The sequence below is a fragment of the Neorhizobium sp. LMR1-1-1.1 genome, assembly GCF_040675795.1.
Taxonomy (GTDB): domain Bacteria; phylum Pseudomonadota; class Alphaproteobacteria; order Rhizobiales; family Rhizobiaceae; genus Neorhizobium; species Neorhizobium cellulosilyticum.
Window position 1 is genome coordinate 1 of sequence record NZ_JBEGHE010000080.1, and the last position, 57,671, is coordinate 57,671.

The 57,671-nt window shown below is 59.3% G+C and carries 50 protein-coding genes and 1 pseudogene (1 of these 51 running past the window's edge); 27 read left to right on the forward strand and 24 right to left on the reverse strand.

What is annotated here, in order from left to right:
• Positions 1 to 365 precede the first annotated feature (365 nt).
• The 3 genes from hrpB (at position 366) to MRBLMR1_RS28295 (ending at position 4,897) form a co-directional block, all read left to right on the forward strand.
• Positions 366 to 2,855, forward strand: a complete 2,490-nt coding sequence (hrpB, locus tag MRBLMR1_RS28285) for an ATP-dependent helicase HrpB (protein WP_148143863.1) — start codon at positions 366 to 368, stop codon at positions 2,853 to 2,855.
• Positions 2,856 to 2,956: 101 nt separating this feature from the next.
• Entirely contained in the window at positions 2,957 to 4,258 is a 1,302-nt protein-coding gene (locus MRBLMR1_RS28290) for an ActS/PrrB/RegB family redox-sensitive histidine kinase (protein WP_148143862.1), read from the forward strand.
• 63 nt (positions 4,259 to 4,321) lie between these two features.
• On the forward strand, positions 4,322 to 4,897 hold the full coding sequence (locus MRBLMR1_RS28295) for an ActR/PrrA/RegA family redox response regulator transcription factor (RefSeq protein WP_148143861.1): 576 nt from the start codon (positions 4,322 to 4,324) through the stop codon (positions 4,895 to 4,897).
• Between the two features lie 69 nt (positions 4,898 to 4,966).
• Here the strand turns inward: MRBLMR1_RS28295 and MRBLMR1_RS28300 are convergent, their stop codons facing one another.
• Positions 4,967 to 5,461, reverse strand: a complete 495-nt coding sequence (locus tag MRBLMR1_RS28300; protein WP_148143860.1) for an MmcB family DNA repair protein — start codon at positions 5,459 to 5,461, stop codon at positions 4,967 to 4,969.
• A 187-nt stretch (positions 5,462 to 5,648) separates the two neighbouring features.
• Here MRBLMR1_RS28300 and MRBLMR1_RS28305 point away from each other — a divergent pair, with 187 nt between their 5' ends.
• Complete coding sequence (locus MRBLMR1_RS28305) at positions 5,649 to 6,320, forward strand: L,D-transpeptidase (RefSeq protein WP_148143859.1); 672 nt, start codon at positions 5,649 to 5,651, stop codon at positions 6,318 to 6,320.
• A 163-nt stretch (positions 6,321 to 6,483) separates the two neighbouring features.
• Here MRBLMR1_RS28305 and MRBLMR1_RS28310 read toward each other — a convergent pair whose 3' ends face one another.
• From MRBLMR1_RS28310 to hslV, 5 genes are all read right to left on the reverse strand, one after another.
• Positions 6,484 to 8,493 (reverse strand): hydantoinase/oxoprolinase N-terminal domain-containing protein, encoded by a 2,010-nt coding sequence (locus MRBLMR1_RS28310; protein ID WP_500067055.1) that lies wholly within the window; start codon positions 8,491 to 8,493, stop codon positions 6,484 to 6,486.
• Positions 8,494 to 8,579: 86 nt separating this feature from the next.
• Positions 8,580 to 9,977, reverse strand: a complete 1,398-nt coding sequence (locus MRBLMR1_RS28315; RefSeq protein ID WP_148143857.1) for a cytochrome P450 — start codon at positions 9,975 to 9,977, stop codon at positions 8,580 to 8,582.
• 44 nt (positions 9,978 to 10,021) lie between these two features.
• Positions 10,022 to 10,957, reverse strand: coding sequence for a DUF1402 family protein (locus MRBLMR1_RS28320; RefSeq protein ID WP_183686856.1), 936 nt, complete (start codon positions 10,955 to 10,957; stop codon positions 10,022 to 10,024).
• A gap of 204 nt (positions 10,958 to 11,161) precedes the next feature.
• A complete protein-coding gene (gene hslU / locus MRBLMR1_RS28325) occupies positions 11,162 to 12,472 on the reverse strand; it encodes an ATP-dependent protease ATPase subunit HslU (RefSeq protein ID WP_148143856.1) in 1,311 nt (436 codons plus the stop codon).
• A 73-nt stretch (positions 12,473 to 12,545) separates the two neighbouring features.
• Entirely contained in the window at positions 12,546 to 13,073 is a 528-nt protein-coding gene (hslV, locus tag MRBLMR1_RS28330; protein WP_148143855.1) for an ATP-dependent protease subunit HslV, read from the reverse strand.
• A gap of 225 nt (positions 13,074 to 13,298) precedes the next feature.
• Between hslV and hisB the strand changes: the two genes are divergently transcribed.
• Genes hisB through coaA form a run of 7 tightly spaced genes read left to right on the forward strand, consistent with a single transcriptional unit; the run spans position 13,299 to position 17,937 of the window.
• Positions 13,299 to 13,907: an imidazoleglycerol-phosphate dehydratase HisB gene (gene hisB, locus MRBLMR1_RS28335; protein WP_148143875.1), complete on the forward strand. Its 609-nt coding sequence runs from the start codon at positions 13,299 to 13,301 to the stop codon at positions 13,905 to 13,907.
• 19 nt (positions 13,908 to 13,926) lie between these two features.
• The gene (locus MRBLMR1_RS28340) at positions 13,927 to 14,406 is read left to right on the forward strand and encodes a DUF2628 domain-containing protein (protein WP_148143854.1); all 480 of its coding nucleotides are present in this window, start codon (positions 13,927 to 13,929) and stop codon (positions 14,404 to 14,406) included.
• On the forward strand, positions 14,406 to 15,056 hold the full coding sequence (gene hisH / locus MRBLMR1_RS28345; RefSeq protein ID WP_148143853.1) for an imidazole glycerol phosphate synthase subunit HisH: 651 nt from the start codon (positions 14,406 to 14,408) through the stop codon (positions 15,054 to 15,056). Before MRBLMR1_RS28340 ends, hisH begins: the two co-directional genes overlap by 1 nt.
• Before the next feature lie 30 nt (positions 15,057 to 15,086).
• The gene (gene hisA / locus MRBLMR1_RS28350; protein ID WP_148143852.1) at positions 15,087 to 15,830 is read left to right on the forward strand and encodes a 1-(5-phosphoribosyl)-5-[(5-phosphoribosylamino)methylideneamino]imidazole-4-carboxamide isomerase; all 744 of its coding nucleotides are present in this window, start codon (positions 15,087 to 15,089) and stop codon (positions 15,828 to 15,830) included.
• Entirely contained in the window at positions 15,827 to 16,603 is a 777-nt protein-coding gene (gene hisF / locus MRBLMR1_RS28355) for an imidazole glycerol phosphate synthase subunit HisF (protein WP_148143851.1), read from the forward strand. The genes hisA and hisF overlap by 4 nt, the downstream gene beginning before the upstream one ends.
• Before the next feature lie 24 nt (positions 16,604 to 16,627).
• Positions 16,628 to 16,951, forward strand: a complete 324-nt coding sequence (locus tag MRBLMR1_RS28360; protein ID WP_148143850.1) for a phosphoribosyl-ATP diphosphatase — start codon at positions 16,628 to 16,630, stop codon at positions 16,949 to 16,951.
• A complete protein-coding gene (gene coaA, locus MRBLMR1_RS28365) occupies positions 16,948 to 17,937 on the forward strand; it encodes a type I pantothenate kinase (protein WP_148143849.1) in 990 nt (329 codons plus the stop codon). The genes MRBLMR1_RS28360 and coaA overlap by 4 nt, the downstream gene beginning before the upstream one ends.
• On the opposite strand, the gene MRBLMR1_RS28370 is transcribed toward coaA, so the two are convergent.
• The 4 genes from MRBLMR1_RS28370 to MRBLMR1_RS28385 form a co-directional block, all read right to left on the reverse strand.
• Positions 17,924 to 19,126, reverse strand: coding sequence for a glycosyltransferase family 87 protein (locus MRBLMR1_RS28370; RefSeq protein ID WP_148143848.1), 1,203 nt, complete (start codon positions 19,124 to 19,126; stop codon positions 17,924 to 17,926). The two genes, coaA and MRBLMR1_RS28370, sit on opposite strands and share 14 nt — an antisense overlap.
• Before the next feature lie 38 nt (positions 19,127 to 19,164).
• Complete coding sequence (locus MRBLMR1_RS28375) at positions 19,165 to 19,773, reverse strand: alpha-ketoglutarate-dependent dioxygenase AlkB family protein (RefSeq protein WP_148143847.1); 609 nt, start codon at positions 19,771 to 19,773, stop codon at positions 19,165 to 19,167.
• Positions 19,774 to 19,787: 14 nt separating this feature from the next.
• The gene (gene arfB / locus MRBLMR1_RS28380) at positions 19,788 to 20,222 is read right to left on the reverse strand and encodes an alternative ribosome rescue aminoacyl-tRNA hydrolase ArfB (protein ID WP_148143846.1); all 435 of its coding nucleotides are present in this window, start codon (positions 20,220 to 20,222) and stop codon (positions 19,788 to 19,790) included.
• A gap of 102 nt (positions 20,223 to 20,324) precedes the next feature.
• On the reverse strand, positions 20,325 to 21,935 hold the full coding sequence (locus MRBLMR1_RS28385; RefSeq protein WP_148143845.1) for a phosphoenolpyruvate carboxykinase: 1,611 nt from the start codon (positions 21,933 to 21,935) through the stop codon (positions 20,325 to 20,327).
• 353 nt (positions 21,936 to 22,288) lie between these two features.
• Here MRBLMR1_RS28385 and MRBLMR1_RS28390 point away from each other — a divergent pair, with 353 nt between their 5' ends.
• The 12 genes from MRBLMR1_RS28390 (at position 22,289) to trxA (ending at position 39,878) form a co-directional block, all read left to right on the forward strand.
• On the forward strand, positions 22,289 to 23,008 hold the full coding sequence (locus MRBLMR1_RS28390) for a response regulator transcription factor (RefSeq protein ID WP_112511969.1): 720 nt from the start codon (positions 22,289 to 22,291) through the stop codon (positions 23,006 to 23,008).
• Between the two features lie 87 nt (positions 23,009 to 23,095).
• A complete protein-coding gene (locus tag MRBLMR1_RS28395) occupies positions 23,096 to 24,865 on the forward strand; it encodes a sensor histidine kinase (RefSeq protein WP_148143874.1) in 1,770 nt (589 codons plus the stop codon).
• Positions 24,862 to 25,320 carry an HPr kinase/phosphorylase gene (locus tag MRBLMR1_RS28400; protein WP_148143844.1) on the forward strand — a complete coding sequence of 153 codons (459 nt, stop codon included), beginning with the start codon at positions 24,862 to 24,864 and terminating at the stop codon, positions 25,318 to 25,320. The genes MRBLMR1_RS28395 and MRBLMR1_RS28400 overlap by 4 nt, the downstream gene beginning before the upstream one ends.
• Positions 25,321 to 25,444: 124 nt before the next feature.
• Complete coding sequence (locus MRBLMR1_RS28405; protein ID WP_112459233.1) at positions 25,445 to 25,846, forward strand: PTS sugar transporter subunit IIA; 402 nt, start codon at positions 25,445 to 25,447, stop codon at positions 25,844 to 25,846.
• Positions 25,847 to 25,859: 13 nt separating this feature from the next.
• Complete coding sequence (locus tag MRBLMR1_RS28410) at positions 25,860 to 26,135, forward strand: HPr family phosphocarrier protein (protein ID WP_148143873.1); 276 nt, start codon at positions 25,860 to 25,862, stop codon at positions 26,133 to 26,135.
• A gap of 144 nt (positions 26,136 to 26,279) precedes the next feature.
• Complete coding sequence (gene ahcY / locus MRBLMR1_RS28415; RefSeq protein ID WP_148143843.1) at positions 26,280 to 27,680, forward strand: adenosylhomocysteinase; 1,401 nt, start codon at positions 26,280 to 26,282, stop codon at positions 27,678 to 27,680.
• Between the two features lie 205 nt (positions 27,681 to 27,885).
• Positions 27,886 to 30,456, forward strand: a complete 2,571-nt coding sequence (locus tag MRBLMR1_RS28420) for an ATP-binding protein (RefSeq protein WP_500067056.1) — start codon at positions 27,886 to 27,888, stop codon at positions 30,454 to 30,456.
• On the forward strand, positions 30,453 to 31,967 hold the full coding sequence (gene tsaE, locus MRBLMR1_RS28425; protein WP_500067057.1) for a tRNA (adenosine(37)-N6)-threonylcarbamoyltransferase complex ATPase subunit type 1 TsaE: 1,515 nt from the start codon (positions 30,453 to 30,455) through the stop codon (positions 31,965 to 31,967). The genes MRBLMR1_RS28420 and tsaE overlap by 4 nt, the downstream gene beginning before the upstream one ends.
• A 14-nt stretch (positions 31,968 to 31,981) precedes the next feature.
• The gene (locus tag MRBLMR1_RS28430) at positions 31,982 to 32,719 is read left to right on the forward strand and encodes a nucleotidyltransferase family protein (protein ID WP_148143840.1); all 738 of its coding nucleotides are present in this window, start codon (positions 31,982 to 31,984) and stop codon (positions 32,717 to 32,719) included.
• 3 nt (positions 32,720 to 32,722) lie between these two features.
• Complete coding sequence (gene addB / locus MRBLMR1_RS28435; RefSeq protein WP_183686858.1) at positions 32,723 to 35,920, forward strand: double-strand break repair protein AddB; 3,198 nt, start codon at positions 32,723 to 32,725, stop codon at positions 35,918 to 35,920.
• Positions 35,913 to 39,485 carry a double-strand break repair helicase AddA gene (gene addA / locus MRBLMR1_RS28440; RefSeq protein WP_500067058.1) on the forward strand — a complete coding sequence of 1,191 codons (3,573 nt, stop codon included), beginning with the start codon at positions 35,913 to 35,915 and terminating at the stop codon, positions 39,483 to 39,485. The genes addB and addA overlap by 8 nt, the downstream gene beginning before the upstream one ends.
• Positions 39,486 to 39,557: 72 nt before the next feature.
• Entirely contained in the window at positions 39,558 to 39,878 is a 321-nt protein-coding gene (gene trxA / locus MRBLMR1_RS28445; protein WP_148143837.1) for a thioredoxin, read from the forward strand.
• 867 nt (positions 39,879 to 40,745) lie between these two features.
• Here the strand turns inward: trxA and MRBLMR1_RS28450 are convergent.
• The 5 genes from MRBLMR1_RS28450 to MRBLMR1_RS28470 all read right to left on the reverse strand — a co-directional run bounded on the left by MRBLMR1_RS28450 (position 40,746) and on the right by MRBLMR1_RS28470 (position 46,006).
• A complete protein-coding gene (locus MRBLMR1_RS28450; protein WP_500067059.1) occupies positions 40,746 to 42,089 on the reverse strand; it encodes a bifunctional folylpolyglutamate synthase/dihydrofolate synthase in 1,344 nt (447 codons plus the stop codon).
• 129 nt (positions 42,090 to 42,218) lie between these two features.
• Positions 42,219 to 43,127 carry an acetyl-CoA carboxylase, carboxyltransferase subunit beta gene (accD, locus tag MRBLMR1_RS28455; protein ID WP_148143834.1) on the reverse strand — a complete coding sequence of 303 codons (909 nt, stop codon included), beginning with the start codon at positions 43,125 to 43,127 and terminating at the stop codon, positions 42,219 to 42,221.
• A gap of 148 nt (positions 43,128 to 43,275) precedes the next feature.
• Positions 43,276 to 44,115: a tryptophan synthase subunit alpha gene (gene trpA / locus MRBLMR1_RS28460; protein ID WP_148143833.1), complete on the reverse strand. Its 840-nt coding sequence runs from the start codon at positions 44,113 to 44,115 to the stop codon at positions 43,276 to 43,278.
• Positions 44,116 to 44,117: 2 nt separating this feature from the next.
• On the reverse strand, positions 44,118 to 45,338 hold the full coding sequence (gene trpB, locus MRBLMR1_RS28465) for a tryptophan synthase subunit beta (protein WP_148143832.1): 1,221 nt from the start codon (positions 45,336 to 45,338) through the stop codon (positions 44,118 to 44,120).
• 11 nt (positions 45,339 to 45,349) lie between these two features.
• Positions 45,350 to 46,006, reverse strand: a complete 657-nt coding sequence (locus tag MRBLMR1_RS28470; RefSeq protein ID WP_148143831.1) for a phosphoribosylanthranilate isomerase — start codon at positions 46,004 to 46,006, stop codon at positions 45,350 to 45,352.
• A gap of 458 nt (positions 46,007 to 46,464) precedes the next feature.
• On the opposite strand from MRBLMR1_RS28470, the pseudogene MRBLMR1_RS28475 reads away from it, so the two are divergent.
• Positions 46,465 to 46,861 (forward strand): annotated as a pseudogene (locus tag MRBLMR1_RS28475) (cell wall hydrolase); the annotation flags it as partial.
• 522 nt (positions 46,862 to 47,383) lie between these two features.
• Here MRBLMR1_RS28475 and MRBLMR1_RS28480 read toward each other — a convergent pair.
• The 3 genes from MRBLMR1_RS28480 to MRBLMR1_RS28490 all read right to left on the reverse strand — a co-directional run bounded on the left by MRBLMR1_RS28480 (position 47,384) and on the right by MRBLMR1_RS28490 (position 50,096).
• Positions 47,384 to 48,145 carry a M48 family metallopeptidase gene (locus MRBLMR1_RS28480; protein WP_148143829.1) on the reverse strand — a complete coding sequence of 254 codons (762 nt, stop codon included), beginning with the start codon at positions 48,143 to 48,145 and terminating at the stop codon, positions 47,384 to 47,386.
• Positions 48,146 to 48,241: 96 nt separating this feature from the next.
• The gene (locus tag MRBLMR1_RS28485) at positions 48,242 to 48,664 is read right to left on the reverse strand and encodes a DUF2852 domain-containing protein (RefSeq protein ID WP_500067060.1); all 423 of its coding nucleotides are present in this window, start codon (positions 48,662 to 48,664) and stop codon (positions 48,242 to 48,244) included.
• Positions 48,665 to 48,800: 136 nt separating this feature from the next.
• Positions 48,801 to 50,096, reverse strand: a complete 1,296-nt coding sequence (locus MRBLMR1_RS28490; protein ID WP_148143872.1) for a polyhydroxyalkanoate depolymerase — start codon at positions 50,094 to 50,096, stop codon at positions 48,801 to 48,803.
• A gap of 169 nt (positions 50,097 to 50,265) precedes the next feature.
• Here MRBLMR1_RS28490 and MRBLMR1_RS28495 point away from each other — a divergent pair, with 169 nt between their 5' ends.
• The gene (locus MRBLMR1_RS28495; protein WP_148143827.1) at positions 50,266 to 50,865 is read left to right on the forward strand and encodes a nitroreductase family protein; all 600 of its coding nucleotides are present in this window, start codon (positions 50,266 to 50,268) and stop codon (positions 50,863 to 50,865) included.
• Between the two features lie 98 nt (positions 50,866 to 50,963).
• Here MRBLMR1_RS28495 and gyrB read toward each other — a convergent pair whose 3' ends face one another.
• From gyrB to MRBLMR1_RS28520, 5 genes are all read right to left on the reverse strand, one after another.
• Positions 50,964 to 53,399, reverse strand: coding sequence for a DNA topoisomerase (ATP-hydrolyzing) subunit B (gyrB, locus tag MRBLMR1_RS28500; RefSeq protein ID WP_148143826.1), 2,436 nt, complete (start codon positions 53,397 to 53,399; stop codon positions 50,964 to 50,966).
• A 141-nt stretch (positions 53,400 to 53,540) separates the two neighbouring features.
• Positions 53,541 to 53,897 carry a helix-turn-helix domain-containing protein gene (locus tag MRBLMR1_RS28505; RefSeq protein WP_148143825.1) on the reverse strand — a complete coding sequence of 119 codons (357 nt, stop codon included), beginning with the start codon at positions 53,895 to 53,897 and terminating at the stop codon, positions 53,541 to 53,543.
• Complete coding sequence (locus MRBLMR1_RS28510; RefSeq protein WP_148143824.1) at positions 53,894 to 54,457, reverse strand: Smr/MutS family protein; 564 nt, start codon at positions 54,455 to 54,457, stop codon at positions 53,894 to 53,896. The genes MRBLMR1_RS28505 and MRBLMR1_RS28510 overlap by 4 nt, the downstream gene beginning before the upstream one ends.
• Positions 54,454 to 55,578, reverse strand: a complete 1,125-nt coding sequence (gene mltA, locus MRBLMR1_RS28515) for a murein transglycosylase A (RefSeq protein ID WP_148143823.1) — start codon at positions 55,576 to 55,578, stop codon at positions 54,454 to 54,456. The genes MRBLMR1_RS28510 and mltA overlap by 4 nt, the downstream gene beginning before the upstream one ends.
• The gene (locus MRBLMR1_RS28520; RefSeq protein ID WP_148143822.1) at positions 55,575 to 56,273 is read right to left on the reverse strand and encodes a Tim44/TimA family putative adaptor protein; all 699 of its coding nucleotides are present in this window, start codon (positions 56,271 to 56,273) and stop codon (positions 55,575 to 55,577) included. The genes mltA and MRBLMR1_RS28520 overlap by 4 nt, the downstream gene beginning before the upstream one ends.
• A gap of 120 nt (positions 56,274 to 56,393) precedes the next feature.
• Between MRBLMR1_RS28520 and MRBLMR1_RS28525 the strand changes: the two genes are divergently transcribed.
• Together MRBLMR1_RS28525 and secB are read left to right on the forward strand one after the other, a co-directional pair.
• Positions 56,394 to 56,918, forward strand: coding sequence for an FxsA family protein (locus MRBLMR1_RS28525; RefSeq protein ID WP_148143821.1), 525 nt, complete (start codon positions 56,394 to 56,396; stop codon positions 56,916 to 56,918).
• Positions 56,919 to 57,000: 82 nt separating this feature from the next.
• Positions 57,001 to 57,477 carry a protein-export chaperone SecB gene (secB, locus tag MRBLMR1_RS28530; RefSeq protein WP_148143820.1) on the forward strand — a complete coding sequence of 159 codons (477 nt, stop codon included), beginning with the start codon at positions 57,001 to 57,003 and terminating at the stop codon, positions 57,475 to 57,477.
• Positions 57,478 to 57,587: 110 nt separating this feature from the next.
• On the opposite strand, the gene dnaQ is transcribed toward secB, so the two are convergent.
• Positions 57,588 to 57,671, reverse strand: partial view of a DNA polymerase III subunit epsilon gene (dnaQ, locus tag MRBLMR1_RS28535; RefSeq protein ID WP_148143819.1) — the end only. It continues 621 nt past the right edge of the window; the window shows 84 of its 705 coding nt (coding positions 622–705); its start codon lies beyond the right edge, outside the window; it ends in the stop codon at positions 57,588 to 57,590.

A 57,671-nucleotide genomic window follows, 5' to 3' on the forward strand; every position in this document is an offset into this window, starting at 1 on the left:
ATCAGTTCTTCGAGACCTAACCGGAGCCCGGTCCCAATCAGCAAATGCCAATCTTTAGTGGTTTTCTTTAGAACGAGAAGCTTCGTCGCTAGCAGCGCCGCCGCCCTCGTCAGTGAGCGGGTTATAGATCCGACGACCCGACTGAGTCAACAGCCATTTTTAAAAAAATGTCATTTTTCTCCAATGCCATGCGAGCAGATGCTCATGGCTTAAATTGCGGGCATGCATAGATTTTCAGCAGTCGAAACGGCGCTCTTGTTCACTCGTGCGTTTCACGCTGCTATGGCATTGCAGAACCTCATCAGGACGCCACCGACGTGATGGGTCTTTAGACGCCCGAAAATACCGAGAGCTCACATATATATATGGAAAAGAAACCCCGAGAGGACAGATCTGATAGCAGCACGCATGCGCCACTCCCTATTATAGAGGTGCTGGGTGATCTAACCGTGGCGCTCCGCAAGAACTCTTGTGCAGTCCTTTCCGCCCCACCGGGTGCAGGCAAAACGACCATAGTGCCGCTTACCCTGATTAAAGAGCCATGGTGCACGGGAAAGGTCATCCTGCTTGAGCCGCGGCGGCTGGCGGCGCGAGCTGCCGCTTCGCGCATGGCGGCGCTCAAGGGAGAGAGTGTCGGGCAGACGATCGGTTACAGAATGCGCCTCGACACGCGGATCTCGCAGGCGACACGGATCGAGGTCGTCACGGAGGGAGTATTTTCCCGAATGATCCTCGACGATCCGGAACTTGCCGGCGTTTCCGCGGTGATCTTCGACGAATTCCACGAACGCTCGCTCGATGCCGATCTCGGACTGGCGCTGGCGCTCGACGCACAGTCGGCGCTTCGAGAAGACCTGCGTATAATCGTAATGTCGGCAACCCTCGATACGGATCGCATCGCGGCATTGCTGAACGACCCTCCGGTGATCAAAAGCAATGGACGGAGTTTTCCGGTCGAGATCCGTTATAATGAAAGAAGCCAGCAGGAGCGTGTCGAGGACGCAGTCACGCGCGCGATCGAAAGCGCACATCGCGGCGAAGATGGCTCCATCCTTGCTTTTCTACCGGGACAGGCGGAAATCAGAAGGGTAACCGAGCGGCTGCAGGGCCGGTTCGATGCAGACACCGCGATTGCGCCACTTTATGGCAATCTGACACAACACGAGCAGGATCTGGCAATCAAGCCGGCAGCGCCTGGCAAGCGCAAGATCGTGCTCGCCACATCGATTGCAGAGACATCTATCACGATCGACGGGGTACGGATCGTCATCGACAGCGGATTGCAGCGTCTGCCGGTCTTCGAGCCTTCCACCGGAATGACCCGGCTGGAGACGGTACGGGTATCACAGGCTTCGGCCGACCAGCGGGCCGGACGTGCCGGGCGAACCATGCCGGGTATCGCCATCAGGCTCTGGCACGCGGGCCAGACCGCTGCACTGCCGGATTTCACGCCGCCGCAAATACTCGCGAGCGATCTCTCAGGTCTCGTGCTCGACCTTGCTCATTGGGGCGTGGTTGATCCGACAACGCTCGCCTTTCTGGATCAACCGCCCGGACCTGCGCTTTCCGAGGCAAAAGGCCTGCTTGTCCTTCTCGGCGCATTGGACGACACCGGCCGGCTGACGCCGAGAGGTCATCTTATCCGTCAGCTGGCCTTGCCGCCTCGGCTAGCGGCGATGGTCATCAATGCGGACGAGGAAGGACGCGGGCTCGAGGCAAGCCATCTCGCCGTTCTCCTGACCGAACAGGGACTTGGAGGAAACGATATCGATCTCGATGAACGGCTGCGGCGGTTCCGGGCCGACCGCAGCGAGCGGGCGCAAGCCAGCCGAGGTCTGGCCAGCCGGATAGCCGACAGTCTGCCAAACAAAGCAGCACAACAGACAAGCGGGTCAGCAGGCCCGCTTCTTCTCCATGCCTATCCCGACCGGATCGCGCTGCAGCGCGGCGGCAAGGGCCGGTTCATCATGGCCAACGGCCGAGGAGCGGAACTGCCGGAAACCGAGCGACTTGCCGGGGCCTCCATGTTGGTGATTTCCGACGTGAGCGGGAAAGCTGCGCGGCCACGCATTCTCAGCGCCGCGGAAATATCTCGTTCCGAAGTGGAAGCGGAGATGGGCGGTGCAATCCGGTCCGCAGAAGAATGTTTTTTCGACCCGGCCAGCCGTCAGGTTCGTGCGCGCCAAACCACCCGGCTCGGAGCAATCGTATTTAGCGAAAAACCCTTACCCAAACCGACCGGGGAACAGGCGGCACGGGCGCTGGCCGACGGCGTACGGCAGTTCGGATTGCACAGCCTGCCGTTTTCGAAGGAGACCCTACAATTCAGGGAAAGGCTGGGGTTCCTTCATCGATCGCTTGGCGAGCCATGGCCGGATGTCAGCGACGATGCGCTTGTAGCCCGCCTTGATGAATGGTTCGTACCCTATCAAGGCCATGCGTCCGCACTTACTTCGATATCGGCGGCGAGCCTTTCGGATGGGTTGCGTTCGCTGGTACCACACGAGTTGCTGCACACTATGAACCGGCTTGCGCCGACCCATTTCGAGGCGCCGACCGGCCAACGCCATCCGATCCAGTATGATGGCGCAGAACCGGTGCTGACAATCCGTGTCCAGGAGTTGTTCGGATTGAAAAATCATCCCGCGATCGCGAACGGCAAACTGCCGCTGCTTCTTGAATTGACATCGCCGGCACACAGGCCGATCCAGACGACACGCGATCTGCCCGGCTTCTGGTCCGGGTCATGGAAAGATGTTCGGGCGGAAATGCGTGGCCGATATCCCAGACACCCATGGCCGGAAAATCCGGTCGATGCCGCTCCGACAAGCCGCGCAAAACCCAAAGGTACGTGACAGGATGTCACGTACCATGAAATACTGGGTCGATTTTAAGAGGTTTGACCACTTTAAGGCACATATAAACAATGTCCGAAACAATATTGCATAGTACAGACATGACTTCATCGCAGGACGGCAAGATCGGCCATGTAAGCCGCAGCATCCGCCTACAAACCCTCGTCAGGCTGAGGTGGCTGGCCGTGGCGGGGCAGACGATAACGGTCCTGATCATCTGGGGCGTACTCGACTTTCCGATGCCTATCGCCCAGGCAACCATATTGATCGCAGCCCTTGCGGTCGCAAATCTCATTTTATCCGCTTGGTTTCCGGCCACCCACCGGCTTGGACCGAAATCAGCGCTTGCGTTGCTCTGCTTCGACCTTCTGCAAATGGGCGCGCTATTGTTTATCACTGGCGGGCTGGGCAATCCCTTTGCACCGCTGATCTGCGTGCCGGTCATCATAGCCTTTGCATCACAGCCATTGTGTCATTCGCTCGTGCTGCTTGTCTTCGCGCTTGTGTGCACGACGGTTTTGTCACTCTCTCCTTACCCGGTCCCGTGGTATGAGGGAGAGCATTTGCGTATCCAGCCGATCATGCAGCTCGGGGTATGGTTCTCGATCGCCTCGATGATGGTTTTTGCGGCTTTCTACGCTTACCGCGTTTCCCATGAGGCCAGCCTGCTTGCCGACGCTCTGGTGGCGACGGAAATGATTCTGGAGCGGGAAAAACATCTCGGTCAGCTGGATGGTCTGGCTGCTGCTGCGGCCCATGAACTGGGAACACCGCTTGCAACGATCAGCGTCGTCGCCAAGGAAATGGAGCGAGAGCTGGGGCAGGACGAGCGCTTCAAGGAAGATGTGCAACTGTTGCGCAGCCAGAGCGAGCGATGCCGCGATATCCTGCGACGCTTGACCTCACTGCCAGCGGAGGGCGAGGAGCATTTGCGGCGTCTGCCTTTATCGTCGATGATGGAAGAGGTGATCGCTCCGCACCGTCAGTTCGACATAGACATCAGACTGGTGCAGAAAACCGACGGTGGCCATGAACCCATAGGCGTGAGAAACGCAGGAATTCTCTATGGGCTTGGCAATCTGATTGAAAATGCGGTCGATTATGCCAAGAATGAGGTGGTCATCTCGGTGGAATACGATGACCAGCGGGTGGCGATCATGATCGAGGACGATGGTCCAGGCTATTCTGCCGTTATCCTCTCGCGTATCGGCGAGCCTTATATGACATCCCGGACGCGCGAGCGGAGTGAGCATGCCGGCGGATTGGGTTTGGGGCTCTTCATCGCCAAAACCCTGCTGGAGCGATCCGGCGCATCGATCCGCTTCAGCAATCGCGGCGACGGACAGGTCGGTGCACGCATTCGAATAGAATGGCCAAGATCAATTATGGACAAGCCAATTTGATCTAGCTCCAATTTTATCGCGTTCTATATGATAATTGGGGTCCATCGATCCCGGAGAATGAAGATGGAAACAACACTGCAGCAATCCAATCCTCAGAATGAGGACTTTATTGGTTCCGACCCTTCACTGTTGATCGTTGACGACGATGGACCGTTTCTGCGTCGCCTAGCACGGGCCATGGAAACACGAGGCTTTACCGTTGAGGCCGCGGAAACAGTCGCCGAAGGTATTGCCAAAGTGCGCCAGCGGGCACCGAAATACGCCGTGGTGGATCTTCGGCTGGGCGACGGCAACGGCCTCGACGTCATCGAAACCATCAGGCAGTTCCGTCAGGATACACGCGTCATCGTACTGACCGGATACGGAAACATTGCGACTGCCGTCACTGCGGTCAAACTTGGTGCCGTCGACTATCTTTCCAAGCCTGCCGATGCGGATGATGTGTTCAACGCCTTGACGCAGCGTCCCGGAGAAAAGGCTGACCTGCCGGAAAATCCGATGTCGGCAGATCGCGTGCGTTGGGAACATATCCAGCGCGTCTACGAAATGTGCGAACGCAACGTTTCGGAAACGGCACGACGCCTCAACATGCATCGCCGCACTTTGCAGCGCATCCTGGCAAAGCGGGCACCTAAATAAGGCGCCCGCCGCGACTTGCGGGCTGCGGGACTTATGTAATTGCGGCAGAGAGGCAGGCCACGCCCTTGACTAGGTCTCTATGTCGTCGAAGCTCTTGCCGGTAGACCATTCCGCCATCATCAGGCGGTGCGCCGCTGTACGCGAAAAATCGAGCATCAACGCCTTGCGGGTCGCCGGCGCAATCTTGTGTTGGGATGCGTCACGCAAGAGATGCGCCCCATAACCATCCGACAACATCAGGCCGCAGTCTTCAGGGAAAATTTCGAGCGGGACATCCCTGTGCGTTGCAAAGATCAGCCGGTCGCAATAAGTCCGATATTCCGGCCACTTGCGGTCGATACGGAAATCCTCGATCGAGGTCTTTATCTCGACAATCCAGATTTCTCCCTTATCGGATACGGTGATCAGGTCGGCCCTTCTGCCATTCGGCAAGACCAGTTCGGGCAGAACAGCATGCTTCATATCGTGAAGCAGGATTTGAGCGCCCTTGCGGACCATCATCGCGCGGGGCGACTGACGGCCATCGATCAAAGGGTTGTCGTTCACGACATTCAATATCGTCATGCCTGTTCCTTAGCCATTACAGGTGGGCAGCATTGTGAATGTTGCAAAAAGACAATGGGCTTTTCAATTCGACTGCTGCCGACGCGCTGAGCGCTTGCGCAACTTGCCAACCGCAATCGAATGGAAAATAACGGTTTCGACGGCGGCTTGACGCCATTTCAATCGATAGTTTCACCAAGAGATATCCATGCGCTTTCGCAACAGCATGCTCGCACTCGGCCTGTTGGCAACCGCCGCCCTGGCCGGCTGCTCGACCACGTCCGAAACAGCCCAGACAGATGCACCGGTTCGCATCGAAACGGCCCAGATCTTCACCGATTCCTACGGATCGGTGACCGATGCAGGCTATACCCTGCCGGCCATTCCGATCAACCGGGTCAAGCAGGAGTTCGTCCGCCAGATCGTGAACTACGAAACTGCGGAAAAGCCGGGTACGGTTATCGTCAATACCCGCGAACGCCATCTCTATTACATCCTGCCGGGCGGCCGAGCTGTGCGCTATGGCATCGGCGTCGGCAAGGCTGGTTTTGCATGGTCGGGCACGGCCTATGTTGCCTGGAAGCAGGAATGGCCGACATGGCATCCGCCGAAAGAAATGGCAGCCCGCAAGCCGGATGTCGCCAGATACGTCGAAAACGGCATGGGTCCAGGCCTGAACAACCCGCTTGGCGCACGCGCCATGTATCTGTTCAACGAAAAGGGCCAGGACACGCTGTTTCGCCTGCACGGCACGCCGGAATGGGCCTCGATCGGCACGGCGGCTTCATCCGGCTGCATTCGCCTGATGAACCAGGACGTTATCGACCTTTACAGCCGGGTGCGTCCGGGCAAGGCAACCAAAGTCGTCGTGGTCCAGTAGGACTGACGGGATACCGAAATCAAAAAGCCGCCGAGAACATTCCCGGCGGCTTTTTTACTGCGATGACATGAGCCTAGATCTACCGGCCGTCACCCTTTCCTGTGCCGTAGCTTTGCCTGCGAGATTACGGGTATCAAGGCGCGGAAAGCCCACGGCGGTTCGGTCAGGATTGTGGATGTGCCATCCGCGGGCGGCCCGTTGCAGTGGCAACGATGCGCGCTTCAACGAGTTTTCGTCCGCCTTCAACTTCCGGTGCCACATTCTCCTTTTCGATGGAAATCAGGATGCCCTGGGCCTCTTCCTGTCCGGCCTTGCGCCGCGCTGCAATGACTGCCCGCTCCTCAGCGGCTTCTAGCGCACTCGCTTCCCCGATTATCGTGGTTGTCTCACCGGCACCGGTTACAATATAGACACCTTCTTCCGGCGAAGTGATGGTGACCGTCGCCGTAACCCTTATATGGCCGACGACAGCGCCGATGGCGTTGGCAACATCCGCATCAGAAGGAATGATCGATTCGGCTCCAAGCATATCGGCAATTGCAGGATAATAGACCGGTGCCGAAGCGCCTAGACCGACAAGCGGACGGTCAAGCGAAATGGAAAACCGGGCGATACCCGGTACGCGCTTCAATGCCCGATCAACCGCAAGCGAGACCGATGGGTTGACTGATTCGGCACCGTCTTCCGCAAGGCAGGCCGAAAGCAAGATCTCGGAAGATTGCCGGGTCAGCCTCGCGACGATTTTGCCGGCCAAATCTTCTGGTGACGTGGCGATCTCGCGTCCCGCGCCGGTCTTCTTCCGGGCTGCGAGCTGCAGCCCCAATCGTGCGGCATCGGCATTCCACTGGCCTTGGCGACCAAGAACATGCAGCGCGTCAGATGGTGTGATGCCGCTCAAGTATACGAGCCCACGGCCCACAAGCCGGTCGAGAACCGATTTCTGGGAATTCATTGTGAGTAATGCATTCAAAGCCACGGGTGCCGAGCCGATCCGCGCAAGAAGCGCCTGTTCCTGCGGTTGAAGGATCCCAGCCAAGGCTTCGTTCAAAGCGATCCGGACGGCGAAACGGCCATCGTGGCGACCAGTATGGGTGGCGCGTAGCTGCATATCGATAGCCGACAGAACGCTATCGCCATAGGTGGCCGCCAGAAGGCTGAGAGGCAGAAGACGTCGAGGACCGAGCGTGATTTTTGCCTCTAGCCCACGGTCATCGATATGAACTTCCGAATCACCGCCGAGGCCGAAAGTGCGCAAGGCTACGGCCTCCACCATCGTATTGTGACCGCCGACATTTGCGCCATCAAGCGCAAGCTTCGGCTTGCCGCCCTGAATTATCGCGACATCCGTCGTGGTGCCACCGATGTCTGACACAACTGCCTCATCCAGCCCGGTGAGATAGCGAGCACCCACAAGGCTTGCCGCCGGACCGGAGAGAATGGTCTCGATCGGGCGTAGCCGTGCCTCGCCAGCGGACATCAACGCGCCGTCGCCTCGCACGACCATGAGGGGCGCATGGATGCCGGATTTTTCGAGAAAATCTTCGGTCGAACCGATCAGTCGGTCGATGATAGACACCAGGCGGGCATTGAGCAGCGTCGTCAAGGCGCGCCGCGGTCCACCCAGTTTCGAGGAAAGCTCGTGGCTGCAGGTGACGGGCTTGTGGCTCAGTTCGCGGATCCGATCCCTAACGCTGATTTCATGAGCCGGATTCCGGACGGCAAAATATCCGGCTACGGCGAAGGACGAAACCTTCGGGCCAAGTGTCGGGAGAGCCTCTTCCAGCATCGTCATCTCTAACGGCGTTTCGTTGCCGTGGACATCGTGGCCGCCAGGCAGGAAGATCACCGGATCGGTACCGAGCGCTTCCGAGAGCCCCCCTCGGGCGATATCTTCCGGGCCGAAGCCGATCATGACAAGCGCTGCCCGACCCCCCTGCCCTTCGACCAAAGCATTGGTCGCAAGCGTCGTGGACAGCGAGACCATCGCGATTTCCGCGGCCGGGATACCACTCCTTGCCAGTACCGCTTCGACAGCACCCGAGATTCCTTCGGAAAGATCATGCCGAGTGGTGAGCGATTTCGCCTTGGCGATCACCCCCTCATCCTCGCGGAAAAGAACCGCATCCGTGTAGGTGCCGCCGGTATCGATGCCGAGAAGAAGAGGTGAAACCACGCAAGAATTCCCAAACCCTTATGCAGCAATCAATAAAGCATGAGGCGGCAGGATCAGTCGACCGGCAAAGACATCTCCTGTCGCGGTCAGGACCTCAGGCTGACCCGCATCGGCATGCCGTCCTGCGGCTGGGTTGTCAGTTTCTGCACCGGCCAGATCTTTGTACCCGGCAGGGCATCGAAGCGGTAACGCTTCATCAGCACGGCGAGCGCAATCACCGCTTCCTGCATGGCGAAGGTCGCGCCGATGCAGGTGCGCGGGCCGGCACCGAAGGGCAGATATTGGAAGCGGCCGATCTTGCCGCGGTTTTCCGGCAGGAAACGTTCCGGCATGAAGGCGCGCGGCTTTTCCCAGTAGAGTTCATGACGATGGAGCGTCCAGGGCATGACGAGGATGGTGACGCCCGCTTCAATCTCGATGCTCTCGCCTGTCGGGCTCGTCCATTTGTCATCCGCGATGGCCGCGCGGTTGAGCGAAGGTGCCGGCGGATAAAGCCGCAGGGCCTCTTCAAAGGAGGCGCGCACCCAGGGCATCAGTTCCAGCCACTCGACCGGCTCCGCACCGGTGGCAAGTACCCGGTCGATTTCCTTCTCCATCGCTTCGCGCACGTGCGGTGAATGGGCGACGCAATAGAGCGTCCAGGCAAGCGCGCGAGCGGTGGTCTCATGGCCGGCACCGATAAAGGTGAGGATATTGTCTTCGATCTCATCCAACGAAAGGCCGTTCGGCCCTTCGAGTTGCAGGAGCAGCGTCAAGAAATCCTCAGGGACGTCATCCGGCATCTCGCGCATGCGCTTCTGCCGCTCTCTCATCGTGTCGGCGACGATCTTGCGGAATTTTTCGAGCACCTTGCGGCCACCGATGCGCGTCAGGCGCGGCACCCAGGGCGGCGCGCGCAACAAATCCATCGGGTCGACGCGGCCCATGCGGTGAAGCAGGTTGTCCACGTCATCAGAAAAATTGTTGCTCTCGGTGACGATCTGGCCCGAGAAAAGCGTTTCGGACAGGAGGGAATAGGCCAGTTCCGTCATATCGACGGAGATATCGTGGACTGCGCCGCCGGTGCCGACGGTCGCATATTTCTCCGCATATTCTTCCGACTTCGCCAGCATCTGGCCGGCAAAGCCGCGCGAATGCCGTGGCGTGAAAACCGGCGCCATCGCCTTGCGTGAGCGTTTCCACACCGGGCCTTCCGCCGTCAGCAATCCGTCGCGCAGGATCGGCCGCAGGATCAGTTGCCGGATTTCCGACATTTCGTAGTTTGCGGCGTTGTCGACGAGGACATGGCGGATCAGCCCGGGATCGTTGACGATCAGCGTGCGTTCCTTGAAGAATTTCGTCTTGATCCACGGCAGCGTATAGGACGGCACACCCCACAGTTCCAGCGGGTTGCGCATGACCGTGCGGATGATCTCCAGCCTGGACGGCGGGACGGTGCGCGGCACGGGTGCCGGCGGCACAAAAGGGTCGGGGCGCATGTCCAAAAGCAACGCTCCTCTTCAGCTCCTGATCAGACGAATATCAGGACTTAGAGCAGCGATTTCAACTCGGCGATCTTGTCGTTGACGAGCCAGCCGTAATAATTCTCTTCCGGCAGACCGCCACGAGCCTTCAGAGCCGCCGCACGCTGTGCCGAACCGCCGGTATTGTAGAGCGTCGAGGTGATGCCGGGATTTTTGGAAATATCAACATCGGCGATCTGTTTGTAATCATCGATCGACCGACGGATATTGGCCGCCATATAGGCGAGCGACTTGTCGGGATCCATGATCGCTTCATAGACCTCCGCGGCGTCGTTTTCATCCAGCTTCGAATAACCGGACGTGCGCGACACCATGTCGGACAACATCATCGCCGTCAGCGGATTGACCTGGCCGAGACCAAAGGTCTGGCCGGCATAAAAGGGCTGGAAGAAGACCGCGCTGAAACGGTTGTCGGGATAAGACTTTCCATCGACCTTTTTGCCGCGGAACGATTTTTCCCATATGCCTTCGCGGCAATTCCACAGCGCGTAGGAACCGGACTTGTCTTCACAGGCGGAAAACTGCGGGTGCGTCAGGAATTCGGCGATGGTTTCGCCGTCATAGGCAAAACGGAAAGCGTTTCCTGCGTAAGCTGCCGCCTTGACGTAATAGCTCTGCAGCCTGTCATAGGCGTCGACATTATAGGTATGCTCGCCGACGATAGCGCCGACCATGTGGATCGGATCGATGCCATAGGCCGCTGCGGTGGACTTGATCTTGCCGATCAGCGCCTTGTCGGTTGCCAGAAGCTCACGGATCTTGTCGTATTTGTCGTCGAAAGTTGTGCGGCCAGCGCGGGTACGGCGCACGGAAGCGCCGGGGATCTTGGGCTGCACGGCATTGCGATTGCCTTCCGGCACGATGGTCATGGCCATGACCGGACCGGTCGAGGAAGCCGCCCAGGCGACAGTCAACAGCAATGCAATAAGGGTGCGTTTCAAGATTTTCCGTGTCCCAGCGTTTATCTGCGCCACTGCCGGCTCCAGAAACTGTGACAGGTCGATCTGGCAAGCCGCTCGCGTCTTCGCGAAAGCGCGTCACCCATACGTTAAGACATATTGGAATGTCGAGATAAAGACGTTCAAAAAGGCGTCAAGGCAGAGATGCGTGGCAACCGAACGTTGCCCGGTTGCCACGCATGAGCATTAGAGAATGTAGCGCGACAGGTCGGTATCGGCCGCAAGATCGCCGACATGCTTGCGGACATACTCGGCATCGATCTTCACCGACGTGCCGCCCTGATCCGGAGCGGTGAAGGAGATTTCATCCAGCACGCGCTCCATCACCGTCTGCAGGCGGCGGGCACCGATATTCTCGACCGTGGAGTTCAGATGAACCGCGACGTCCGCCAAAGCATCGATCGCATCGTCGGTGAATTCCAAGACCAAGTCTTCCGTTCCCATCAGCGCCTTGTACTGGCGGATGAGACTGGCCTCGGTTTCCGTCAGGATGCGGCGGAAATCTTCCTTGGTCAGCGGACGAAGCTCGACGCGGATCGGCAGACGACCCTGAAGTTCCGGCAGTAGGTCCGAGGGTTTTGATACGTGAAAGGCGCCCGATGCGATGAAAAGGATATGGTCGGTCTTCACCGGTCCATATTTCGTCGAAACGGTCGTGCCTTCGACCAACGGAAGCAGGTCGCGCTGCACGCCTTCACGTGAAACACCGGCACCCATGCCGCCGTCGCGCGCAGCGATCTTGTCGATCTCGTCGAGGAAAACGATGCCATCGTTTTCAACCGAACGCACAGCTTCACGCTGAATGACTTCGTTGTCGATCAGCTTGTCGGATTCGTCCCGGATAAGTTCGCCATACGACTTCGCGACAGTCGTCTTCACCTTTTTGGTGCGACCGCCCATGGCCTTGCCGAACATTTCCGACAGGTTCAGCACACCGATATTGGCGCCGGGCATGCCGGGGATTTCGAAACCACCGGGCATGCCTGAGCCGCTATCAGCCACTTCGACCTCGATTTCCTTGTCGTCCAGCTCACCGGCGCGGAGCTTCTTCCGGAAGCTGTCGCGGGTTGCCGGCGATGCAGTCGAGCCGACAAGCGCATCAAGAACGCGTTCCTCAGCGCTCTGATGCGCCTTGGCTTGAACCTCGGTGCGCTTCTTTTCACGCACGAGGCCGATGCCGATCTCGACAAGATCACGGATGATCTGTTCGACGTCGCGGCCGACATAACCGACCTCGGTGAATTTTGTCGCCTCGACCTTGATGAAGGGCGCGCCGGCGAGCTTAGCGAGGCGGCGGGAGATTTCCGTCTTGCCGACACCGGTCGGGCCGATCATCAAAATGTTCTTCGGCATCACCTCATCCCGCAGGCTCTCGTCGAGCTGATGGCGACGCCAGCGGTTACGCAGCGCAATTGCAACGGCGCGCTTGGCATCGTGCTGGCCGATGATGTGGCGGTCGAGTTCGGAAACGATTTCGCGGGGAGAAAAATTGGTCATGTGATCCTCTCGGCTTTCCCGTTGCGGCCGGCCAATGCGGCCCGGTCCGCGGGACCCTTGTGGGAATGGATGATTATTCGGCGTCGAGCGTTTCGACGATGAGATTGTGGTTGGTATAGACGCAGATATCGGCTGCGATATCGAGTGCCTGACGCGCCACGTCTTCAGCGGACTTTTCGCTGTCCATCAGGGCGCGGGCTGCGGCGAAGGCGTAGTTGCCACCGGAACCGATGGCGATCGCGCCGTGTTCCGGTTCAAGTACATCACCATTGCCGGTAATCGCCAGCGTCGTGGACTTGTCGGCGACCAGCATCATGGCTTCAAGATTGCGAAGATATTTGTCGGTGCGCCAGTCCTTGGCGAGTTCGACGGCGGCGCGCATCAACTGGCCGGGATATTGCTCGAGCTTCTTTTCAAGACGGTCGAGAAGGGTGAAGGCATCTGCCGTGGCGCCGGCGAAACCGGCGATCACATCGCCACCCTTGCCGATGCGGCGCACTTTGCGCGCGTTGCCCTTCATCACGGTCTGGCCAAGGCTCACCTGACCGTCACCGGCCATGACGACCTTGCCGCCCTTTCTGACTGTAATAATCGTTGTCATCAATACACCTGTCTGCCCCTTTAAAAGCGGGCTCTTGCACCGAAGAAATCCCGCCAAACCGCTCTGGCTTTGCCGGGATCGTGTTGACACCTATGTAAGTGACCAACGAACGAATACAATCTCGCAGCTTCCAATCGACAAGGTGTCGCAAAGCCCCGTGCTTTTGCTGGATATTTCAGCTTCCGGCTGATAAGGAGCGGCGAGAAAAGCATGGAGCAGAGCCTGATGGGCGAAACCGCAGCCGCACGCGTGGGAAGCGTTTCCCGCAAGACCAACGAAACTTCCGTTTCCGTTTCCGTCAATCTGGACGGCACCGGCGTGGCCAAGATTTCGACGGGCGTGGGCTTTTTCGACCATATGCTTGACCAGCTGGCGCGACATTCGCTCATCGACATGGAAATCGACGTGAAGGGTGACCTGCAGATCGACGATCACCATACGGTCGAGGATACGGGGATCGCGATCGGCCAGGCGATTTCCAAGGCGCTCGGCGACCGTCGCGGCATCACCCGTTATGCTTCGCTCGATCTTGCCATGGACGAGACGATGACCAAGGCTGCGATCGACGTGTCGGGCAGGCCCTTCCTCGTCTGGAACGTCGTGTTTTCGGCACCGAAGATCGGCACGTTCGATACGGAACTGGTTCGCGAATTCTTCCAGGCGCTGGCCCAGAATGCCGGGATCACGTTGCATATCCTCAACCATTACGGCGCCAACAACCATCATATCGCCGAGACCTGCTTCAAATCCGTGGCGCGCGTTCTGCGCGTTGCGACCGAAATCGATCCGCGACAGGCCAACCGCGTTCCGTCCACCAAGGGAACGCTTGCCTGACGCTTCCGGGAGATCATCCTTGAGAAGCTATCTCGTTCTGATACCGCCGAATGGTCCCGACAGGGATCACCGCTCGACGCTTTTCGTACCCGACGGGTTTTCCTGGATGGCGCTCATCTTTTCCTGGATCTGGCTGATCTGGCATCGGCTTTGGCTTGCGGGAATTTTCGCGCTCGTGTTGCAGGTCGCCGGAGCCTTGCTGATGGGCACACAGGGCTTCTGGCTTGGCGGATTGCTGCTCGGCTTTGCAACACATGTCCTCGTCGCGCTCGAGGGCCGCAACCATTACGCCAACTCTCTTGTCCGCCGTGGCTGGACGCTCGAAAGCGTGATCGGCGCGACGGACAGGGAGACCGCGGAAGAAATCTATTTTTCCGCCCTACCGCAGAAAGAGACGCAGCCCCTGCCCTCTTCCGCGGACTGGGCCAAGACAAAACAGCCGCCCGTTTCGGGCTGGCAGGGTCCGGCTCTCGGACTTTTCGATCACGGAGGACGCTGATGCGCGTCGCAATCATAGACTACGGCTCGGGCAACCTGCGCTCGGCCACCAAGGCATTCGAACGGGCGGCTCGCGAAGCCGGCATCGATGCTGCAATCGAGCTGACCGACAGGCCGGATATCGTTGCCGCTGCCGACCGCGTCGTGCTGCCGGGTGTCGGCGCCTATGCGGATTGCCGCGCCGGTCTAAAGGCCGTTTCGGGCATGAACGAAGCGCTCATCGAAGCGGTCGAAACCAAGGCCCGCCCCTTTCTCGGTATCTGTGTGGGCATGCAGCTGATGTCGTCGCGCGGGCTGGAAAAGACCACGACCGAGGGGCTTGGCTGGATCAAGGGCGATGTCGTCGAGATGACGCCGTCCGATCCAGAGCTGAAAATCCCGCAGATCGGCTGGAATACGCTGGAACTTGCCGCGCCTCACCCGCTGTTTGATGGCATTCCGACCGGACGGGGCGGGCTGCACGCCTATTTCGTCCATTCCTACCACCTTGCCGCGACCAATCCGGCCGAAGTGATCGCCACGATCGAGTATGGCGGGGCAATGACGGCATTCGTCGGGCGCGACAACATGGCGGGTTCGCAGTTCCATCCGGAAAAGAGCCAGAAGCTCGGCCTCGCCCTGATTTCCAATTTTCTGCGCTGGAAGCCTTAAGGTTCGCGCATCTATTCAAGGACCAAGAAGATGATCCTTTTCCCGGCTATCGACCTCAAGGACGGCCAGTGCGTGCGCCTCAAGCTTGGCGACATGGAGCAGGCGACCGTCTACAATCCCGACCCTGCAGCGCAGGCGAAAGCCTTTGAAGACCAGGGGTTCGAGTGGCTGCATGTGGTCGATCTCAACGGCGCATTTGCCGGCGAGAGCGTCAATGGCGCTGCTGTCGATGCTATCCTGAAGGCGACGAAGAACCCGGTGCAGCTCGGCGGCGGTATCCGCACGCTCGATCATATCGAAAGCTGGCTTTCCCGAGGTTTGGCGCGGGTGATCCTCGGCACGGTCGCCGTGCGCGATCCGGCGCTTGTCATTGAGGCCTGCAAGCAGTTTCCGGGCAAGGTCGCCGTCGGCATCGATGCCAAGGGCGGCAAGGTCGCAGTCGAAGGCTGGGCGGAAGCCTCCGAACTCGGCGTGATCGAGCTTGCGAAGAAATTCGAGGGCGCCGGCGTTTCGGCGATCATCTACACCGATATCGACCGCGACGGCATTCTGGCCGGGATCAACTGGGCTTCGACGCTGGAACTGGCCAATGCCGTCTCTATTCCAGTCATCGCTTCGGGCGGGCTTGCCTCTCTCAGCGATATCAGCCGGATGCTCGAGCCGGATGCGGCCCGCCTCGAAGGTGCCATTTCCGGTCGCGCGCTTTATGACGGCCGTATCGATCCCACCGAAGCACTGGCGCTAATCCGCGCCGCGAAAGGTCGTGCAGCATGACCCTTAAAGCCCGCGTCATCCCCTGCCTCGACGTGAAGGACGGCCGTGTCGTCAAGGGCGTCAACTTTCTCGATCTGGTCGATGCCGGCGATCCGGTGGAGGCGGCCAAGGCCTATGATCTGGCCGGTGCGGACGAGCTCTGCTTTCTCGACATCACCGCCTCTTCCGACAATCGCGAGACGATCTTCGATGTCGTGGCCCGCACGGCTGATCATTGCTTCATGCCGCTGACCGTCGGCGGTGGCGTGCGCGCGGTTGGCGACATCCGCAAGCTGCTGCTGGCCGGTGCCGACAAGGTTTCGATCAACTCGGCGGCGGTGAACAATCCCGATTTCGTCGCTGAGGCTGCCGACAAGTTCGGCAATCAGTGCATCGTCGTGTCGATCGATGCCAAAAAGGTTTCGGCCGCGGGCGAAGCGAACCGCTGGGAGATCTTTACCCATGGCGGCCGTAATCCGACGGGGATCGACGCGATCGATTTTGCTGGCCGCATGGTCGAGCGCGGGGCCGGCGAGCTGCTGGTCACTTCGATGGACCGTGACGGCACCAAGGTCGGATACGATCTGGAACTAACCCGCGCGATCGCCGATTCGGTGCGCGTGCCGGTGATCGCATCGGGCGGCGTCGGCGATCTCGACGACCTCGTGGCTGGCGTCAAACAAGGTCATGCGACGGCGGTTCTCGCCGCATCGATTTTCCACTTCGGCACCTATACGGTCGGAGAGGCCAAGCGCTATATGGCCGATCACGGCATCGCCATGCGTCTCGACTGAGTTTCGGGAGCGGAGGACAAAGACTTGAGCGAATTCACTCTCAGCGATCTCGAAAAGATCGTCGCGGCGCGGGCGAAAGCTTCGCCGGACGAATCCTGGACCGCAAAGCTTGCTGCCGCAGGCCAGACCAAAGCCGCCAAGAAGCTTGGCGAAGAGGCGGTGGAGACGGTGATTGCCGCGCTTGCCCAGGACAAAAAGGACCTCACCTCTGAAAGCGCCGACCTGCTCTATCATCTGTTAGTCGTATTGAATATCGCAGGGATTCCATTGCAGGATGTGCTGGACGAACTTCAACGCAGGACCGCGCAATCCGGACTGCAGGAAAAGGCGAGCCGGCCCAAGTCATGAGTAGCGCACCGCAGCCCGTCGAAGTGTCGGAAGTCAGCCCGATGACAGAGTTTTATTCGCCCTATCATCACTTTACAGCGAACGAGTGGGCCAAGTTTCGCGCCGATACGCCGCTGACGCTGACGTCCGATGAAATCGCACGGCTGCGCTCGCTCGACGACCCGATCAATATCGATGAGGTTCGGCAGATCTATCTGTCGCTGTCTCGCCTTCTGTCGACCCATGTCGAGGCATCTCAGCAGCTGTTCCGGCAGCGAAACCGGTTCTTGAGCCTGCCTGATGTTTCGAAGACACCCTTCATCATCGGCATTGCCGGATCGGTCGCCGTCGGCAAATCGACGACGGCGCGCGTGCTGAAGGAACTTTTGGCGCGCTGGCCATCGAGCCCGAAGGTGGATCTGATCACCACCGACGGCTTTCTCTATCCGAACGCCGTTCTGCAACGCGAAGGCCTGATGCAGCGCAAGGGGTTTCCGGAAAGCTACGATATCGGCCAGATCCTGCGGTTTCTGTCGGCGATCAAGGCTGGTGAACCGAATGTCAGGGCACCGCAATATTCGCACCTGACCTATGATGTCCTGCCGGACGCCCATACGCTTGTCGACCGGCCCGATATCCTGATCTTCGAAGGCATCAACGTGCTGCAATCGCGGCCGCTGCCGGCGGACGGCAAGATCGTGCCGATCGTTTCGGATTTCTTCGACTTCTCGATCTATATCGATGCGGACGAAGAGCAAATCCATCAGTGGTATGTGCAGCGCTTCATGAAGTTGCGCGAGACCGCTTTCCGCGATCCGACATCGTTCTTCAAGAAATATGCGGCGATCGACACGGATGCGGCATTGGCCGTCGCCGAAGGGCTTTGGGAAAACATCAACCTCAAAAACCTTCGCCAGAACATTATCCCAACCCGTCCCCGCGCCGACATCATCCTGCGCAAGAGCCGCAATCATTTCATCGAGACGGTCTCGCTCAGGAAGCTTTAGAGAGCGCTAGATTCGTGCGTTTTCTTGTCGACCTGTCGTCCACTATTGCCAGTCTGACCATCGCGCCTGCGAAAACGGCCGGCGGCAAGATCCCTATGCCGATGCCCTGGCCATTGAGGACATGCAGGAAAAGCGGCCAAAGATACGCCACCGCGATCGGCCAGCGTGGCAAACGCCGATCGGCGAGGAAAAAACAGGCCACGGCAAGGCAATAGGGTATTGCATCGTAGGAATATGCGTAGGGTGTGGCGAGAATTGCCAGAACGCCTGTCAGAAGGGCGCGCAGGCGATTGTCCATCATGAACTCGGGTCGCCAGATCCGAACTGAGGCTATAATCGCCAACAAGGTTACGAGAGCCTGTAGAAAATAGGCCCCCGCGATACCAAACCCCAGCCATCGGCCCAGAATGAAGGCCGTCAGGGCATTTTTGTGATAGGGTTGCGGATAGTCCGCCTCCATGATTTTCCGCATGAGAGGTCCGGTCTCTTTGAAAAAGCCGGTCCATACCTCGAAACCAAATAGCAGGCCCGTCAGGACGATGAGCACGATCGTGGTGAGGATCGCCGCCATGATGGCCCGGTATTGCCCTGCTGCCAGAAAACAGAATGGCAACAACAAACCGAGATGCGGCTTGATCGTAAGCAGGCCGGCCAGAATGCCCGCCAAAACGGGCCGGTGGGGCAGGAGAAGCAAAGTGCCGATGAGAAGTGCAGCTGTGAGAGCGCCGTTCTGGCCGAAAATCGAGTTCATCACCGCGGCAGGCGAGAAAAGCAACGCCAGTGTCACAATGGCTGGAAGCCTCAGGTTCTTCACGGCTAGGTAGAGGCAAGCCAATGTTGCCACCGTCCAGATGCCGTAGGCCAATGGCAATGGCAAAAGCGACAGGGGAACGCCGATCAACAGTATCGACGGCGGATAACTCCACTCCTGATCCGGCAGGCCGGAGCCAAACCATCCGCGCAGCGCCAAGCGATAGGCCTCGACATCGAATAGGGCATCCACCCGGCCTTCGGTTGCGAGCCGTCCTCCCGACCAGAGATTGGTAAAATCCCAATAGGCTAGCCGCTCGGAAAGAACCGAGTAGCCATCAGGGCGGAATGTCCATAGTTGAAGGTGATAGACGAAGCCGACAAGAATGCCGCAACCAGCGATCACCGCCGCAAACTGAAGATCCTGCCTGTCGCGCACAACGTCTTTACCCTTGCCGGTATTGCCCGGCGTCCAAACTAGGTCACTCGCCTTAACGTCAGATTGATCCGCCCGCCGTTTTTCAGCAGCGTAGAAGTTCCCGGATAGAGGCGGTCCACGCCATGGAAGGCGAGCCTGCCCTCCCCGCCGAGCAGCACGATATCGCCACTCTGCAGCTTGAAGGAACTGGTCGGATCCTTCCGCTCCAGACCGCCGACGCGAAAGAGGCAGCTATTGCCGAGCGAAATCGACAGAACGGGCGCGGCAAGCTCGTTTTCATCCTTGTCCTGATGCAGGCCCATCTTCGCGTCGTCAGTATAGAAATTCACCAGACAGGCTTCGGGCGGTTTCGAATATCCGGCCAGTTTCTGCCATAACGCCATCAATTCAGGAGGAATGGCTGGCCAGGGTCTTCCCGTCTGGGGGTGGGTGGGTTGATATCGATAACCGCGCTCCTTGTCCGTCACCCAGCCTAGCTGCCCGCAATTGGTCATCCTGACCGACATCGGCTTGCCGGTACCGGGCATGGCAGGCGTATAAAGGGGTGCTTCGGTAACGATCCGGCGGATGATCTCGACCAGATTTTCCTGTGCGGGACGATCCAGATAGCCAGGCAGATGGCGAATTCCGTTCAGCAAGGTCGCCATATCCGTCTCCCTGTTCAGTCGCCAGTTGGCTTGCCGCGCATTTTCTTCACATCCGAACGGCCGGATTTCGCCTTCAGCCGTCGTTCCACCGAACCCTTCGTCGGTTTCGTCGCCTTGCGGACGGGCGGCGGCGGCTTGGCGGCTTCGAGGATCAGTTCCTTCAGCCTTTCGCGTGCATCTTCGCGGTTACGCTCCTGACTACGGGAGCGGCTTGCCTCTATCATCAACACGCCATCCTTCGACACCCGTTTCCCGGCAAGCTTCAAGGCATTCGTCTTCACGCGATCCGGAAGCGACGGAGAGTTCACGAGGTCGAAGAACAGCTGAACGGCAGTCGAGACCTTGTTGACGTTCTGGCCACCGGGACCGCCTGCCAGCACGAACTGTTCGGTCAGTTCCCATGCGGCGATGGTGATGCGGCTGTTGATGATGAGGGGATTGCTGGCCATGATATTCTCCGGCGCGCATCTTTCCCACAAACGTGGACAAAAGAAAACCGCCGGTCAGGTGTTACCCGACCGACGGTTCCACGTGAATCACACGTTTTGCGCTTACTCGGCGGCGATCAGCAATCCAGGCGCGGCATCCTTGACCTTGGCATCGACGTGAGCCTCGAACTTTTCGAAGTTCTTGATGAACATCGAAACCAGCTTTGCCGCTTGGTTGTCATAGGCAAGGCTGTCGGCCCAGGTCGAGCGCGGATCGAGGATCGCGGTTTCGACGCCATCGACCGAAACCGGAACCGCGAAGCCGAAATTGGCGTCGGTGCGGAATTCGGCATTCTTCAGGCTGCCGTTCAGGGCAGACGTCAGCAGCGCACGGGTGGCCTTGATCGGCATGCGGCGGCCGGTGCCGTAGGCGCCACCGGTCCAGCCGGTATTGACCAGCCAGCAATCGACCCCGTGCTTGGCGATCAACTCCTTCAACAGGTTGCCGTATTCGGCCGGATGACGCGGCATGAACGGAGCACCGAAGCAGGTGGAGAAGGTCGCTTCCGGCTCGGTTACGCCCTTTTCCGTACCGGCGACCTTGGCGGTATAACCGGAGAGGAAGTGGTACATGGCCTGTTCCGGCGTCAGCCTGGCTATCGGCGGCATGACGCCGAAGGCATCCGCCGTCAGCATGATGATCGTCTTCGGGTGCGGCGCAAGGCCGGTTTCCGAAGCGTTCGGAATGAAATGCAGCGGATAGGCGCTGCGGGTGTTTTCCGTCAGCGAATTGTCGTCGAAATTCGGCACGCGGTTCTCGTCGAGCACGACATTTTCGAGCACGGTGCCGAAACGGCGGGTCGCGGCATAGATTTCAGGCTCGGCTTCGGCCGAAAGCTTGATCGCCTTGGCATAGCAGCCGCCTTCGAAGTTGAAGACTCCGTTTTCGCCCCAGCCATGCTCGTCATCGCCGATCAGCGTGCGGGCCGGATCGGCAGAAAGCGTCGTCTTGCCGGTGCCGGAAAGGCCGAAGAACACGGCGGTATCCCCTTCGGCGCCGACATTAGCCGAGCAATGCATGGGCATGACGCCCTTGGCAGGCAAAAGGTAGTTGAGGACAGTGAATACCGACTTCTTGTTCTCACCGGCATAGGATGTGCCGCCGATGAGGACGAGGCCGTTGGCGAGATCGCAGGCAATCACGGTCTCCGAACGGCAACCGTGACGCTCCGGATCAGCCCGGAAGCTCGGCAGGTTGATTATGGTCAGCTTCTGTTCGAAGGAGCCGAGGGTATCGCGCTTCGGGCGGATCAGAAGATTGCGGATGAACAGCGCATGCCATGCGTACTCAGTGACGACACGCGTGGGAAGCGCGTTATCGGCATCGGCTCCGCCGATCAGGTCCTGGACGAAAAGCTCCCTGCCTGCTGCATGGGCGAGCATATCGGCCTTCAGAACGGCAAAATGCTCCGGAGACATGGGCTTGTTATTATCCCACCAGATCTTGTCTTCGGTCACGGCATCGCGCACGACGAACTTGTCCTTCGGCGAGCGGCCGGTGTGCTGGCCAGTGACAGCGCGCAACGCGCCATCGGCGGTCAGATCGGCCTCGCCGCGGCGAATGGCTTCTTCGTAAAGCTCGACCTCAGACAGGTTGTAGTTGACGCGAGAAACCTTATCGAGGCCGATCGCTGCTACGCCATTTGCCGGGTTATAAAGTCCAAGCTGCTCCATACGCGCTCACCTCAGGTTACAATTGACGGGATTGGTATTGAGGCGTGAACCTAGTTGCTGTTTTTCAAAACGGCAAGCGAGAGCAATAGAATATATCAACGAAATCAATTATTTAATCGATTTAAAGAAATTTATTTCTTTTTAAATCGGTTAGCCGAACGTTTTAATGCGCTTGATAATAGGCAGTTTTGAGGCATTGAGACGCGCCATCGAACAGGAAAGCAAATCGCCACCCTTTAACTTTGCCACAATTTGTTCCACCTTTCTCCTCATGAAGCGCATGGCGAGGGCTAGGGGTTGGCGAGAAGTCATTACCTGGAGATGCGCACGAAATGGCAATGGAGATGGACGGTATGCAGACAATCGCGCTCGTAGACGATGACCGGAATATTCTGACTTCGGTGTCGATCGCGCTCGAGGCGGAGGGCTACAAGGTCGAGACTTATACGGACGGCGCATCGGCGCTGGACGGTCTGGTCGCCCGCCCACCGCAGCTTGCCATTTTCGACATCAAGATGCCACGCATGGACGGCATGGAGCTTCTTCGCCGCCTGCGGCAGAAATCGGACCTTCCGGTTATCTTCCTCACCTCGAAGGATGAGGAAATCGATGAATTGTTTGGTCTCAAGATGGGCGCCGACGATTTCATCACCAAGCCGTTCTCGCAGCGCCTTCTGGTGGAGCGGGTGAAGGCCATTTTGCGCCGCGCCGGAAGCCGTGATCTTCAGGCGCCGGGCATGAAGCCTACGGCCGACCAGATCGCCGCCCGTACTTTGGAGCGCGGGCAACTGGCAATGGACCAGGAGCGGCATACCTGCACCTGGAAAGGCGAGCCCGTAACGCTTACTGTCACGGAGTTTCTTATTCTGCACTCGCTGGCCCAACGCCCCGGCGTTGTGAAGAGCCGCGATGCGCTGATGGATGCAGCCTATGACGAGCAGGTCTATGTCGACGACCGCACGATCGACAGCCACATCAAGCGACTGCGCAAGAAGTTCAAGATGGTTGACACGGATTTCGACATGATCGAAACGCTTTACGGTGTCGGCTATCGCTTCCGCGAAGCAGCCTGACGCGTCGCGTTACAACAGGTTAACTTGAAGCCACGACCGGGTCAGCGATAGACTGGCCCGGTGGAAGGATAAGACGTGGCAGACAGACTGCTCGAAAACCACGAAACGGAGACGGCACCGGCGAAGCCCAAGGCGCGCCGGCACTGGCCGCATGTCTTCACCATCATCCGGCGACTGTTTGGCCATGCCGTGTTTTCGAGCCTTACGCGGCGTATCCTATTCTTCAATATCGCCGCGACCGTCGTTCTTGTGGCCGGCATCCTCTACCTGAACCAATTCCGCGAGGGGCTAATTGACGCTCGCGTAGAAAGCCTTCTGACCCAGGGCGAGATCATTTCAGCCGCAATTTCGGCATCCGCCTCCGTCGACACGAATTCGATCACTATCGACCCCGAAAAGCTGCTGGAACTGCAAGCCGGGCAAAGCATCACGCCGGTGCCGAACGATGAGGATCTCGATTTTCCGATAGATCCGGAGCGCGTTGCGCCAGTACTTCGACGACTGATTTCTCCCACCAGAACACGCGCCCGCCTGTTCGATGCGGATGCCAACCTGCTACTCGATTCGCGGCATCTCTATTCCCGCGGACAGGTTCTTCGCTACGATCTGCCACCGGTCGAGAACGAGACGCAGACCTGGAGCGAGTGGATGTCGGGCATGTTCAACCGGCTGCTCCAGCCTGGCAACCTGCCGATCTACAAGGAAGCGCCGGGCGGCGATGGCTCGATCTATCCGGAAGTGATGAATGCGCTGACCGGTGTTCGCGGCGCGCTGGTGCGTATTACCGAGCGCGGCGAACTGATCGTTTCCGTCGCGGTTCCTGTCCAGCGCTTCCGGGCGGTTCTCGGCGTTTTGCTTCTGTCGACACAGGCCGGCGATATCGACAAGATCGTTCACGCCGAACGTCTTGCCATCATGCGCGTATTCGGCGTGGCGACGCTCGTTAATATCGTGCTGTCGCTGCTTCTGTCGTCAACCATCGCAAATCCGCTGCGCCGCCTTTCTGCGGCCGCCATCCGGGTGCGCCGCGGTGCCAAGCAGCGTGAGGAGATTCCGGACTTCTCCTATCGCCAGGATGAAATCGGCAACCTGTCCATCGCAGTGCGTGACATGACCAATGCGCTTTACGACCGCATTGACGCAATCGAGAGCTTTGCCGCCGATGTCAGCCACGAATTGAAGAACCCGCTGACCTCGCTGCGCAGCGCTGTCGAAACACTACCGCTGGCGAAATCCGAGGATTCGAAACGACGGCTGACGGAAATCATCTTCCATGACGTGCGCCGGCTGGATCGTCTCATCAGCGATATTTCCGATGCATCTCGTCTGGATGCGGAACTTGCTCGCACGGATTCGGCGCCGGTCGACATGGAGACACTGCTGAGCAATCTGGTCGATATTTCCCGGCAGATCCGCAGCGGGCGCAAACCCGTGGAAATCGATCTTGCAATCGATCACAAGGGCGGCGACCGCCATATCTATGTGGTCAACGGTCACGACCTGCGTCTCGGACAGATCGTCACCAACCTGATCGAGAATGCGCGCTCCTTCGTACCCGAGAAAGGCGGCCGGCTTTCCATCCGCCTCACCCGGAACAAGGACAAGGTAGTCATCACGATCGATGACAATGGCCCCGGCATCCAGGCTGAAAATATCGATCGGATTTTCGAGCGTTTCTACACAGACCGCCCGGACGGCGAGAGTTTCGGCCAGAATTCCGGCCTCGGGCTTTCCATCAGCCGGCAAATCGCAGAGGCGCATGGCGGCAGCCTGAAGGCGGAAAATCTGCACGGGAAAGCTCAGGAAACAACCGGTGCGCGCTTCACTCTTTCTCTTCCAGCAGGCAACGCAGCATGACCCGAAACGTCCACGGCACAGCCATTGTTGTGGGCGAACGCGGGCTGATCTTTCTCGGCCCATCGGGTATCGGCAAATCGATGATGGCATTTACCTGCCTCGCCATAGCCCGTCGCGCCAAGGCTTTTTCGGCGCTGATTTCGGATGACCAAGTTTTCCTCGACCAGAAGGATGGTCGGCTCGTTGCGACCTGCCCTCCGAGCATAACCGGGCAGATGGAGCTGCGCGGCAGCGGCATTGTTAAAATGGACCATGTCGCTTCTGCACCGCTCGACCTTGCCGTTCAATTGGTTTCAGTTGCCGCGACGGAACGGCTTCCGCCCGAAAACGAGTATTGGCAAATCGGCGATTTCGGCAGGCTGCCGCTTGTTAGAATTGCCGATAGGGCAGCAGATCCGTTGGCGATTATCGGCGCCCTCATGCCCGCCTGGAGGCAGGAAGCGCCTTTTTGGTGAGCGGCGCGCCCGATTTTTTGACTTGAACTTCATTTCCAGTTGGCGAAGATGGCATCCCGCCGCTTTACGGCACCAGTGCGTTACGATATGGGCCGCGAGCTTTGAAATCAGGGGGCGTATTTTCATGATCGGACTGGTGCTTGTCACCCATGGCAAGCTGGCTGAGGAGTTTAGACATGCAGTCGAGCATGTCGTCGGACCCCAGAAATTCATCGAAACCGTCTGTATTGGTCCCGAGGACGACATGGACCAGCGTCGGCAGGACATCGTCGATGCGGTTGCCCGCGCCAATGCAGGCAAGGGCGTCATCATCCTGACCGACATGTTTGGCGGTACGCCATCCAATCTTTCGATCTCCGTCATGGAAAGCGGCACGACCGAAGTGATCGCCGGCGTCAACCTGCCGATGCTGATCAAGCTTGCCGGCATACGCGGCGAGGACAATATGGAAAAGGCGCTGGCGGAAGCTTCTGAGGCCGGGCGCAAATATATCAACGTCGCCAGCCGCGTGCTGAGCGGCAAGTGAGAACATGAACCTTATGTCCGCCTCCTCCCGCCAATTCGTGATCGTCAACAAACGTGGGCTGCATGCCCGGGCATCCGCCAAGTTCGTCCAGATGGTTGAAGGTTTCGATGCGCAGGTCACTGTTTCAAAGGACGGTATGAGCGTCGGCGGTACGTCGATCATGGGCCTGATGATGCTGGCCGCGAGCACGGGCTGTTACATCGATGTTTCTGCCGAAGGCGTTCAGGCAGGAGAAGCGCTCGATGCGCTTGAGGCTCTGATCGCCAACAAATTCGGCGAAGAAGCCTGATTAACGACGTCACATAAACATATAAAGACCTCTTTATATCACCGTTGCAAGCGGCCGGGAAGCCTGCTACACCGCATGGGAGTTTTGAGCCAGCGGGGTACCGGTTATCCGGCTGTGCGCCATGCAACGTGATCGGAGAGCTTTATGAGCACTGAAAAGGACTACATCGTCGCGGATATCAACCTTGCCGCCTATGGCCGCAAGGAGCTCGACATTGCCGAGACGGAAATGCCGGGCCTGATGTCCTGCCGCTCCGAATTCGGCGCTTCCAAGCCGCTGAAGGGCGCGCGCATCTCCGGCTCGCTGCACATGACGATCCAGACGGCCGTGCTGATCGAGACGCTGAAGGAACTCGGCGCCGACATCCGCTGGGCCTCCTGCAACATCTTCTCGACCCAGGACCATGCCGCAGCCGCCATCGCGGCAGCCGGCATTCCGGTCTTTGCCGTTAAGGGTGAAAGCCTGACCGAGTACTGGGAATATACCGACAAGATCTTCCAGTGGACCGATGGCGGCACCTCCAACATGATCCTCGACGATGGCGGCGATGCCACCATGTATATCCTGCTCGGTGCACGTGCCGAAGCCGGCGAGGACGTTCTTACCAATCCGGGTTCGGAAGAAGAAGAAATCCTGTTCGCGCAGATCAACAAGCGTCTCAAGGCTTCGCCGGGCTGGTTCACCAAGCAGCGCGATGCGATCAAGGGCGTTACCGAAGAAACGACGACAGGCGTTCACCGCCTCTATGAACTCTCCAAGAAGGGCCTGCTGCCCTTCCCGGCGATCAACGTAAACGACTCGGTCACCAAGTCGAAGTTCGACAACAAGTATGGCTGCAAGGAATCGCTGGTCGATGGCATTCGTCGCGGCACCGACGTGATGATGGCCGGCAAGGTTGCCGTCGTCTGCGGCTACGGCGACGTCGGCAAGGGTTCCGCCGCTTCGCTGCAGGGCGCCGGCGCTCGCGTCAAGGTCACCGAAGTCGATCCGATCTGCGCGCTGCAGGCCGCCATGGACGGTTTTGAAGTCGTGCAGCTCGAAGACGTCGTTGCGACCGCCGACATCTTCATCACCACCACCGGCAACAAGGACGTCATCCGCATCGAGCATATGCGCGAGATGAAGGACATGGCGATCGTCGGCAATATCGGCCATTTCGACAACGAGATCCAGGTTGCGGCTCTGAAGAACCTCAAGTGGACCAACGTCAAGCCGCAGGTCGACATGATCGAGTTCCCGAAGGGTAACCGGATGATCCTTCTTTCTGAAGGCCGCCTGTTGAACCTCGGCAACGCAACCGGGCACCCGTCCTTCGTCATGTCCGCTTCGTTCACCAACCAGACGCTGGCCCAGATCGAGCTATTCACCAAGCAGGACGAGTACAAGAACGAGGTCTATATTCTGCCGAAGCATCTCGACGAGAAGGTCGCGCGCCTGCATCTCGACAAGCTCGGTGTGAAGCTTTCGACGCTTTCCGACGAACAGGCCGCCTATATCGGCGTGTCCGCCCAGGGTCCGTTCAAGGCAGACCACTACCGCTACTAATCACTAGCCGGTTAATCCACAACATCTTGTAGCCGCAGCCTTGACAAAAGGCTGCGGCTTCTTTTTTGCCGTCCCCCTTTCCGCCCCTCTGCCGAACACGTATTGTTTTGGGACTTGATTCGACCTCTCGGCCATTCGGCTTCGGGCAAGGTGCGAAGTGGTATGTCTTGTCGATGAGCGGCAATTGGACGGAGACACACCGGTCATGGCGGTAAAAAAAACGAGCCTGTTAAAGCAGGCCGATCCAGTTTCTGGCTTGCGCATGCGCGCTTTTGGAAACCCGTATTTCGCGAACAGCGGATACGGCAGAAAAACCTATATCCGGCTTAAGCGGATCGCCCGTTCCCTTCTTTCCGGGACTGCGCTGGTCGCATTGCCTACGGCTGCCTTCGCGCAAGAAGAAACGGCTGTCCAGCTGTTCTCTTCGGCACAGGTCATCATCGTCTCCTCGGTCGTCATCGGTGCGCTGGGTGCTGCGCTGCTTTCGACCGTCTGGCTGGTGCGCCAGCGCGGCAATATGGAAGTCGAGACGGAAGAAATGCGCGGCGCGTTATCGGAAGCGCAGCAGCGAATCTCGAAATATGAAGCACTGATCGCCGACAAGAACCGGCGGATCGTCGTGTGGGAAAGCGGCTCGCCAAAGGCTGAATTCCTCGGTCACCTCCCCGTCGAGACGGGTGCTCCGCAGGCAGATCGGGAATTCCTCGCTTTCGGCCGTTGGCTTCGTCCCGGCTCGGCTGCGGAACTCGAAAAGGCGATCGACGAGCTCAGGAGCCATGCGCGCAGCTTCGACATGGTGATCGAGACGGCCAGAGACGAGGTGCTAGAGGTCCAAGGCCGAGTTTCGGGCGGCAAGGCATTCGTGCGTTTCCTCGCACTCAACAATCTCAGGGCAGAACTTGCCGAGTTAAAGATCGAGCGTGATCGGCTGGGAAGCTCGATCTCGATGTTCGAATCGCTTCTCGACACGATCGAGCAGCCGGTCTGGCGCCGTGATGGCCAGGGCAAGCTTGCCTGGGTCAACCATGCCTATGGCGAGGCGGTCGACGCGATAAGCTCCGCACGCGCTGTGGAAGAAGGCCGCGAACTGCTCGGAACGGTCAGCCGCGAAATGATCCGGGCAAAGGCCACCGTCACATCGCCTTTCCATGACCGGCTTTCGACCGTCGTTCACGGCAATCGAACCGTGCTGGATGTCGTCGATGTGGTGACGACCGAAGGTTCGGCCGGCATGGCGATCGACGTTTCCGAAGCAGAGGCCGTGCGCGAGGAACTGAAGCGGACGCTGAAAAGCCATGCCGAAACGCTCGACCATCTGGCAACGCCGGTGGCGATCTTCGACAGCCAGCGCCGCCTGCAATTCTACAACCAGGCCTTCATGCAGCTCTGGGACCTGGACCTGCCGTTCCTCGAATCAAAGCCGGACAATAGCGAACTGCTGGACAAGCTGCGCACCAACGGCAAGCTGCCGGAACAGCTGAACTGGCGGAACTGGAAGGATACGGCGCTTGCCGTCTACCAGTCGCTCGATACCAAGACCGATACCTGGCATCTGCCGAACGGCCAGACGCTGCGCGTCATCGCCACGGCCCACCCGCAGGGCGGTGCGACCTGGGTGTTCGAAAACCTTACCGAACAAGTGGATCTCGAAGCACGCTACAACACGCTGGTGCGCGTCCAGGGCGAGACGATCGATCATCTGACCGAAGGTGTTGCGGTATTTGGCCCTGATGGCCGCATCCGGCTGTCGAACCCGGCCTTCCGGGCACTCTGGGGCATTACCGCCGAACAGGCGGAACCCGGCACCCATATCAAGACGATCGAGGCTGCATGCGCCGCATCCTATGCCGAGCCGGATGGCTGGCGCAGGTTTGCCCAGGCGCTCACCGCTTTTGACGACGAGAGACCAACGCTCGACGGCAAGTTCCAGCTTTATACGGGCCTGATCCTCGATTATGCGGTGACGCCCCTGCCGAACGCCCAGACGATGCTGACCTTTGTCGACAAGACGGCCAGCGTGCAGGCGGAAAAGGCGCTGAAGGAAAAGAACGAGGCGCTGCGCAAGGCCGACGAGCTCAAGAACGATTTCGTCCAGCACGTTTCCTACGAGCTGCGTTCGCCGCTGACCAATATCATCGGCTTTACCGACCTTCTGAAGACGCCCGGTATCGGATCGTTGAACGACCGGCAGGCCGAATATATCGACCATATCTCCACCTCGTCTTCGGTTCTGCTCACCATCGTCAACGACATTCTCGATCTCGCAACCGTCGATGCCGGTATCATGGAGCTGAACTATTCGGAGCTGGCGATCGAGGACCTGTTGGACGACGTGGCGATGCAGATCGCCGACCGGCTGCAGGAAAACAACATGACGCTGGAAATCATCGCTCCCGCTGGCATGGGAACGATCGTGGCGGACCAGCAGCGGTTAAAGCAAATCCTTATCAAGCTTCTGACCAATGCGACGAATTTCTCGCCGGAGAACTCGACGATCACGCTCAACTGCTGGCGCGATGCAGCGAACGTGTTCTTCTCGGTGCGCGATCGCGGCCCCGGCATTCCTCCGGACATGCTGAAAACCGTGTTCGACCGCTTCAAGGCTCAGGCCAAGGATGGCAAGCGCAGCGGTGCGGGCCTCGGCCTTTCGATCGTCGAAAGCTTTGTCCACCTGCATAATGGCGATGTCTCGATCGACAGCCGTGCAGGTGACGGCACCACCGTCACCTGCCGCATCCCAGCCGTTTCCTCATTCCACTCGGTCGCGGCCGAATGAGTGACGGCCAGTCGCTGACGCTGATCCTTGCCGGTGAGCGGGACACGATAGAGTTCGGCGAGGATCTGGCACTGGCGCTGAAGCCGGGCGATTGCGTGGCGCTTTCGGGCGATCTCGGCGCCGGTAAATCGACCTTTGCCCGGGCGCTGATCCGTGCAGTGGCCGATGACGTCGATCTGGAAGTGCCGAGCCCGACCTTCACGCTCGTGCAATCCTATGACGAGCTGCGCATACCGATCGCGCATTTCGATCTCTATCGGCTGAGCGACTCCTCCGAGCTGGACGAGCTCGGTTTCGACGAAGCGCTGTCATCCGGTATCTGCCTTGTCGAATGGCCGGAAATGGCCGGCGATCTTTTGCCCGCCGACCGGATCGTGATGAAGTTGGAGCATGAGGGCACGGGACGCCGGGTGACGATCACGGCGCCGGCCCCTGCCCTTTCGCGCGTCCGGCGCGTGCTGTCGATTCGCGAATTTCTCAATACACGTGGTTATGCCGGTGCGACGCGGCGGTTTCTGACCGGCGACGCCTCGATGCGGGCTTATGAGAGTGTTGCGACCGCGACCGGCGAAACACTGGTGCTGATGGACTGGCCGAAGCGGCCGGAAGGTCCGCCGGTTCTGGATGGCAAGCCCTATCCGAAAGTCGCCCATATTGCCGAGGATGCCTATCCTTTCGTGGCGATTTCGCAGTATCTGCGCGGCATCGGCCTGACGGCGCCGGAAGTTCTGGAGGTGGATTACGAGCAAGGAATCCTGCTTCTCGAAAATCTCGGCCAGGAAGGCGTACTGGATGAAGACGGCTGGCCGATCGAGGATCGGTATCGCGAAAGCGTCGTTTGCCTGGGTTATCTACACAGCCACGCGATGAAGCAGGATCTGCCGATCAAAGGCGGCCCCACCCATCACGTGCCGGATTTCGATCCGACGGCGATGAAGATGGAGGCCCGGCTTCTGCTCGACTGGTATCTGCCTTGGAAGCGCGGTGAACAACCGAGCGAGGAAGAGCGGCAGGACTATCTGGCGATCTGGGACGGGCTGATCGGCGAACTTCAGAGCGCGGAGAAGAACCTGCTGCTGCGTGATTTCCATTCGCCCAATATCATCTGGCAGCCGCAGCAGGCCGGTGTGCGCCGCGTCGGGCTGATCGATTTTCAGGACGCAATGATCGGGCCGACGGCTTACGATCTTGCCTCGATCGTGCAGGATGCGCGTGTCGATATCCCGAAGGCGCTGGCCGACCAGATGATGATCGACTATCTGACGCTACGCCGTTCGCTGGGTAGTTTCGATGAAGCCTCTTTCCTCAAATCCTGGGCGATCATGGCGGCGCAGCGGAACTGCAAGCTTGTCGGGTTGTGGGTACGACTGAAGGAGCGCGATGGTGTCCCTCACTACCTGAGGCACATGCCGCGCACATTGCGTCATCTTTCCACGGCGCTTGCCCACGAGGCGCTCGCCCCCTTGCGCGATTGGTGCGTGCGGGCTGGAATAGACTTTTCCGAATCATAAATACGGCTTCGATGATGACTTTGGTTCCACTCACGCAGGCCGTCGTGCTTGCCGCCGGACTTGGCACGCGCCTGAGGCCGATCACCGATACGATGCCGAAACCTCTGGTGCCGGTCGCCGGAAAACCGATGATCGATTACGGGCTCGATGCGCTGGCTGATGCGGGCGTGACCCGCGCTGTCGTCAACGTGCATCATTTCGCCGACCGGATGGAAGCGCATCTTTCAGCCTATCCGCGGCTCGACATCCTCATTTCCGACGAGCGCGCAGCGCTGATGAATTCTGGCGGAGGCCTCAAGAAAGGTCTCGCGCTGCTCGATCCCGGCATCGTCTATGTGATGAATGCCGATCTTTTCTGGATCGGCGAGACGCCGGGCGCTCCTACCAACCTGCAGAAATTAGCCGGATTCTTCGATCCCGAGCGGATGGACATGGCGCTACTCTGCGTGCCGCTGGACCGCACGACCGGCCATAACGGCAAGAAGGATTTTCAGCTCGATGCGGACGGTCGGCTGAGCCGGTATGTCGATGGCGACAACCCTGTCGTCTATGCCGGCGCGATCGTGCTGCATTCCTCACTGCTTGAGGACGCCCCGGATGATGCTTTCAACCTCAACATCTATTTCGACAGGGCGATCGCCAGGGGCCGGCTTTTCGGTCTCGTCATGGATGGCGAATGGATTACGGTGGGAACGCCGCAAGCGCTTCCAGAGGCCGAGGCTGTGATTGCCCGCCATTCGGAAAAGGTGTGACCCATGCCGGCTGAACGGCGAATTTTCTCGATCCCGTCAGGCGTGCCATTCCTGAAGACGCTGGCCGCCGCACTTTGCGACGGGCGGCTGAACGAGGATTTTCGCTACGATCCTGCCGATCCGCTATCGCTGGCCGATGTGACGATCTTCGTGCCGACGAGGCGTTCGGCCCGTGTGTTGCGCTCGGAATTCGTCGATCTGCTTGGCGGTCGCGCCGCCATCCTGCCGGTGATCCGGCCGCTTGGCGAAACGGACGATGACAGCGGCTTTTTCGATCTGGTTGCGCCGGAAGAAATGGATATGGCGCTGCCGATCGGCGGGACATCCCGGCTGCTCGAGCTTGGCCGGCTGATCCTTGCCTGGCGCAATCAGTTGCCGAAGATCGTGCTCGACGTGCATTCGGAATCGCCGCTCGTGGCGCCGGCAAGCCCGGCCGATGCGATATGGCTTGCCAGAGCGCTTGCCGAACTGCTCGATGCAATCGAAACGGAAGAACGCGACTGGGCGGATCTCGACAACCTGCAGACCGGCGAACATGCGCTCTGGTGGCAACTGACCGCCGAATTTCTGAAGATCGCCAGCGCCTTCTGGCCTGCCCGGCTGGAGGAATTAAAACGTTCCTCCCCTGCCAAACATCGCGCCGCGATCCTCAGAAGCGAAGCACGGCGGATCGGTGAGCGAGAGCATAGGGGGCCTGTGGTCGTTGCCGGATCGACGGGCTCGGTGCCGGCGGCAGCAGAGTTGATCGCGGCGATCTCCCGCCTGCCGAATGGCACGGTCGTGCTTCCGGGCCTCGACACATCCATGCCGGATGACCAGTGGGCGACTGTCGAAGAGGAAACGTTCGACGGCAAGCCCGACCCCGCCAGCCGCAGCCATTCGCAATTCGGGCTTTCCAAGCTGTTGAAGAAGATCGGTGCCGTGCGGGATGATGTCGGGATCATCGGAGAGGTACCAGTCGATCTGGCGTTTCGGGCGGCTGCGATCTCGCAGGCGCTGGTGCCGGCGAAGGCGACCGACCGCTGGAGCGAGTGGCGCGACGATGCGGATATCGAGGCGCTTGGTGCGGCCTTTGCCGATGTCTCCCTGATCGAGGCGGCCAATGAGCGGGAGGAAGCAGTCGCGATTGCCATCGCGCTTCGGCTGGCGCTGCAGAAACCCGGCCGCAATGGCAATGCGGCACAAGCGGCGCTGATCACGCCCGACCGTGCGCTTGGCCGGCGGGTGACGGCGGAGCTTGCACGCTTCGGCATCCTTGCCGACGATTCGGCCGGCTCGGCGCTTTCCGGCACGCCACAGGGAACGTTGACCCAGCTTCTGTTGGAAGCGGCACTTCGGCCGGGCGATCCGGTGGCGATTGTCGGCCTGATGAAACATCCGCTGATGCGGCTTGGCCTGCCGGTTGCCGAGCTCAAGACCGCGATCGATGCGCTCGAGGTTCTGGCGCTTCGCGGTGGTGTCGGGGAGATGGATATTTCGACGCTCGAACCGCTGCTCGAAACCCAGCTGACGGCACATGCCGATAACCGGCATACGCCGCATTGGATAGGTTCTCTGCCCGAGGACGCGATCGACATGGCACGGGACGTCGCTCGGCGTATCACGCAGGCGGTCGAACCTCTGGTCAGTTCTTTCGTTCGCCGGCGCGCGGATGGTCGCGGGCTGACGGCAAAGCTGCCGCTTTCCGAATGGGCGAGCCGAACCGGCAAGGCGCTGGAGGCGATTGCGATCGACGAACGTGGCGATCTGGCCACTCTGTGGTCCGGCGAGGCGGGTGAGCAGCTTTCCGGCTTGCTTGCCGAGGTGATGGAGACAGACGGGCAGATCGATGCCGATGGCCCGCAATGGATCGACATCGTCATGGCGCTGACGACAGGCGGGGCCGTAAAACCCCGATCGCTTGCGCATCCGCGGGTGTTCATCTTCGGTACGCTGGAAGCGCGGCTGCAGAGCGTCGACACGATGATCCTCGGCGGGTTGAACGAAGGATCGTGGCCGGGGCAGACGGTCAACAACCCGTTCCTGTCCCGCTCGATGAAAACCGATATGGGGCTGGAGCCGCCGGAGCGGCGGATCGGCCAGCTGGCGCATGACTTCGAAATGGCCTGCGGCACCCGCAACCTGATCTTTTCACGCTCGCTACGCCAGGGCGCGACGCCGACGGTTGCTTCCCGCTGGCTGCAGCGATTGCTGGCGCTGGGGGGCAAGGCTTTTGCCGACGGGTTGAAAGCGCGCGGCGAAGATTTTCGCCACTGGGCTTCACTGATCGACAAGGGAGAGGACCAGAAGCCGGCGAAGCGCCCTGCCCCGAGACCGCCGGCGGAATTGCAACCGGTTAAATATTCCTTCAGCGAGGTCGGCCGGTTGCGGCGTGACCCCTATTCCGTTTACGCCCGACGCATCCTGAAACTCGATCCGCTTTCGCCGTTCAACGAAGACCCCGGCGCTTCGCAGCGCGGAACGCTCTATCACGCGATCATTGACCGCTACACCCGTGAAGGCCACAAGCCGGGCAGCAATGTTTCACGTGAATCCATGATGCGGATCACGCAGGAGCTGTTCGACGCCGAGCAATTGCCGCCGCATATCGACCGGGTCTGGCGGCCGCGTTTTGTCGAAGTGGCGAAGGCATTTCTTGACTGGGAAGAGAAACGTGCGCCGGAAGTGCGTAGCACGGTGACGGAAGCCGGGGCCGGTTTTAAGGTCGAGACGGCAGGAATAAGGGTGACCGGTATTGCCGACCGGATCGATCTGATGCGCTCAGGGACTGCCGACATTATCGACTACAAGACAGGCTTGAGCCCATCCGTGTCACAGGCGCGGGCGCTGCTCGACCCGCAGCTTGCACTGGAGGCGGCAGCACTTCAGGCAGGCGCGTTCAAGGCGATGGGCGTTCAGCAGCCGGGCGATCTTCTTTACGTGCGGTTGCGGCCTGGGGACCGGTTCAGGTCGGAGCGGGTGAACAACGAGGGGTCTTCCGCCAGTGCCAAGAAACAGCCGAAATCGGCAATCGATCTGGCGCAGGATTCGATCGATCAGCTGACCAGGTTCGTGCTGAAACTGCGAAGCGGCGATGCCGGTTTTGCCTCGCGGCTAGTGCCGTTTGCGCAGGGCGATTTCGGTGGTGAATATGACCACCTCGCCCGGGTCGCGGAATGGTCGACGGCGGATGATGACGGAGAGGGTGAAGCCGATGAGTGAGATCCTCACCGATGAATTGCAAAAGGGCGATGATCTGCCGAGCGGCAACGAGCCGAAGCAGTGGATCGACTGGACGACGGTGCAGCAATCGCGCGCTTCCGATCCGGCAAGTTCGGCCTGGGTTTCGGCCAATGCCGGTTCGGGCAAGACGCACGTTCTGACCCAGCGGGTGATAAGGCTGCTTTTGGCCGGTTGCCGCCCCTCCTCCATTCTGTGCCTCACCTATACCAAGGCTGCGGCATCGGAAATGTCGAACCGGGTGTTCCAGCGGCTGTCCGAATGGACCGTGCTTTCCGACGAGGAGTTGCGCAATCGGATAACCGGCATCGAAGGTCATGAGCCGGATTCGGCCAAGCTGGCTGAGGCGCGGCGGCTGTTTGCCAAGGCGCTGGAGACGCCGGGCGGGTTGAAGATCCAGACGATCCACGCGTTCTGCGAAGCGCTGCTGCATCAGTTTCCGCTGGAGGCCAATGTCGCGGGGCATTTCTCCGTACTCGACGACCGGGCGGCTTCGGCGCTTCTGGCAGAGGCGCGGCGTTCACTTCCGACCGCCACCTCTGCTGAAGACGACGCTGATCTGGCGGAGGCCTTTGCGCATGTGCTCGATCTCGGCGACGAGTTCGGGCTGGAAACGCTGCTTTCCGACATCGTGGCCAACCGCACGGCGATCCGGCGTTTCACAGCGCATGCGGAGCGTCATGACGGGATCGGCCCCGCACTCAAGCGGATGCTGGGGCTTGATGCAAGCGATACGGAAGAAAGTATCGCCGGCAGCTACTGGCCACTTCCGGGGCTGTCGGGCCTCACCCTCGATCTCTATCTCTCGCTGGCCGACCAGAGTGGTGGAGCCAAGGTGACCGATGTCGCCTATGGCCTGCGGGTGGTGATGAAGGAGCCGGATGCCTTCAAGCGGGCCGACTATCTGGAATCGATCTTTCTGACCGCCAAGGGCACGGTCAAGGCCGACAGTTCTCTGGTTGCCAAGGCGATGTTGAAGCCAGCGCCGGAGCTTTCGGCGGCAATCGATGCAGCGCGGAACCACGTGTTTGCATGCCGTGACCGGCTGCGGCTGATCCGGATGTTTTCGGCAACCAGGGCGGCGTTGACGCTGGCGGCACGGCTGACCGAGGACTATGAGGAGCTGAAGAGAAGGCGCAGCCTGCTCGACTTCGAGGACCTGATTGCGCGCACCGCCGATCTTCTGACCCGCGACGGGGTTGGCGCCTGGGTGCATTACAAGCTCGATCAGGGCATCGATCATATTCTCGTCGACGAGGCGCAGGATACCAGTCCGATCCAGTGGACGGTAATCAAGTCGCTGGCGGAGGATTTCTATTCCGGCACCAGCGCCCGTGAAACGCTGCGGACGATCTTTGCGGTGGGCGACGAGAAACAATCGATCTATTCGTTCCAGGGCGCGCGGCCGGAGCGGTTTGCCGAGGAGCGCAGCGCGACGCAGAAACAGGTGCGCGGCAGTGGCCAGCCGTTTCACGCAATCCGCCTGCCGCTGTCCTTTCGTTCCACTGCGGATGTGCTCTCCGCCGTCGACCAGGTGTTTTCGCTAGAGGAGAATGCCAAGGGGCTTTCTGCGATCGGCGATGCGGTGCAGCACCGGTCCAACCGGATGGGTCATGCCGGGGCCGTCGATCTGTGGGATGTGGTTGCGCCGGAAGTGTCCGAACAGGAAGAGGACTGGACGGCACCTTTCGATTCGACGCCGGACAAGGCGCCGGCTGCCATTCTGGCAGCACGGATCGCCGACAGGATCGGCGAGATGATCGGTCGTGAAACGGTGATCGAGAAGGGCGTGGAACGTCCGATCGAGCCGGGTGACATTCTGGTTCTGGTGCGCAAGCGCGATGCCTTCGTCAATGCGCTGACACGAGCGTTGAAGCGACGTGACAACATTCCGGTGGCAGGGGCCGACAGACTTCGGTTGACCAGCCATATCGCGGTGCAGGACCTGCTCGCGCTCGGGCGTTTCATGCTGTTGCCGCAGGACGATCTTTCTCTGGCGGCGCTTTTGAAGAGCCCGTTGTTTGATCTTTCCGAAGAGGATGTTTTCGAGGTCGCGGCGTTGCGGCCCGAAAATACCAGTGCATGGGTGCGGCTTCTTGAACTCGCAGAAGAACAGCCGCTGCGGTTCCATGATGCGGCGGACAGGTTGCAGCATCTGCTGGCACTTTCGCGGATGCTGAGCCCGCATGATCTTTTTGCGCGGATCCTCGGGCAATATGGCGGGCGGCGAAGATTTCTCGGGCGGCTTGGCACAGAGGCCGGAGACATTCTCGACGAGTTCCTGACCTTTGCGCTGGACCATGAAACATCCGGCCTGCCCGGATTGCAGGCTTTCGTTTCAACGCTGGAGCTGGAAAGCCCGGAGGTGAAACGCGAGCAGGATGGCGGGCGCAACGAGGTGCGGATCATGACCGTGCATGCCTCCAAGGGGCTTGAGGCGCCGGTCGTGTTTCTCGTCGACAGCAATTCGAAATCCTTCATCTCCTCGCATGTGCCGAAATTCCGGTTTCTGAAAACCGCGCAGGGCGATGTTCCGGCATGGCTGCCGGGCAAGACGCTTTCGAACGCACTGACCGGTGCAGACGAAGAGCGGCTGAAGACGCTTTCCGAAGAAGAGTATCGGCGGCTGCTTTATGTCGGCATGACGCGCGCGGCCGACCGGCTGATCGTCTGCGGCTATCGCGGCGTTCGCGACAATCCGGAGAGCTGGCAGGCTATGATTTCGCGGGCGCTTTCGCTCGACGAAGAGCATTGCAGCACCGCCACGTTCAGTGGGCCGGATGGCGAATGGAGCGGGTTGAAATGGCGGTTGCCGGTTACCGGCGGAAGTGTCGAGCGGGCGGAGCGCGAAGAACACAAGGCGACGGAAAGGCCGGGCCTGCCGGGCGACCTCTCACGCCCCCTGCCCCCGCAAAAAATATTGCCCCGACCACTCAGCCCATCCGGCGCCGGCGTGATGATCGATGACGATGCGGATGATCTGATCGTCACCTCTCCCCTGTTCGCCGACAAGGCAACGGCGAGCCTGGCGCTGCAGAAGGGCAAGCTGGTTCACCGCATGCTGCAGATGCTGACGGAGTTTTCCGATGGCGAACGTGAAACGGCCGCCAATCGTTATGCCGAGCGGGCCGCGCGCTTCTGGCCGAAGGCCGAGCGGGAAAAGCTGGTCGAGAGCGTCATGTCGGTGCTTTCACACTCCGGCCTCGCGCCGGTGTTTTCCGCCCGCAGCCAGGCGGAAGTGTCGATCATGGGAACACTTCATCTGGAAGGGCAGGACTATGCGATCTCGGGGCGGATCGACCGGCTGGTGGAGATGGACGACCGGGTGATCATTCTCGACTACAAGACCAACCGGAAATCGCCGGCGGAAGTTGAGACCGTGCCGCTGACGCATCGGGCGCAGCTTGCCATCTATCGCGAGATATTGAAGCCGCTTTATCCCGGCAAGCAGGTCGACTGCGTGCTGGTCTATACCGAGACGGCAACAGTCATGACATTACCTGTCGAGCTGATGTCGCGCTCGCTTGCGGAGCTCAAGACAAAGTGACATGACGGACATTGAAAATGATCGATGCCGATCTCACATTTGCAGCAACGAAGAATCGTGAAGGAGAGCCCTATGGCTACCGTTAAGGTCGATACCAACAATTTTCAGGCCGAAGTTCTCAACTCCGCCGAGCCGGTCGTCGTGGATTTCTGGGCTGAATGGTGCGGCCCGTGCAAGATGATCGCTCCGAGCCTTGAAGAGATCGCAACCGAGCTTTCCGGCAAGGTAAAGGTCGCCAAGCTGAACATCGACGAAAACCCGGAACTGGCTGCCCAGTTCGGCGTTCGCTCGATCCCAACGCTTGCCATGTTCAAGGGCGGCGAAGTGGCCGATATCAAGGTTGGTGCCGCTCCGAAGACCGCGCTTGCCGCCTGGATTTCCGGCGCAGCATAACACTTAAGAAAGTGTTTCACGTGAATCCAAAACCCGGCTGGGAAATCAGCCGGGTTTTTGTTTGTCTATTCTGAAGCTGGTTTCCGAATGGACACAATCTGCCCTTAGCGATCTTGAGTTTTTGATCCTCGGGTTAAACCCGAAACCGATCGAGACAGGTCGGGCGCCTCGAATTGATTTTTTATAAGTGACATTCGACGTGTTCCGTTAGGTGTGTTTTTCCGCGCAACTCCCGTCCGTCTGCGGCGAGCTGGCGCTTAGGCTCTTGCGAGCTGCCAGTCCGGCATGCCTCCCCTTATACAGGAAAGGCGGGGACGATCTCGAATCCGGCTCCAGTCATTTCAACCTCTTACCCAATTTCTTGTCCACACCTTCCCAACCCATGGCTACAATCCCCTCGCTTCCATCGCCGGAGTGTTGCGCGAGGCGTTCGCGTGCTGGTGGGGGCCGGCGCTTTCGTCTGATCCGTAACGTGCGGCAAGGGCGCAAGGGGTGAAACGCATGGGATTGGGGCAACCTTTTCCCTATCAAGCCTCCCCCCGGCAGCCATGCCGGGTTCGGTTAAGCCGTCCAAGTGTGGGCAACCACATGCAGCGAGGCGAGAAGATCACCCGTAGGGACCGGAAGTCCCGAGAGAACGCCGAGGGCCACGCATATGCGGAGCCACACTTTGATATTCCAAAGAGGTTCCGCATTTGCGTGCGCTTCTCCGGAATGTTTTTTGAAAACCACGGCGGGAGACTGCGCGGGGTGGGATTGGCGTGTTTAGAATGTTGCGGCCGCGTCTGCCCCTCACCCTAACCTTCTCCCCGCGAGCGGGGAGAAGGTTAGGGTGAGGGGCGAGGGCCACGTATATGGCCAACCGCATCACGTCGGCGGGGTGCCGTTGTCCGCCAGGACGTTGCCCGCAAAATAGAGCGAGCCACCTATGAGAATGCGCGGTGGCGGGCGATCGGGGATCTGGCGGAGAGTGATTTCCTGAAGCGCTTCTGCGACCGAAGCGGACGGTTCGGCGACAAGACCGGCATCGAAAGCGGAATGAGCCAGCACCACGGGATCAAGCCCGGCTTCGCTGTCGCGGATGCGAACGGTAAAGACGTGTTCCGCCAGATCGGCAAAGGCGCGAAAATAACCCACTGGATCCTTCGTGTTGATCATGCCGGTGATGAGATAAAGCGGGCGCGGCTGTCGTTCCTCGAAAGCTGCGATAGCCTCGGCGATGACTTCTCCGCCGGCGGGATTATGCCCGCCATCGAGCCAGATTTCGGCTCCCTTGGGCGCGAACTCAAGAAGCTTGCCTTCGGTGATCCGCTGCAGGCGTGCCGGCCATTCGACACTCACCATCGCCTTTTCCATCATCTGGTCGGTGACGGCGAAACCGGCTGCCTTGACGGCGCGGATGGCAGCGGCAGCATTTGCATATTGATGGCGGCCCGGCAGGCGCGGCAAAGGCAAGTCGTGAAGGCCATCCTCATCCTGGTAGATCAGGCGGCCGAATTCCTCATGGGCGGAGAAATCCTGACCATAGACCGATAGCGGACAGCCGAGGCGATCGGCCGTCGAGATCAGCACTTCGCGGGCGGCCTCGAATTCCTGATGACCGATCACGACGGGACGCTTGCGTTTCATGATGCCGGCCTTTTCGGCGGCGATCAGTTCAACACGATCACCCAGATAGGCCTGGTGATCGAGCGCGATCGGCATGATCACCGAGACGGCAGGATTGGCGATGACATTGGTGGCATCGAACCGTCCGCCCAGCCCGACTTCCAGAATGACCGCATCCGCGGGCTGTTCGGAGAACAGCAGGAAGGTGGCAGCAGTGAGTATCTCGAAGACGGTGATCGTTTGGCCGTCATTGGCGGCTGCGACACGGCGCAAGGCATCTGCAAGCAGCGCGTCATCCACCAATTGTCCGCGACCACCCTTGACGCCGATGCGGAAACGCTCGTGCCAATTTACCAGATGGGGCGACGTATGGACGTGGACCGAATGCCCGCCGGCCTCCAGCAGCGCCTGGCAAAAGGCGGTGCAGGAGCCTTTGCCGTTAGTGCCGGCGACATGGATAACCGGTGGCAGTTTCAGCTGCGGATTGCCGAGCACCTCTAGGAGGCGGGTGATACGTTCAAGCGACAGATCGAACCCTTTTGGATGAAGGGTCATCAGCCGCTCGATTTCCTGAGCGGCCTCGCTTGCGACGGGCTGGTTCATGGTCGACATCCCGTAGCTCCGGCTCTGGTCGTTTTTTCGAGCAGCCTCACCCTTTTCCGATAGTAAGGCCACCCAGTCTTTTGGTTTCAGCGCAATTCCGACAAAACCGGTTGCCGGAATTGCCTCAGGTCAGGCCGTCGCAGCGACCGGTTCCGGCTGCGGCTTGGGCGCAGGCAGCGCTTCCTGCACCGGCTGCTTCATCAGCATGCGGATGATGCGAGCGAGCGTCTCCGGGATATCGTGGCGGTTGACGACCATATCGACCATGCCGTGTTCCAGCAGATATTCGGAGGTCTGGAAACCTTCCGGCAGCTTTTCACGCAGGGTCTGCTCGATGACGCGCTTGCCGGCAAAGCCGATTTCCGCACCCGGCTCGGCAATATGGACATCGCCCAGCATCGCATAGGACGCGGTGACGCCACCGGTGGTCGGGTTGGTCAGCACGCAGATATAGGGAAGGCCGGCTTCCTTGAGCATGTCGACGGCAACAGTGGTGCGCGGCAGCTGCATCAGCGACAGGATGCCTTCCTGCATGCGGGCGCCACCCGAGGCCGGGAAGATGATCAGGGCGCATTTTTCCTTCAGCGCACGTTCGGCCGCCTTCACGATCGCCTCGCCGGCTGCCATGCCGAGCGAACCGCCGATGAAGTTGAACTCGTGCACGACGGCAACAAGCTTGACACCCTGGACCGTGCCGAGGCCCGACAGGATCGTGTCTTCCTGCTCGGTCTTGAGGCGGCTGTCCTTGAGGCGGTCGGCATATCGCTTCGAGTCACGGAACTTTAGCGGATCCTGGGCGACCTTGGGCTGCGGCAGGGCTTCAAACTGACCACCGTCAAACAGATCCCGGAGGCGCGCCTTGGCCGGCATCTTCATGTGGAAGCCGGAAGCGGGAATGACCCACTTGTTCTCTTCGAGGTCCTTGTGGAAGACCATCTCGCCGGTTTCAGGGCACTTGATCCAGAGGTTTTCCGGAACTTCGCGACGACCCAGCATGGAATTGATGCGCGGTCGAACGTAATTGGTGATCCAGTTCACTTGGGGGTACTCCGATAAAACAGTGTCAGGACTGAAGCGTATCGCGATCCTTTAAACCGCGCGCCACGCTTCAGGTCTTTAATACTCAGACATGCCTTGCTCTCGAAACCGGTGGCGACTATCGAAAGGCATGCCTTATGTGGGTCAGTTATTCGGCAGCAACAAGGCGGGCGGAACGCACGCCGGTCGACAAGCCGCGAACGAAAGTGGAAACGGCGGAAACCGTGTCGGCGGTTGCAGCGCCATCCTTGGTGAGGCTGCCAGCGACCTGGGCGACGATCGCCGTGCCGACGACAACACCATCAGCCGCTGCGCCGATCGCCTTGGCGTGGTCAGCGGTCTTGACGCCGAAACCGACGCAGACCGGCAGGTCCGTGTGGTCCTTGATGCGGGCGACGGCGCCGGAGATCCGCGACGGGTCCGGCAGAGCCGAACCGGTGATGCCGTTCATCGAGACGTAATAGACGAAGCCGGAGGTGTTGTTGAGCACGGTTGGGAGACGCTTCTCGTCCGTGGTCGGTGTCGTCAGGCGGATGAAGTTGATGCCCTTGGCGAGCGCCGGGATGCAGAGTTCGTCATCCATTTCCGGCGGCAGATCAACGATGATCAGGCCATCGATACCGGCTTCGATCGCATCATCAAGGAATCTATCGACGCCGTAGATGTAGATCGGGTTGTAATAACCCATCATGACGATCGGCGTGTCGCTGTCGTCCTTGCGGAAATCGCGGGCGAGGTCGAGCGTCTTTGCCAAAGTCTGGCCGCCCTTCAGGGCGCGCTGGCCGGCGAGCTGGATAGTCGGGCCATCCGCCATCGGATCGGAAAACGGCATGCCGAGTTCGATCACGTCGGCACCGGCTTCCGGCAGGGCCTTCATGATGCCGAGTGAGGTCGCGTAATCCGGATCGCCGCCCATGAAATAGGTAACGAGAGCGGGGCGGCCTTCGGCCTTCAGCTTGGCGAAGCGTGTGTCCATTCTGGAAGTCATGATTACAGCCCCATTCCAAGAATCTTGCCGACGGTGAAAATGTCCTTGTCGCCGCGACCGGACAGGTTCATCAGGATGATCTGGTCCTTGCCCATCTTGGGCGAACGCTTGATGACTTCGGCAATCGCGTGGCTGGGTTCCAGTGCCGGGATGATGCCTTCTAGCTTCGTCAGCAACTGGAAGGCTTCAAGTGCTTCGTCATCCATGATCGGCACATATTCGGCGCGGCCGATATCGTTCAACCAGGAGTGTTCAGGACCGATGCCCGGGTAATCGAGGCCGGCGGAAATCGAATGGCCTTCGAGAATCTGACCGTCATTGTCCTGCAGAAGATAAGTGCGGTTGCCATGCAGCACGCCCGGAGAACCGGCGGTGATCGAGGCGCAGTGTTCGTTGCCGTCGAGGCCATGGCCGCCGGCTTCGACGCCGACGATCTTGACGCCTTCGTCATCGAGGAACGGGTGGAAGAGGCCGATGGCGTTCGATCCGCCGCCGACGGCCGCGATAACGACATCCGGCAGCCGGCCTTCGGCTTCGAGAATCTGCTGGCGGGCTTCCTGGCCGATGACGGCCTGGAAATCGCGGACCATTTCCGGATAGGGATGCGGGCCGGCGGCAGTGCCGATCAGGTAATAGGTGTCATCGACATTGGTGACCCAATCACGCAGCGCCTCGTTCATGGCATCCTTCAGCGTGCCGGAACCGGCCGTGACGGCCTTCACTTCGGCGCCAAGCAGCTTCATGCGGAAGACGTTCGGGGCCTGGCGCTCAACATCGGTGGCGCCCATATAGACGACACAAGGGAGGCCGAAGCGGGCAGCAACCGTGGCCGAGGCCACACCGTGCTGGCCTGCACCGGTTTCAGCAATGATGCGGGTCTTGCCCATGCGCTTGGCCAGCAGGATCTGGCCGATGCAGTTGTTGATCTTGTGGGAGCCGGTATGGTTCAGCTCTTCGCGCTTGAAATAAATCTTTGCGCCGCCGAGATGTTCAGTCAGACGCTCGGCATAATAGAGTGGGCTTGGGCGACCGATATAATGGGTGCCTAAATCAGCCAGTTCCTTCTGGAACTCCGGATCGTTCTTCGCCTTTTCCCATTCGGCCTGAAGATCCAGGATCAGCGGCATCAGTGTTTCCGCGACAAAGCGGCCACCGAAAATGCCGAAACGGCCGTCCTCATCGGGGCCGGAGCGGAAGGAATTGGGTTTAGGCGTATCGTTCACTCTATGCTCCTTCAGCGCTTATTGGCTTTCGCATCGGCGACAGCATCAAAAAACGCATCGATCATTCCAACGTCTTTGAGGCCCGGGGCGCTTTCCACTCCGGACGATACATCGATACCCGTTGCGCGCGTGGACGCGATCGCATCAGCGACATTATCCTTATTCAGGCCCCCGGAAAGCATGTAATTCACGCCTTCGTCAAGCGAAGCCATCAGGTTCCAGTCGAAGGAGACACCGTTACCGCCCGGAAGATCCGATCCTTTCGGTGCCTTCGCATCGAAGAGGAAGCGGTCGGCGACGCCGATGAAGGGGTCGACCCGATGCAGATCCGTGGCTTCCCTTACCGAAAACACTTTCATTACCGGCAGGCCATAGAGCGCCTTGATATGCAGGATGCGTTCCGGCGTCTCATGTCCGTGAAGCTGGAGAATATCCGGGCGCAGAAGCGAGACTATATCGTCCAAGTCTTCGTCATTCGCATCCACGGTAACGGCGACGATCTTTGCCCTGCTGCGGACCCGGTCGGCCAACTCACCGGCGATCTCGGGCGCGATGTTACGCGGGCTCTTTTCGAAGAAGATGAAGCCGATATGGGTTGCGCCGCGCTCAACGGCGCGATCCACGGCATCCGCCGTCGACAAACCACAAATCTTGATGTCGAGTTTCATGATCGCGGAGTGACACGAAATGCCTGCGGAGTCGAGAATCTTTTACATGGATGGACAGCGGCGGATTGCCGGATACGAAGAATTAACCGTGATGTCTCATATACGAATCGTAACATGCTCACGCTTGATGAATGTGTGAAATATCAGTTTTCGCTCATGAAAGTTTGTTGCAGCCAAAATCGAAAAAGGAATGGAATTTCCGAGGTTTGGCCTGTCATGAAAGATAATTGATAAACTGTATGAATTGAGGTAGGTTATTCCTCAACCAGATGATTTTTGAAATTTTTTGGCGGGGTACCATGACGAGGATTACGACAGCTGCCTGGCGGGCAGCTTTATGTCTGACGGCTGGGGGGCTGCTCTCTGCATGCACCAGCACGCAGACCGTGTCGTCAGTGGACGCTAAAGACAAAACGACCAAATTGGCGTCAGCACAAACTGGCTCACAAAAGGCCGTATATAGCTACACCAATAAAGATCGTGAATGCCTGAAGCGTGCGATGTATTTCGAATCCAGGCGGACGAGCGAAAATGGCTTTCTGGCCGTTGGAAGCGTGATCATGAACCGCCTGACCTCCGGCATCTACCCGGAGACGATTTGCGGCGTCGTGGCACAGAAAAACCAGTTTGCTCCGGGCGTGATGACCCGCAAGATGGACGAGGCTACCGCGCCGGATCTCAACACGGCGGCAGATGCAGTGTTGAAGGGCGCGCGCCATCCCGACGTGAAGAACGCTATGTTCTTCCATACAGAGGGATACAGCTTCCCATACAACAACATGCATTATGTAGCCGCTGCCGGCGGCAACGTGTTCTACGAAAAGCGTGACGAGGACGGCAATCTGCAGACGGCGGCTCCGAAGCCGGCCAACAGCTACATTCTCGCCTATGCGTCGAACGATCCCGAGCAGAACCCGGCCCTATCGTCCTCGATCATCGCCGAGGCTGCGAGCGCTGCAGCGGCCAGCACGCAGGTGGCAATGGCTTCGACGCCTGCTGCTGCTTCCCAGGCTGCTGCAATGTCGGAAAAGAGCGGACATAACGGTTCGGCACAGCCGGCCGTCGCCTCGAACAACCCGCCGCTTGCGCCGGTGATTACGGCAGCGGTTGCTCGGTCCAGCATGGAAGAGGCATTCGATACCGCCTATGCGGTGCCGCAGAACGCTTCCTATACCCCTGCCCATGCCTATCAGGCCAGCCTTGAGAACGTCGCGAAGGTTCCGGTCCCGGCTGCACGTCCGAATGTGCAGAAGCGTCCTGGAGCCGGGATGGCGATGGCTGATCAGACCCCAGGTTTGAGCCAGGAAAACTGGTCCATCCGGACAAGCAACTGGCAGTAAACCGAGGATTATTCCTCGGCCCTGTAGTTCACTTCCTTCAACTGAAATCTATCGCGTGAAGCTGCGAACCGTGCAGCTTCAGCCAGCGGCGTGCCTCGTCCATACGCGGGCACAGATCTCCGCAGAGCGCCCAGAATTTCGGGCCGTGGTTCATCTCTTTCAGATGTGCGACCTCGTGAGCTGCGAGGTAATCGATGATCAGCGGCGGCGCCATGACGATGCGCCACGAGAAGCTGAGATTGCCGTCCCAGGAACATGAGCCCCAGCGGCTACGCGTATCCTTCATTGACACTGAGGCAATCGGCTTGCGGATGGCAGCGGCGTGACGGCGGGCCAGCGCTTCGAGATCGTGGCGCGCTTCCTTCTTGAGAAAGGTCGAGATTCTTCGGCCCATATGTTCCTCAAGCCCGCTTACCTTCAGGACCGGTTCGCCATCGATAACCAGCGCCTGGGTGATGCCGCGCAAGGATCCGGTATGTTCGATCCGGTGCTGGACGCCGCGGATGGAAATGGTGCCACCCGGCCGGATCGGGTTGTCGAGGGAGAATTTGGCGAGCTTGGTTTTCAACCAGCCCTCGTGGCGAGACAGAAAGTCATCCACCTCGTAATGTTTCAGGCCCACGGGGATGGTGAGATTGAGCGCCCTGCCGCCCGGCTCGATCCTGAGCGTGATACGGGTCGCGCGGCTGTTCTCCTTGATGGTCAATGGCATGGCGCGATCCCCCACAGCAAGCGTCCGCTTGACCGTCTGTAGTGGTTTGGGTGATCGGCGAACCGGCTTCTTCAACAGCGCGAACATGACTATTCCTTACCCGATTCACCGGGATTCTGCCCATCAAAAAAGCCGGCGCTCCGAAGAGCACCGGCCTTCATCATTTCAGGATCGACCGTCCGATCAGACATCGACCACCGGCTGATCGCCAGACGGCCTATTCTTTCGGTCACGCATAAAGCGGTCGAATTCTTCCTGGTCCTTGGCGCGGCGAAGCTCGCGCGCATAGGTATCGAAGTCTTCCCGCATCTCATCAAGCTTGCGGCGTTCTTCGTCCAGGCGATCCAGCTCGGCCTTGCGCCAGTCGTCGAAAGCGACATTGCCGGTCGAAAAATGCGTGTTGTAACGGCGGCTTGCCTTGCGGCAACCGGCGAACCATTTGTGAGCGCGATCATTGGCATCGCGCTTGAAGCCACGAAGCCGATCCCCGAAAATGATATAGGCGAGCATAGCAAGGCCGAGTGGCCAGAAAACTATGAAACCGAGCACCATGAGAGCAATGGTGGCCGGCGTCCACTCCGGACGTATCAATGCAGACTGGTTCATAGGTCACACCCTTAGGGTTAGAGCGGGAGGCCAGATGCCAGCCCGACGGGAATCGATTTGGTGAGCCCCGGATCGCGCTTCAAGAAGAGCAAAGATTAAATCCGCTAAAATGCGGAAATCCATCGCGGAATTCGATCTATTCCGGCTTCGGCGCGCTTTTCCTGCCGCTACGCGTAGGCTTAGGCGCCGCATCGCTTGGCCGGGTTCCGGAATGCAGCCGGGTAAATTCGATGATCCGCGGCGCGATCTCCTGGCGGAAACGGGAACCATTGAAAACGCCGTAATGACCGACATCCGGCTGCATGTAATGAAGGCGCATACTGTCAGGGATATTCGGGCATATCGCATGGGCGGCATTGGTCTGGCCCAAGCCGGAGATATCGTCATTCTCGCCTTCGACCGTCATCAATGCAACGTTGCGAATGACACCAGTGTCAACCGGGACATCGCGATGCATCATTTCGCCCTTCGGCAAGGAATGGCGGATGAAGACGGTATCTACGGTCTGGAGATAGAACTCCTCGGTCAGGTCCATCACGGCGAGGTATTCGTCGTAGAAGTCCCGGTGTCGCTCCGCCGACTCGCCGTCATTCTTGACGAGGTGATCGAAGAATTCGCGATGTGCCATCACATGGCGGTCGAGGTTCATCGACATAAAACCCGATAGCTGCAGGAAGCCGGGATAGACCGGACGCATGAAGCCGGGTTGCGGAAAGGGGACCGTCATAATGACGTTATCCTTGAACCATTCGAGCGGATGCTCGTTTGCCAGCTTGTTGACCGCCGTCGGATTGATGCGGGTATCGATGGGGCCTCCCATCAGGATCATCGAGGCAGGCAGCATCGGGTCTTTTCGCGTCTCCATGATCGCAACGGCGGCAAGAACCGGGACGGAGGGCTGGCAGACGCCGGCGACATGCGCGCCGGGCCCTATCTCGTGCAACATCTCGATGACGTAATCGATGTAGTCATTAAGATCGAAATTACCTTCTGTGACAGGCACGATCCGCGCATCGACCCAATCTGTGATATAAACCTCTGCATGAGGAAGCAGAGCTTCGACCGTTCCACGCAAAAGCGTCGCATAATGGCCGGACATGGGCGCGACGAGCAGAATTTTGGGATCCGGTGGATAGGCTGGCGGGAGGTCGCGCTTGAAATGCAGCAGCTGACAGAAGGGTTTAGACCAGATGATCTCTTCTTCCACCGCGACCGCTTCGCCATTCACGGTGGTTTCGTTCAGGCCGAAATCCGGCTTGGCATAGCGTCGCGTGGCCCGCTCGAAAACTTCGAGGCTTGCCGTCAACGTACGGCCGAGCACGGTTTGCGACATGGGGTTGAGCGGATTGCTGGAGACATAGCGAAGCGCTTCCGCACCGGCGCGAAATGGCGCGAGCGCAGCGTGGTTCAACTCATACAGCTGATAGAACATGATCGCGCTGCCTTTCATGGCGGTGCACTCCTCTCCTTGCGCGCTCCGTAGAACGCCTCCCTCCCCTCACCCATCTATGACGGATGTGGGGTCGATTGTCACCTGCGCGAGGGTGATTGCCAAAGAGCCGGTGAGGCATATGTTGGGGCAACATGACAAGGAGACCTCGATGACCAGCAGCAATTCCCGCACATCCGAATTTCCCATCGACGCGTATTTTCTCGATCGCTGGTCGCCGCGCGCTTTTACTGACGAGACGATGGATCGCGAGCAGATGCTGACCATTCTCGACGCGGCGCATTGGGCGCCCTCGTCCGGCAACAACCAGCCCTGGCGCTTCATCTATGGTCTTCGCGGCACGCCGGCATTCGAGGCGATCCTTGATCTTCTCGTTCCCGGCAACCAGCGTTGGGCAAAGAATGCCGCTGCCCTGATGATCATCGTTTCGAAGAGTTACCGGGTTTCATCAAACGGCGAGCACAAGCCCGCCTATACGCATTCCTACGATACGGGCGCAGCCTGGTTCTCGGTAATCTGCCAGGCCATGAAGCTCGGCTATCACGCGCATGGAATGGAGGGGTTCGACAAGGAAAAAGCTGTGGACGTGCTTGAGCTTCCCGAGGGTTTCAGGGTGGAAGCCGCAGCCGCGCTTGGCCGAATGGCCGCGAAGGAGACATTGCCAGAAGACTTGAGGGAGCGCGAGATACCGAGCGGACGAAAGGCCGTTTCGGAGATCGCCTTCGAGGGGAAGTTCCCCGGCGAACGGTGATCAAAAGCATGACTGCGCCAGGGTTTCACGTGAATCCTTAGCCGGATGCGAAAACGGGGCCTGTCGGCCCCGTTTCAGCTTTGGACTGAGCAAATACCTCAGATATCGAGGTTGGCGACGCTCAATGCGTTGTCCTGGATGAACTCGCGGCGCGGCTCGACTTCGTCGCCCATGAGGCGCGAGAAAAGGCCGTCGGCATCGGTCGCGTCGTTGACTTTGACCTGCAGAAGCGAGCGAACATTCGGGTCGAGCGTGGTTTCCCACAGCTGCTCGGCATTCATTTCGCCAAGACCCTTGTAGCGCTGCATCGACAGGCCCTTTCGGCCGGCGGCGAAGATAGCATCGAGAAGCGCCCGGGGACCGGAGATTTCCAGCTGGCCATCCTTGCGGGCAAGGATCGGCGAGGTCGAGTAGATTTCCTGCAGACGGCCCGACAGCTGATCGATATGGCGAGCGTCGGCCGAGCCGATCAGCGCGTTATCGATGAAGGCCACTTCGCGAACGCCGCGTACCATGCGCTCAAAACGCAGGCCACCCTCGTCCGTCACGTGACCGGTCCAGCCGCGTTCCGTCTCTTCCGCAATCATGTCCAGGCGCTGTGCGACGAGGTCGGCGGTCTGCTGGGCACGTTCACGGTTGTCGGTAAGGTCCGGATTAAGCGCGCCAGCAATTGCCGCCTGCTCGATGATCGAACGGTTATAGCGGGAATGAAGGCCGTCGACGAGCGAGCGCAGGCGCTGCGCGTCGTGGATCACTTCGCGCATGTCTTCACCGACACGAACCTCACCGGAACCGACGATCAACCTTGCTTCCTCGATACCCATGCTGATGAGGTATTCCTCAAGCGCCGCCTCGTTCTTCAGGTACTGAACGGACTTGCCGCGCGCGACCTTATAGAGCGGCGGCTGGGCGATGTAGATGTGGCCGCGCTCGATCAGTTCCGGCATCTGGCGGAAGAAGAAGGTCAGGAGCAGCGTGCGAATATGCGCTCCGTCGACATCAGCGTCCGTCATGATGATGATCTTATGGTAACGCAGCTTGTCGGCGTTGAACTCGTCCTTGCCGATCGATGTGCCGAGCGCGGTGATCAGCGTGCCAATCTCTTGGCTGGACAGCATCTTGTCGAAGCGGGCGCGCTCGACATTGAGGATCTTACCGCGCAGCGGAAGGATAGCCTGGTTTTCACGCGAGCGACCCTGCTTGGCGGAGCCACCTGCACTATCACCCTCGACGAGGAAGACTTCGGACTTGGATGGATCACGCTCGGAGCAGTCAGCCAGCTTGCCCGGCAGGGAAGCGATATCAAGAACGCCCTTGCGGCGGGTGAGCTCGCGCGCCTTGCGGGCGGCTTCACGAGCAACGGCGGCTTCTACGACCTTGCCTACGAGAACCTTGGCTTCTGCAGGGTGTTCTTCCAGCCAAGAACTGAGCGCCTCGTTGACAAGGCTTTCGACAACAGGACGAACTTCCGAGGAAACCAGCTTGTCCTTGGTCTGCGACGAGAATTTCGGATCTGGTACCTTAACCGACAGCACTGCCGTCAGTCCTTCGCGGCAGTCGTCACCTGTCAGCGAAACCTTTTCACGCTTCATGATGCCTGAGGTTTCCGCATAGGATGTAATCTGCCGGGTAAGCGCTCCCCGGAAACCCGCCATATGGGTTCCGCCGTCACGCTGCGGAATATTGTTGGTAAAGCAGAGAACATTCTCGTGGTAACTGTCGTTCCACCACATGGCCACTTCAACCGTCATCCCATCCTTCTCGCCCTTGATGGCGACAGGCTTTTCAACGAGCGGTTTCTTTGAACGATCGAGGTAGCTGACGAAGGCCTCGAGGCCACCGTCATAGACCATCTCTTCTTCCTTCACGTCCGGCTTGCGGCGATCCGTGAGCCGAATTCGGACACCCGAATTCAGGAAGGCGAGTTCGCGCAGGCGGTGTTCGAGTGTGTTGTAATCGAACTCGGTCATGGTGAAGGTTTCAGGGCTGGCGAGGAAGGTGACTTCCGTGCCTGAACGTCCCTCGTAATCACCGATTACTTTCAGCGGCGCATCGGCGACACCATGGGTGAAGCGAATTTCATGGACCTTGCCGTTGCGGCGGATCTTAAGCTTAAGCCAGACCGACAAAGCATTGACGACCGAGACGCCAACGCCATGCAGACCGCCTGAAACCTTATAGGAATTCTGGTCGAATTTGCCGCCGGCATGGAGCTGAGTCATGATGACTTCCGCCGCTGAGACCCCCTCTTCCTTGTGGATGTCCGTCGGGATACCGCGACCGTTGTCGGTCACGGTGACGGAGCCATCGGAATTGAGCGTGACGGTGACGATATCGGCATGGCCGGCCAAGGCCTCATCGATCGCGTTGTCGACGACTTCGTAGACCATGTGATGAAGACCGGAGCCGTCATCCGTATCACCGATATACATGCCGGGGCGCTTGCGAACGGCATCTAGGCCCTTCAGCACCTTGATCGAATCGGCACCATATTCTGCACTCGCACCATTTTCGCTGGCGGGTAGATCGGTCATTCAGCTTCTTCCAGTTGGTTCTTCTCGGTGACGCGCGAATCACCGCTTTTTCCGTTTTCAATATAGGAAATCGCGGGCGGCTTCTAAAGGTTGAGCACACCATTATGGCAGGAAAGCCGTGGTTCTTCCCGAGAAAAATGACTATTGCGGGCTCTTCAAGAGCCTGTTGATCTCTTCTACCATCTCTGGCGTCAAAGTGCTAATCCGTTTCGACAGCTGATTGGCCAGAAGCGTGTATTCCGGCGGCAGGCCTGCGGTATCGATAACAACCCTGGGATCGGATGCATCCGCCAGGCGGAAGAGATCGTCCGCCTCGTCCCAGATGATGTTGAAATAGCCGGCAATACGCTGCAAAAGCTCGAAGGTCGGGCGGCCGCGACGGCCATGTTCGAGCGCGGAAAGATAGGCTGGCGTGACGCCTATGGCCTGCGCCAGGGCGCGCTGGGTAACGCCCCTGCGCTGGCGCAGTTCGCGCATCGCCTGGCCGAACGGCGTCAACGGTCCGGCCTTTCTGCACGCGTAAGCCTTACATAAAGGGCACCGTCGCCGCCGTGATGGCGGGCTGCCCATTCATAGGACGAAATCAGGAAACGAAACTCGGCCTTGGAGAACCAGAGCGGGACTGCGCGGCGAAGGGCGCCTTCACTGCCCATCGAACTGCCCTTGCCAGTGATGACGAGAACATGGCGCAAGCCCCGTTCATGCGCCCGATAGATGAAATCGAGCAAAAGGTCATGCGCCTCACCCTGGAAAAGGCCGTGGAGATCGAGGCGCGCCTCGATCGCAAGCCTTCCTTTGGCGAGTTTTTTCTTCGTCGGCTTTTCGAGCGGATAGTGATAGCCGGCCGGCTTCTTAGCGGTGCGAACCTGTTCTGCCAGCTGTTCCGGCACTTCTCGAGGCGATGCGGGTTTCGATTTCTCGACCTCTGCCGCGTGGGCGACTTCTTCGGCCTCGAAGGCGGCAAGATCGGTCCAGCGCTCCTTGAAGGCGCGGGTGGATTTTGCCACCTTGCCCCACAGTATCCGTTCCTCGGAATTGAGTTTACGTCCGCCGTTCATGCTCCAAACCTGCCAGCCGCCGCCTTGGGAATCAGGATATAGAAATCGGCTTCGTTCCTGACAGTTCCGGCGCGTTCTCCCGCTTCATAACCTGAACCAGTAAAGATATCGCCGCGGCTTGGGCCGACAATAGCCGATCCGGTATCGAGTGCCAGCATCAGCCTGGCAAAGGGTTGACCGTCATCGAGATGAAGCAGCGTCGGAGCATGAATGAAGAAGGGACAACCGAATGTATGGATCATACGATCCACAGCAAGGGAGCGCCCGGCGATGAGCGGCACCTTGGCCGCGGCGACGGGACCGAGTGTGTCGTCGGAAACATCGGCATCGCGGAAGAAGATATAGGACCGGTTATGCCAAAGGATTTCATCAACCTTAGCCGGATTCTCGGCTAGCCATTTACGGATGCTCTGCATCGAGATTTTTTCGCGCGGGATTTCCCCGAGATCGATCAGGAGCTTTCCGATCGGAGAAAATGGATGACCAGCCTTTGCGGCATAGGTGATACGGCGAATGTCGCCATCCGGATAACGAAGGCGGGCTGCGCCCTGGATATGGGCGAAAAAGACGTCAACCTTCGACCGTGCCCAAGCAATTTCAAGGCCGCGCCCGGCGAGAAAACCCCGATCGATTTCCTTACGATCCGGATATTCGGTCACACCGGAAGCAGTCGCATGACCGAACATGTAGCCGGAGTCCATTTCAGTAGGCCGGTTGGTTTCGTCAAGATCGATGAGATCGTCAGGACGGAAATAGAAGGGATGGGCGAACGTCTCGTCTGGTTTTGCCGAGACATCGACTTCCGGCTCGTAAAAGGCGGTCACCAGACCCGGCTGGGCGTCATCGCGCTCGATACGGAAGGGAATGCAACTCTCTTCGAAAAACGCGCGCGCCTGCGCTTGCGTCATATCAGACGATAGTATGCCAGCTGCAGCCAGAAGCGGCATCAAGTCATCGGCGGTGAGGCCAAGAACGCCGGTCCGATAGGGCTTCACGTCGCGAATATGGGTAAGACACCGCGCCATCGCATCAAACAAGGCGCGGGGATCGTCCCTTTCCCAACCGGGAAGGTCGCCGAAGGATACGGAAGACAGGCGGTATCCAGGCGAAGTCGGGCTCATTGTTCGGATTCGGTCGCGATCAGTTTCCAGTTCGGATCCTTGGAGCGGACATCCCTTGCAAAGGTCCAGATATCGGTCACTTCGGCAACGGCCTCCTGGTCACCGTCGATCAGCTTGCCTTCCTTGTCGAAGGTAGCCGAAATCAGCTGGCTGACGATGCGAACCGTGACCTGAGCTTCCGACTGCTTGAGAGCGGCTTGGGTGAAGGCCGCCTTGTCGATGCCGACGAAAGTGGACTTCACCACTTCGCCGCGGGCCTCGCGTTCGCGGATAGCGGAATCGAAACCTTCAAAGACTTCCTTAGAGAGAAGGCCCTTCAGGGTCTTCCGGTCGCCATCGGCAAACGCCATGACGATCATCTCATAGGCCATCTTAGCGCCGTTTAGGAATTCCTTTGGCTGGAAGGACGCATCGGCCCTTATCAGCGACTTCAGCGACTCGTTCAACTCGCTGCCGGGCTTTACGAGAGCATCGACCTCCGCCAGGCGCTGATCCTCTTCGCCGGCTTCACGACGCGGCAAAGTTACGACCTTGCCGTCATCCGCAGCGGCAGGGGTTTTAAGCGCTTCGCGCGAGACATATGTCTCCGGCGGCTTCTCGTTTCCCGTCCGGCGGCCGAGCACACTGCGCAGTTGCAGGAAAATCAGGACCGCCGCAACAAGGAAAAAGAGTGTAATGAAGTCGTTGGAACCCATATTAACCCGCAATTACCGTTTAAAAGTTGAATTCACATCATCATATAGTCTGCATTAAGCCATCTTCAAATAGCGAAGGTGTGAGCCTTCGAAACGACCTCGTACAACACACATTGGATCATGCGCCCATTTATTGCTCTTAGCGTGCTGCTTGCCTGGCCCTTGGCCGAAATCGCCGGATTTGTCGTGGTGGGGCGTGCGCTCGGCCTGTGGTGGACACTTGGCCTCGTCATCGGTACCGGATTGCTCGGCGCCTTCATGATGCGACAACAGGGCCTGCATCTTTTGAAGAAGCTTTCGGAGCAAAGCCAGCAGGGGCAAATCCCGGCAAGTTCCGTTATCGACGGGGCGATGATCGTCGTTGCCGGCATCCTTCTGCTTCTGCCCGGCTTCGTCACCGACATTATCGGCATCGCACTGTTCATTCCGTTCGTGCGGCGGCTTCTCTGGTCGGCGATCGGAAAGCGTGTCGTGGTGGTCGGCCCCCGCAGCAGCCGTGGCGGTTTCAGCCATCCGGCCGGCGGCGTGCGCGAAAATCCGAATGCAGCCGGCAAGGTCGTCGATCTCGAGGAAGAGGATTTTCATCGGAACACGGATCCGAACCCATCTTCTCCGTGGTCAAAAGGCATTGACCGCGATCCGTGACCATAAGCCAGAGCCGCAACGGGTTGTAAGCAAAATGCCTAGATGTTATGCGGCCTCAACGCATCAGTCCTGAGGATATCCCATGGCAGACGAAAACACGCAGTCGGCGAGCCCTTCGCTCAACATTCTTGCCCAGTACACCAAGGACCTTTCCTTCGAAAATCCAGGTGCACCCCGGTCGCTTCAGGCGCGTGACAACGCGCCGGCCATCAATATCGGCGTGAACGTCAACGCCAACCCGCTGTCGGATACCGATTTCGACGTCGTTCTTTCGCTGAACGCCGAAGCCAAGGAAGGCGACAAGGTCGTGTTCGCAGCCGAATTGGTTTATGGCGGCGTCTTCCGCATCACCGGTTTTCCGCAGGAACACATGCTGCCGGTTCTGTTCATCGAATGCCCGCGCCTGCTGTTCCCGTTCGCGCGTCAGATCATCGCAGATGTGACCCGCAATGGCGGTTTCCCGCCGCTGATGATCGATCCAATCGATTTTGCCCAGATGTTTTCGCAGCGCATGGCCGAAGAACAGGCCCGCGCCAAGGTTCAGCCGCTCAACAGCTGATCAGACAAAAATCGGAAAAGCCCGGGAGTTCCGGGCTTTTTTATTGCTCAATCGCTACGTCTCACGCAGTTCCCGGCACAAGACCATTTTGCGCTTTTGCTGGAACGACCCTATTCCTGACGATATTTCAGCCAGATCGCCTTGCCTTTCATAGAGGCGATCATTGATGCATGGTGCTCCAAATCCTTTGCGCT

Excerpts from the sequence above, each read along its gene's own strand:
- MRBLMR1_RS28290 (WP_148143862.1), top strand. The coding sequence starts at position 2,957 with ATGACTTCATCGCAGGACGGCAAGATCGGCCATGTAAGCCGCAGCATC.
- MRBLMR1_RS28385 (WP_148143845.1), bottom strand. The coding sequence starts at position 21,935 with ATGGAGCAGCTTGGACTTTATAACCCGGCAAATGGCGTAGCAGCGATC.
- hisB (WP_148143875.1), top strand. The coding sequence starts at position 13,299 with ATGGGCGAAACCGCAGCCGCACGCGTGGGAAGCGTTTCCCGCAAGACC.
- hrpB (WP_148143863.1), top strand. The coding sequence starts at position 366 with ATGGAAAAGAAACCCCGAGAGGACAGATCTGATAGCAGCACGCATGCG.
- coaA (WP_148143849.1), top strand. The coding sequence starts at position 16,948 with ATGAGTAGCGCACCGCAGCCCGTCGAAGTGTCGGAAGTCAGCCCGATG.
- addA (WP_500067058.1), top strand. The coding sequence starts at position 35,913 with ATGAGTGAGATCCTCACCGATGAATTGCAAAAGGGCGATGATCTGCCG.
- MRBLMR1_RS28295 (WP_148143861.1), top strand. The coding sequence starts at position 4,322 with ATGGAAACAACACTGCAGCAATCCAATCCTCAGAATGAGGACTTTATT.
- MRBLMR1_RS28375 (WP_148143847.1), bottom strand. The coding sequence starts at position 19,773 with ATGGCGACCTTGCTGAACGGAATTCGCCATCTGCCTGGCTATCTGGAT.
- trpA (WP_148143833.1), bottom strand. The coding sequence starts at position 44,115 with ATGACTTCCAGAATGGACACACGCTTCGCCAAGCTGAAGGCCGAAGGC.
- MRBLMR1_RS28510 (WP_148143824.1), bottom strand. The coding sequence starts at position 54,457 with ATGAACGGCGGACGTAAACTCAATTCCGAGGAACGGATACTGTGGGGC.
- MRBLMR1_RS28305 (WP_148143859.1), top strand. The coding sequence starts at position 5,649 with ATGCGCTTTCGCAACAGCATGCTCGCACTCGGCCTGTTGGCAACCGCC.
- hisF (WP_148143851.1), top strand. The coding sequence starts at position 15,827 with ATGACCCTTAAAGCCCGCGTCATCCCCTGCCTCGACGTGAAGGACGGC.
- hisA (WP_148143852.1), top strand. The coding sequence starts at position 15,087 with ATGATCCTTTTCCCGGCTATCGACCTCAAGGACGGCCAGTGCGTGCGC.
- MRBLMR1_RS28520 (WP_148143822.1), bottom strand. The coding sequence starts at position 56,273 with ATGGGTTCCAACGACTTCATTACACTCTTTTTCCTTGTTGCGGCGGTC.
- MRBLMR1_RS28410 (WP_148143873.1), top strand. The coding sequence starts at position 25,860 with ATGTCCGCCTCCTCCCGCCAATTCGTGATCGTCAACAAACGTGGGCTG.
- MRBLMR1_RS28450 (WP_500067059.1), bottom strand. The coding sequence starts at position 42,089 with ATGAACCAGCCCGTCGCAAGCGAGGCCGCTCAGGAAATCGAGCGGCTG.
- MRBLMR1_RS28470 (WP_148143831.1), bottom strand. The coding sequence starts at position 46,006 with ATGAAACTCGACATCAAGATTTGTGGTTTGTCGACGGCGGATGCCGTG.
- hslU (WP_148143856.1), bottom strand. The coding sequence starts at position 12,472 with ATGACCAATTTTTCTCCCCGCGAAATCGTTTCCGAACTCGACCGCCAC.
- MRBLMR1_RS28400 (WP_148143844.1), top strand. The coding sequence starts at position 24,862 with ATGACCCGAAACGTCCACGGCACAGCCATTGTTGTGGGCGAACGCGGG.
- ahcY (WP_148143843.1), top strand. The coding sequence starts at position 26,280 with ATGAGCACTGAAAAGGACTACATCGTCGCGGATATCAACCTTGCCGCC.
- MRBLMR1_RS28390 (WP_112511969.1), top strand. The coding sequence starts at position 22,289 with ATGCAGACAATCGCGCTCGTAGACGATGACCGGAATATTCTGACTTCG.
- trxA (WP_148143837.1), top strand. The coding sequence starts at position 39,558 with ATGGCTACCGTTAAGGTCGATACCAACAATTTTCAGGCCGAAGTTCTC.
- MRBLMR1_RS28490 (WP_148143872.1), bottom strand. The coding sequence starts at position 50,096 with ATGTTCTATCAGCTGTATGAGTTGAACCACGCTGCGCTCGCGCCATTT.
- secB (WP_148143820.1), top strand. The coding sequence starts at position 57,001 with ATGGCAGACGAAAACACGCAGTCGGCGAGCCCTTCGCTCAACATTCTT.
- MRBLMR1_RS28420 (WP_500067056.1), top strand. The coding sequence starts at position 27,886 with ATGGCGGTAAAAAAAACGAGCCTGTTAAAGCAGGCCGATCCAGTTTCT.
- MRBLMR1_RS28495 (WP_148143827.1), top strand. The coding sequence starts at position 50,266 with ATGACCAGCAGCAATTCCCGCACATCCGAATTTCCCATCGACGCGTAT.
- MRBLMR1_RS28485 (WP_500067060.1), bottom strand. The coding sequence starts at position 48,664 with ATGAACCAGTCTGCATTGATACGTCCGGAGTGGACGCCGGCCACCATT.
- MRBLMR1_RS28300 (WP_148143860.1), bottom strand. The coding sequence starts at position 5,461 with ATGACGATATTGAATGTCGTGAACGACAACCCTTTGATCGATGGCCGT.
- MRBLMR1_RS28405 (WP_112459233.1), top strand. The coding sequence starts at position 25,445 with ATGATCGGACTGGTGCTTGTCACCCATGGCAAGCTGGCTGAGGAGTTT.
- hisH (WP_148143853.1), top strand. The coding sequence starts at position 14,406 with ATGCGCGTCGCAATCATAGACTACGGCTCGGGCAACCTGCGCTCGGCC.
- tsaE (WP_500067057.1), top strand. The coding sequence starts at position 30,453 with ATGAGTGACGGCCAGTCGCTGACGCTGATCCTTGCCGGTGAGCGGGAC.
- gyrB (WP_148143826.1), bottom strand. The coding sequence starts at position 53,399 with ATGACCGATCTACCCGCCAGCGAAAATGGTGCGAGTGCAGAATATGGT.
- MRBLMR1_RS28525 (WP_148143821.1), top strand. The coding sequence starts at position 56,394 with ATGCGCCCATTTATTGCTCTTAGCGTGCTGCTTGCCTGGCCCTTGGCC.
- mltA (WP_148143823.1), bottom strand. The coding sequence starts at position 55,578 with ATGAGCCCGACTTCGCCTGGATACCGCCTGTCTTCCGTATCCTTCGGC.
- MRBLMR1_RS28430 (WP_148143840.1), top strand. The coding sequence starts at position 31,982 with ATGACTTTGGTTCCACTCACGCAGGCCGTCGTGCTTGCCGCCGGACTT.
- arfB (WP_148143846.1), bottom strand. The coding sequence starts at position 20,222 with ATGGCCAGCAATCCCCTCATCATCAACAGCCGCATCACCATCGCCGCA.
- hslV (WP_148143855.1), bottom strand. The coding sequence starts at position 13,073 with ATGACAACGATTATTACAGTCAGAAAGGGCGGCAAGGTCGTCATGGCC.
- addB (WP_183686858.1), top strand. The coding sequence starts at position 32,723 with ATGCCGGCTGAACGGCGAATTTTCTCGATCCCGTCAGGCGTGCCATTC.
- MRBLMR1_RS28480 (WP_148143829.1), bottom strand. The coding sequence starts at position 48,145 with ATGTTCGCGCTGTTGAAGAAGCCGGTTCGCCGATCACCCAAACCACTA.